55 protein-coding genes (1 of these 55 only partly in view) are annotated in these 57671 nt (G+C 54.1%); 29 read left to right on the top strand and 26 right to left on the bottom strand.

All coding sequences use genetic code 11. The features are described 5' to 3' along the window. A protein-coding gene (typA, locus tag OGX84_RS15980; protein ID WP_012133937.1) for a ribosome-dependent GTPase TypA crosses the window boundary here: on the top strand, positions 1–484 show its final stretch. 1340 nt of this gene lie to the left of the window's left edge; only the last 484 of its 1824 coding nucleotides appear in the window; the start codon falls outside the window, past its left edge; the stop codon is at positions 482–484. Between the two features lie 111 nt (positions 485–595). Here typA and ompL read toward each other — a convergent pair whose 3' ends face one another. The 7 genes from ompL to yihU all read right to left on the bottom strand — a co-directional run bounded on the left by ompL (position 596) and on the right by yihU (position 9434). Beyond that, complete coding sequence (gene ompL / locus OGX84_RS15975; RefSeq protein ID WP_024130675.1) at positions 596–1288, bottom strand: porin OmpL; 693 nt, start codon at positions 1286–1288, stop codon at positions 596–598. 88 nt (positions 1289–1376) lie between these two features. After that, a complete protein-coding gene (locus OGX84_RS15970; RefSeq protein WP_012133935.1) occupies positions 1377–2771 on the bottom strand; it encodes an MFS transporter in 1395 nt (464 codons plus the stop codon). 45 nt (positions 2772–2816) lie between these two features. After that, a complete protein-coding gene (locus OGX84_RS15965) occupies positions 2817–4199 on the bottom strand; it encodes an MFS transporter (RefSeq protein ID WP_286458168.1) in 1383 nt (460 codons plus the stop codon). 45 nt (positions 4200–4244) lie between these two features. After that, positions 4245–6269, bottom strand: a complete 2025-nt coding sequence (locus OGX84_RS15960; RefSeq protein WP_275166823.1) for an alpha-glucosidase — start codon at positions 6267–6269, stop codon at positions 4245–4247. Positions 6270–6379: 110 nt separating this feature from the next. Continuing rightward, positions 6380–7621: a sulfoquinovose isomerase gene (gene yihS / locus OGX84_RS15955; RefSeq protein WP_047459905.1), complete on the bottom strand. Its 1242-nt coding sequence runs from the start codon at positions 7619–7621 to the stop codon at positions 6380–6382. 15 nt (positions 7622–7636) lie between these two features. Further along, positions 7637–8515: a sulfofructosephosphate aldolase gene (yihT, locus tag OGX84_RS15950; protein WP_012133930.1), complete on the bottom strand. Its 879-nt coding sequence runs from the start codon at positions 8513–8515 to the stop codon at positions 7637–7639. Between the two features lie 22 nt (positions 8516–8537). Continuing rightward, positions 8538–9434 (bottom strand): sulfolactaldehyde 3-reductase, encoded by an 897-nt coding sequence (yihU, locus tag OGX84_RS15945; RefSeq protein ID WP_024130674.1) that lies wholly within the window; start codon positions 9432–9434, stop codon positions 8538–8540. A gap of 166 nt (positions 9435–9600) precedes the next feature. Here yihU and OGX84_RS15940 point away from each other — a divergent pair, with 166 nt between their 5' ends. The 9 genes from OGX84_RS15940 to OGX84_RS15900 all read left to right on the top strand — a co-directional run bounded on the left by OGX84_RS15940 (position 9601) and on the right by OGX84_RS15900 (position 18542). Further along, positions 9601–10497 (top strand): sugar kinase, encoded by an 897-nt coding sequence (locus tag OGX84_RS15940; protein WP_049009345.1) that lies wholly within the window; start codon positions 9601–9603, stop codon positions 10495–10497. Positions 10498–10529: 32 nt separating this feature from the next. Continuing rightward, positions 10530–11333: a DeoR/GlpR family DNA-binding transcription regulator gene (locus OGX84_RS15935; protein ID WP_012133927.1), complete on the top strand. Its 804-nt coding sequence runs from the start codon at positions 10530–10532 to the stop codon at positions 11331–11333. Between the two features lie 436 nt (positions 11334–11769). Then, the gene (locus OGX84_RS15930; protein WP_286458167.1) at positions 11770–14520 is read left to right on the top strand and encodes an autotransporter outer membrane beta-barrel domain-containing protein; all 2751 of its coding nucleotides are present in this window, start codon (positions 11770–11772) and stop codon (positions 14518–14520) included. Between the two features lie 284 nt (positions 14521–14804). Beyond that, positions 14805–15404, top strand: coding sequence for a glucose-1-phosphatase (gene yihX, locus OGX84_RS15925; protein WP_047459890.1), 600 nt, complete (start codon positions 14805–14807; stop codon positions 15402–15404). Continuing rightward, positions 15398–16270 (top strand): virulence factor BrkB family protein, encoded by an 873-nt coding sequence (locus tag OGX84_RS15920; RefSeq protein ID WP_012133924.1) that lies wholly within the window; start codon positions 15398–15400, stop codon positions 16268–16270. Before yihX ends, OGX84_RS15920 begins: the two co-directional genes overlap by 7 nt. After that, positions 16267–16704: a D-aminoacyl-tRNA deacylase gene (gene dtd, locus OGX84_RS15915; RefSeq protein ID WP_047459887.1), complete on the top strand. Its 438-nt coding sequence runs from the start codon at positions 16267–16269 to the stop codon at positions 16702–16704. The genes OGX84_RS15920 and dtd overlap by 4 nt, the downstream gene beginning before the upstream one ends. A 44-nt stretch (positions 16705–16748) precedes the next feature. Next, on the top strand, positions 16749–17690 hold the full coding sequence (gene fabY, locus OGX84_RS15910; protein ID WP_024130670.1) for a fatty acid biosynthesis protein FabY: 942 nt from the start codon (positions 16749–16751) through the stop codon (positions 17688–17690). 235 nt (positions 17691–17925) lie between these two features. Further along, the gene (locus tag OGX84_RS15905; protein ID WP_160880417.1) at positions 17926–18168 is read left to right on the top strand and encodes a ribbon-helix-helix domain-containing protein; all 243 of its coding nucleotides are present in this window, start codon (positions 17926–17928) and stop codon (positions 18166–18168) included. Next, complete coding sequence (locus tag OGX84_RS15900; RefSeq protein WP_012133919.1) at positions 18168–18542, top strand: type II toxin-antitoxin system VapC family toxin; 375 nt, start codon at positions 18168–18170, stop codon at positions 18540–18542. Before OGX84_RS15905 ends, OGX84_RS15900 begins: the two co-directional genes overlap by 1 nt. 36 nt (positions 18543–18578) lie before the next feature. On the opposite strand, the gene fdhE is transcribed toward OGX84_RS15900, so the two are convergent. Genes fdhE through fdnG form a run of 4 tightly spaced genes read right to left on the bottom strand, consistent with a single transcriptional unit; the run spans position 18579 to position 24102 of the window. Beyond that, positions 18579–19508 (bottom strand): formate dehydrogenase accessory protein FdhE, encoded by a 930-nt coding sequence (gene fdhE, locus OGX84_RS15895; protein WP_047459875.1) that lies wholly within the window; start codon positions 19506–19508, stop codon positions 18579–18581. Then, positions 19505–20140, bottom strand: a complete 636-nt coding sequence (gene fdoI / locus OGX84_RS15890; RefSeq protein ID WP_012133917.1) for a formate dehydrogenase cytochrome b556 subunit — start codon at positions 20138–20140, stop codon at positions 19505–19507. The genes fdhE and fdoI overlap by 4 nt, the downstream gene beginning before the upstream one ends. Further along, positions 20137–21039, bottom strand: coding sequence for a formate dehydrogenase O subunit beta (gene fdoH / locus OGX84_RS15885; protein WP_012133916.1), 903 nt, complete (start codon positions 21037–21039; stop codon positions 20137–20139). The genes fdoI and fdoH overlap by 4 nt, the downstream gene beginning before the upstream one ends. Before the next feature lie 12 nt (positions 21040–21051). After that, positions 21052–24102, bottom strand: coding sequence for a formate dehydrogenase-N subunit alpha (fdnG, locus tag OGX84_RS15880; RefSeq protein WP_081353215.1), 3051 nt, complete (start codon positions 24100–24102; stop codon positions 21052–21054). 642 nt (positions 24103–24744) lie between these two features. Here fdnG and OGX84_RS15875 point away from each other — a divergent pair. The 6 genes from OGX84_RS15875 (at position 24745) to OGX84_RS15850 (ending at position 30590) form a co-directional block, all read left to right on the top strand. After that, positions 24745–25452 carry a DUF1120 domain-containing protein gene (locus OGX84_RS15875; RefSeq protein ID WP_115626174.1) on the top strand — a complete coding sequence of 236 codons (708 nt, stop codon included), beginning with the start codon at positions 24745–24747 and terminating at the stop codon, positions 25450–25452. 73 nt (positions 25453–25525) lie between these two features. Then, on the top strand, positions 25526–26209 hold the full coding sequence (locus OGX84_RS15870; RefSeq protein ID WP_012133912.1) for a fimbria/pilus chaperone family protein: 684 nt from the start codon (positions 25526–25528) through the stop codon (positions 26207–26209). Between the two features lie 36 nt (positions 26210–26245). Beyond that, the gene (locus OGX84_RS15865) at positions 26246–28669 is read left to right on the top strand and encodes a fimbrial biogenesis outer membrane usher protein (protein WP_286458165.1); all 2424 of its coding nucleotides are present in this window, start codon (positions 26246–26248) and stop codon (positions 28667–28669) included. A 20-nt stretch (positions 28670–28689) separates the two neighbouring features. Continuing rightward, on the top strand, positions 28690–29280 hold the full coding sequence (locus OGX84_RS15860; protein ID WP_127891250.1) for a DUF1120 domain-containing protein: 591 nt from the start codon (positions 28690–28692) through the stop codon (positions 29278–29280). A 216-nt stretch (positions 29281–29496) separates the two neighbouring features. Continuing rightward, positions 29497–30249 carry a formate dehydrogenase accessory sulfurtransferase FdhD gene (fdhD, locus tag OGX84_RS15855; protein ID WP_320337776.1) on the top strand — a complete coding sequence of 251 codons (753 nt, stop codon included), beginning with the start codon at positions 29497–29499 and terminating at the stop codon, positions 30247–30249. Between the two features lie 128 nt (positions 30250–30377). Beyond that, positions 30378–30590 carry a YdgH/BhsA/McbA-like domain containing protein gene (locus OGX84_RS15850; protein WP_012133908.1) on the top strand — a complete coding sequence of 71 codons (213 nt, stop codon included), beginning with the start codon at positions 30378–30380 and terminating at the stop codon, positions 30588–30590. A gap of 88 nt (positions 30591–30678) precedes the next feature. Here OGX84_RS15850 and OGX84_RS15845 read toward each other — a convergent pair whose 3' ends face one another. Both OGX84_RS15845 and OGX84_RS15840 read right to left on the bottom strand, forming a co-directional pair. Beyond that, positions 30679–31002 (bottom strand): AzlD domain-containing protein, encoded by a 324-nt coding sequence (locus OGX84_RS15845; RefSeq protein WP_012133907.1) that lies wholly within the window; start codon positions 31000–31002, stop codon positions 30679–30681. Beyond that, a complete protein-coding gene (locus OGX84_RS15840; protein WP_047459858.1) occupies positions 31002–31661 on the bottom strand; it encodes an AzlC family ABC transporter permease in 660 nt (219 codons plus the stop codon). The genes OGX84_RS15845 and OGX84_RS15840 overlap by 1 nt, the downstream gene beginning before the upstream one ends. A 101-nt stretch (positions 31662–31762) precedes the next feature. On the opposite strand from OGX84_RS15840, the gene OGX84_RS15835 reads away from it, so the two are divergent. Next, positions 31763–32311, top strand: a complete 549-nt coding sequence (locus OGX84_RS15835) for a helix-turn-helix domain-containing protein (protein WP_012133905.1) — start codon at positions 31763–31765, stop codon at positions 32309–32311. Positions 32312–32449: 138 nt separating this feature from the next. Here OGX84_RS15835 and rhaM read toward each other — a convergent pair whose 3' ends face one another. From rhaM to rhaB, 5 genes are all read right to left on the bottom strand, one after another. Then, positions 32450–32764, bottom strand: a complete 315-nt coding sequence (gene rhaM / locus OGX84_RS15830; protein WP_012133904.1) for an L-rhamnose mutarotase — start codon at positions 32762–32764, stop codon at positions 32450–32452. Next, the gene (fucO, locus tag OGX84_RS15825; RefSeq protein WP_058668376.1) at positions 32761–33909 is read right to left on the bottom strand and encodes a lactaldehyde reductase; all 1149 of its coding nucleotides are present in this window, start codon (positions 33907–33909) and stop codon (positions 32761–32763) included. The genes rhaM and fucO overlap by 4 nt, the downstream gene beginning before the upstream one ends. A gap of 118 nt (positions 33910–34027) precedes the next feature. After that, positions 34028–34855, bottom strand: coding sequence for a rhamnulose-1-phosphate aldolase (gene rhaD / locus OGX84_RS15820; protein WP_112001483.1), 828 nt, complete (start codon positions 34853–34855; stop codon positions 34028–34030). Positions 34856–34998: 143 nt separating this feature from the next. After that, positions 34999–36258: an L-rhamnose isomerase gene (rhaA, locus tag OGX84_RS15815; RefSeq protein ID WP_012133900.1), complete on the bottom strand. Its 1260-nt coding sequence runs from the start codon at positions 36256–36258 to the stop codon at positions 34999–35001. Continuing rightward, positions 36255–37724, bottom strand: a complete 1470-nt coding sequence (rhaB, locus tag OGX84_RS15810) for a rhamnulokinase (RefSeq protein WP_112001484.1) — start codon at positions 37722–37724, stop codon at positions 36255–36257. Before rhaB ends, rhaA begins: the two co-directional genes overlap by 4 nt. 300 nt (positions 37725–38024) lie before the next feature. On the opposite strand from rhaB, the gene rhaS reads away from it, so the two are divergent. Further along, complete coding sequence (rhaS, locus tag OGX84_RS15805; protein WP_012133897.1) at positions 38025–38861, top strand: HTH-type transcriptional activator RhaS; 837 nt, start codon at positions 38025–38027, stop codon at positions 38859–38861. 153 nt (positions 38862–39014) lie between these two features. Continuing rightward, complete coding sequence (rhaR, locus tag OGX84_RS15800) at positions 39015–39863, top strand: HTH-type transcriptional activator RhaR (RefSeq protein WP_112001485.1); 849 nt, start codon at positions 39015–39017, stop codon at positions 39861–39863. On the opposite strand, the gene rhaT is transcribed toward rhaR, so the two are convergent. Further along, positions 39860–40894 carry an L-rhamnose/proton symporter RhaT gene (gene rhaT, locus OGX84_RS15795; RefSeq protein ID WP_049009553.1) on the bottom strand — a complete coding sequence of 345 codons (1035 nt, stop codon included), beginning with the start codon at positions 40892–40894 and terminating at the stop codon, positions 39860–39862. The two genes, rhaR and rhaT, sit on opposite strands and share 4 nt — an antisense overlap. A 288-nt stretch (positions 40895–41182) precedes the next feature. Between rhaT and sodA the strand changes: the two genes are divergently transcribed. After that, the gene (gene sodA, locus OGX84_RS15790; protein WP_024130664.1) at positions 41183–41803 is read left to right on the top strand and encodes a superoxide dismutase [Mn]; all 621 of its coding nucleotides are present in this window, start codon (positions 41183–41185) and stop codon (positions 41801–41803) included. A 341-nt stretch (positions 41804–42144) separates the two neighbouring features. Further along, entirely contained in the window at positions 42145–43128 is a 984-nt protein-coding gene (gene kdgT / locus OGX84_RS15785) for a 2-keto-3-deoxygluconate transporter (protein WP_012133890.1), read from the top strand. A gap of 52 nt (positions 43129–43180) precedes the next feature. On the opposite strand, the gene OGX84_RS15780 is transcribed toward kdgT, so the two are convergent. Further along, positions 43181–44071 carry a dihydrodipicolinate synthase family protein gene (locus tag OGX84_RS15780; protein ID WP_024130663.1) on the bottom strand — a complete coding sequence of 297 codons (891 nt, stop codon included), beginning with the start codon at positions 44069–44071 and terminating at the stop codon, positions 43181–43183. A gap of 153 nt (positions 44072–44224) precedes the next feature. Here OGX84_RS15780 and yiiM point away from each other — a divergent pair, with 153 nt between their 5' ends. Further along, complete coding sequence (gene yiiM / locus OGX84_RS15775) at positions 44225–44896, top strand: 6-hydroxyaminopurine reductase (protein ID WP_058668378.1); 672 nt, start codon at positions 44225–44227, stop codon at positions 44894–44896. Positions 44897–45163: 267 nt separating this feature from the next. Here yiiM and cpxA read toward each other — a convergent pair whose 3' ends face one another. After that, positions 45164–46537 carry an envelope stress sensor histidine kinase CpxA gene (gene cpxA, locus OGX84_RS15770; protein ID WP_110494833.1) on the bottom strand — a complete coding sequence of 458 codons (1374 nt, stop codon included), beginning with the start codon at positions 46535–46537 and terminating at the stop codon, positions 45164–45166. Continuing rightward, entirely contained in the window at positions 46534–47232 is a 699-nt protein-coding gene (gene cpxR, locus OGX84_RS15765; RefSeq protein ID WP_012133886.1) for an envelope stress response regulator transcription factor CpxR, read from the bottom strand. Before cpxR ends, cpxA begins: the two co-directional genes overlap by 4 nt. A 150-nt stretch (positions 47233–47382) precedes the next feature. Between cpxR and cpxP the strand changes: the two genes are divergently transcribed. The 6 genes from cpxP to OGX84_RS15735 all read left to right on the top strand — a co-directional run bounded on the left by cpxP (position 47383) and on the right by OGX84_RS15735 (position 53517). Then, entirely contained in the window at positions 47383–47883 is a 501-nt protein-coding gene (cpxP, locus tag OGX84_RS15760; protein ID WP_012133885.1) for a cell-envelope stress modulator CpxP, read from the top strand. A gap of 148 nt (positions 47884–48031) precedes the next feature. Then, on the top strand, positions 48032–48934 hold the full coding sequence (gene fieF, locus OGX84_RS15755; protein WP_049011792.1) for a CDF family cation-efflux transporter FieF: 903 nt from the start codon (positions 48032–48034) through the stop codon (positions 48932–48934). Positions 48935–49126: 192 nt separating this feature from the next. After that, positions 49127–50089 carry a 6-phosphofructokinase gene (gene pfkA / locus OGX84_RS15750; protein ID WP_012133883.1) on the top strand — a complete coding sequence of 321 codons (963 nt, stop codon included), beginning with the start codon at positions 49127–49129 and terminating at the stop codon, positions 50087–50089. Positions 50090–50296: 207 nt separating this feature from the next. Further along, positions 50297–51286: a sulfate/thiosulfate ABC transporter substrate-binding protein Sbp gene (gene sbp, locus OGX84_RS15745; RefSeq protein WP_112001486.1), complete on the top strand. Its 990-nt coding sequence runs from the start codon at positions 50297–50299 to the stop codon at positions 51284–51286. 103 nt (positions 51287–51389) lie between these two features. Then, positions 51390–52139 (top strand): CDP-diacylglycerol diphosphatase, encoded by a 750-nt coding sequence (locus tag OGX84_RS15740; RefSeq protein ID WP_112001487.1) that lies wholly within the window; start codon positions 51390–51392, stop codon positions 52137–52139. Positions 52140–52212: 73 nt separating this feature from the next. Then, positions 52213–53517: an SLC13 family permease gene (locus OGX84_RS15735; protein ID WP_012133878.1), complete on the top strand. Its 1305-nt coding sequence runs from the start codon at positions 52213–52215 to the stop codon at positions 53515–53517. A gap of 82 nt (positions 53518–53599) precedes the next feature. Here OGX84_RS15735 and tpiA read toward each other — a convergent pair whose 3' ends face one another. Continuing rightward, entirely contained in the window at positions 53600–54367 is a 768-nt protein-coding gene (gene tpiA, locus OGX84_RS15730) for a triose-phosphate isomerase (RefSeq protein ID WP_024130662.1), read from the bottom strand. A 114-nt stretch (positions 54368–54481) separates the two neighbouring features. Further along, the gene (locus OGX84_RS15725; RefSeq protein WP_112001488.1) at positions 54482–55078 is read right to left on the bottom strand and encodes a YiiQ family protein; all 597 of its coding nucleotides are present in this window, start codon (positions 55076–55078) and stop codon (positions 54482–54484) included. Positions 55079–55178: 100 nt separating this feature from the next. On the opposite strand from OGX84_RS15725, the gene OGX84_RS15720 reads away from it, so the two are divergent. Beyond that, positions 55179–55625: a DUF805 domain-containing protein gene (locus OGX84_RS15720; protein WP_112001489.1), complete on the top strand. Its 447-nt coding sequence runs from the start codon at positions 55179–55181 to the stop codon at positions 55623–55625. A 75-nt stretch (positions 55626–55700) separates the two neighbouring features. On the opposite strand, the gene fpr is transcribed toward OGX84_RS15720, so the two are convergent. Both fpr and glpX read right to left on the bottom strand, forming a co-directional pair. Next, on the bottom strand, positions 55701–56447 hold the full coding sequence (fpr, locus tag OGX84_RS15715) for a ferredoxin--NADP(+) reductase (RefSeq protein ID WP_012133874.1): 747 nt from the start codon (positions 56445–56447) through the stop codon (positions 55701–55703). Positions 56448–56542: 95 nt separating this feature from the next. Beyond that, on the bottom strand, positions 56543–57553 hold the full coding sequence (glpX, locus tag OGX84_RS15710; protein WP_112001490.1) for a class II fructose-bisphosphatase: 1011 nt from the start codon (positions 57551–57553) through the stop codon (positions 56543–56545). Between the last annotated feature and the right edge of the window lie 118 nt (positions 57554–57671).

Genomic DNA, 57671 nt, shown 5'->3' with positions numbered 1-57671 from the left:
TCTGATCGGTTTCCGTTCAGAGTTCATGACCATGACCTCCGGTACGGGTCTGCTGTACTCCACCTTCAGCCACTACGACGATATCCGTCCGGGCGAAGTGGGCCAGCGTCAGAACGGCGTACTGATCTCCAACGGTCAGGGTAAAGCGGTTGCGTTCGCACTGTTCGGTTTGCAGGATCGCGGTAAGCTGTTCCTGGGTCACGGCGCGGAAGTTTACGAAGGCCAGATCATCGGTATTCACAGCCGTTCTAACGACCTGACCGTAAACTGCCTGACCGGTAAGAAACTGACCAACATGCGTGCGTCTGGTACTGACGAAGCAACGGTTCTGGTTCCGCCAATCAAGATGACCCTGGAGCAGGCTCTGGAGTTCATCGATGACGACGAACTGGTAGAAGTGACTCCAACCTCTATCCGTATTCGTAAACGTCACCTGACGGAAAACGATCGTCGTCGTGCAATGCGTGGCGCGAAAGAAGAGTAATACGGGCTTACAAAATCGGCCTGATAACTCCGATTCGTAGGCCGGATAAGGCGTTAGCCGCCATCCGGCAACAAAAAGCCGCTGATTTCAGCGGCTTTTTTATTATCCTGTTCAGAAGAAATATTTTACCCCGACACGAATCTGGTTTTGCTCCCGATGGTAGGGCTCCACATTGCGATCCAACCAACGTAACTCTAAGTACGGCAGCCAGTTCTGGTTAATCCGGTATCTGAAAGTATTGGTAATTTCCCAGTGGTGTTTGGTTCCGTTGCTGCTGTTAAAATCATTCACATTATAAAAATAGTGTGGCTCAAAGGTATAAGAAAATTTATCAGTAATGATGAAATTCCAGTAGTTGCCGATTTCATAGCTATCGTTATTATCTAATTCACCATTTAAATCAGTAGAACTGTAGTTATTATGGTTGTAACGGTTACGAACCGTCAGATTAAACCACGGTGTGAATTTATAATTGACGTCCAGATAAACAGCGCCGCCAGAACCGATGCTTTTATCGTTTATCAGACCACCGGGTTGAATGGTTAACCGGTCCGTCGGTTTAAATAACGGATACCAACCCTCAATTTCATTATAACCATGCTTTAATTCATCATCACGCTGTAGCGTATAGGTGTTGGTCAACATAATTCCAGCCCCCATATCGGAGTTGTAGCCAACGCGCAGCATGAATTCCATTTGATCGGATGCCAGATTATAGGCCTCGCGGTTTTCCACATAAGCGCCCGCAAAAACAGAAGTGGAGATAACAGAGGATAACAGCATTATTGTGTTCAACGTTTTCATAGTAAATCCATTTTTTAAGCGTAGGGAGCCGCTATCCATCGAAATGGATAGAGCGGCAATTATTTTATTTAATTAGAACAGAGGTTTTTTAATGGCTTACAACGCCGGTTTGTATCGATTGTTTCTTTCGTTGGCTAATTTCCTCAATAATAAAAGCAAAACGTTTTTCATTGAGCTTATAAAAAAAGCCCATTGTGAGTGCGGCGATAATCGCCAGGCCGCATGGCCAGAGAAATATCAACTGACGTAGGCCAAGTAACGTCTCCGCGCTTTGCGCTATGTTCGGCACGTAGCCAATTTGCGTCAGCATAATGCCGGGCAAGAAACCCGCCAGCGCCGCAGAAATTTTTCGTGAGAAGGTATAACCGGTATAGACCGACCCTTCCGCACGAATGCCTGTTTTCCATTCGCCGTAATCGACCGTATCAGGAACCAGCGCCCAGTTCAGGCTGTTAACGAACGCGGTGCCGAAAAACGCCATGCAGGAGAAGATCACGAACAGGAAAGAGGTTCCACCCCAGAGAAAGTTCAGCACATCGCCGATAGCCCACAGCGTCAGGCCGCCGAGGTAGACCTGCTTTTTCCCAAACCGTTTTACGGTTACGGGCACCAGCAGTACGCCGACCAGAATGCACCCCATACTGAAAAATCCCATCCATGACAGCAAATGGATGTCGTTCAGCACGTACTGGGTGTAATAGACCTGAATCGCCAGTTTGATGTTAAACGCGGCCAGCGTACATAAGTTGGCCACGCAGAGCACCAGCAGCGGCGGATTGCGGAAAATCGCACAGAAGGATTTAAGAATGCTGGGCTTATGGTGGGCCGGAACGATATCGATATACCGTTCTTTCACCCCGCTGAAACACCACCACATACTGAACAGGCCGCAAACGGAGAAAATCAACGCGGCTACCAGATAACCCAGAGAAGATGACTGGGTGAAGAGCGCCTGAATCGGCATAAAGCCAACGGTACACAGCAACAGACCGAGCGTTGCGCCGCCCTGACGCCATGCTGCGAGTTGGGCGCGCTCATGCGGGTTTCTGGTGATAGCGGGCACCATCGCCCCGTATGAGCAATTCATCAGGCTGTAAAACAGGCCAAACAGCATGAACAGTACGGTTGCCAGCGCTGTTTTGACCGTCAGTGTAAAATCGGTGGCGAGAAACTGCGCGCTGGCAACCAGCGCGACAGGAAATGATGCATACAGAATGAAAGGGCGAAACTTACCTTTAGCGCCAATATGACGACGGGAATCCAGCAGCACCCCCGTCAACATATCGGTGAACGCGGTAAAGAACTTCGCCACCAGAAAGATAATCCCACCGTAATATGCGGGCATCCCCAGTTCATCGGTATAAAACTTAAGCAGATACAGCGTACCGATACACAGCATCAAATTTGAGCCGAAGTCACCCATGCCATAGGCATATTTTTCCCGTAGGCTCAGTTTTAGCGTCAGCGGATCATGGTCAGACATAATCGCTCCTCAATAACGCCCCGAAGGGCGCCTTTATTATCATTGTTAAGCCGTTTGTTTACGGGCTTCTATCTCTTCAACGATGCGGACATACATCTTCTCGTTGAGGTTGTAGAAACATCCCATTGCGATGATGGTTATCACCGCCAGCGCGCACGGATAAATAAAGATCAGCTGCCGCAAACCTTCGACAGTGCCTGCCGATTGCACCACATTGGGCACGTAGCCGATTTGGGTCAGCATCCAACCGGGGAAGAAGCCCGCCAGCGCCTGAGACACCTTACGGAAGAAGGTAAAACCGGTGTATACCGTTCCTTCTGAACGCACGCCGGTGCGCCATTCACCGTATTCCACCGTGTCGGAGACCAGCGCCCAGTTCAGGCTGTTCACAAACGCTGAACCGAAAAACGCCAGGCAGGAAAACGCGACAAAACTGACCGAGCCGCCGCCAAAGAAGTAGTTGAGAAGATCGCCGATAACCCAAACCAGCAGGCCGCCGATGTAGACCTTTTTCTTGCCGAAGCGTCTTACCGCGCCGGGCATTAAAAAGACGCCGATGAAAATGCAGCCCATGCTGAAAAAACCCATCCAGGAGAGGAGGATCGGGTCATTCAGTACGTACTGGGTGTAATACACCTGGATCGCCAGCTTAACGTTGAAAGCGCCCAGGGTGCAGAGATTCGCGATACATAAAATGAACAGCGGACGGTTCCCGGCAATGGCGCGAAACGACTGGAGCAGCCCCGGTTTTTCGGTCGCTTCAACCGGTTTTACCTCCACATAACGCTCTTTGACGCCTGCGTAGCAGAGCCACATAAACAGCAGGCCAAACAGTGAGAACAGCGTGGCGGCGAAAATATAGCTTAGCTGTGCGTTCCCTTCGATCAGATTCATCACCGGAACAAAACCGACGGTGCACAGCAGCAGGCCGAGCGTGGCGCCGCCCTGACGCCAGGCGGCAAGCGAGGCGCGCTCATCCGGGTTTTTGGTAATGGCGGGCACCATCGCGCCGTACGAACAGTTCATCATGCTGAAGAACAGGCCGTACAGCATAAACAGCACCGTCGCCATCACCGTCTTACCGGTAATTTCAAACGGCGTGCCGACAAAGTTGGCGATGGCCAGCAGGGTCACAGGAAACGCGGCATAGAGCACGAACGGACGGAACTTGCCTTTCGGGCCGATTTTACGCCGCGAGTCGAGCATAATCCCGGTGCCCATATCGGTGAAGGCGGTAAAGAATTTGGCGATCAGGAAAATAATACCGCCATACGTGCCCGGTAGACCCAACACATCGGTATAAAACTTAAGTAAATAAAGCGTACCAATATCCAGCAGGATATTGGAGCCTAAATCACCCATCCTATAGGCAAGTTTTTCTTTAAACGGCAAGCGTAGGGTCGCCGGATTTGATGACGTTTGACTCATTATTTTTCTCCATATGCCCGTGAGTTTCCCCACGGGCGAGCCGTATTAGATAGTGCGTAAAGAGGCAAACAGTGATGCCCACTCGCTCTCTGCACGGTAAAAGACCGGAGGCCTGCCGAGCGGCGCGTCCACGGTAATCTCGCCGCCGCGAAGCGTTTCTCCCGTCCACGCGTTGATCCAGTTATCCTCAGGCAGATATAGCGTCCAGTCGCGGCGTCCTTGTTCGTGGACCGGCGCAACCAGCAGGTCGCGACCCAGCAGATACTGGTATTTCAGGGTGTAGGTCTGCGCATCGTCCTCGTAGTGCAGGAACAGCGGGCGCATGACCGGCAGACCGGTTCTGGCGTTCTGCGCCACCGCCTGTTTGAGATACGGTTTCAGGGTGGTAAAGACGGTTGTCATACGGGCAAAGTGGGCGATAGTTTCCGCGTCGCCATCAAACTGCCAGTTATCGCCGGGGCGGTTCCCTTCGTGGGTACGCATCATCGGGGTGAAGGCGCTGAAGTCACACCAGCGCAGCAGCAGCTCTTTACTGCGCTTCATGTCGAACAGGGTGGTATAACCGCCAATATCGCTGTGATGCAGACCGTGACCCGTCATCGCCAGCGACAATGCGGCAGGCACCACGGAGGCAAGACCGTCGTCCAGACTCCAGTCGACGTTCTGATCGCCCGCCCACATCATGGTGGAGTATTTTTGGCTGCCGGTATAACCCGCACGCATAAAGAACAGGATCTCGCCCAGCTTGCCGGTCTCTTGTAGCGCTTCGTAGTTACATTTCGCCCACAGCGCCGGCCAGGCGTTATGCATAATTTCCGCGCTGACGCCGTTATGCAGGTAAGTGTCGGTTGGCAGGTATTCCCCGAAATCCGCCATCCAGCCGCCGCAACCCAGCTCAATCATGTTTTTCTTGATGACATTCTTGAACCAGTCATAGGCTTCAGGATTGGTCAAATCCACGACGCCGCCATAAAACTCGCCGAACTCAACCAGATAGTCATCGCCCGCAGCGTCTTTTGCCAGATAACCGTGTCTGGCCGCTTCGGCGCAAAGATCTTTATCGCTGGCGACGTAAGGATTGATGTAGGAGAGGAACTGCACGCCTTCTTCTTGCCACTGCTTGATACGGGTATCCAGTTGCGGATAGTTGTCGCTGTTCCACTTCCAGTTCCACATCACGCGTTTGCCGAAAGAGGTCATGCGGATGCCGGACCAGTCCTGCGCCCAGATGCCATTCACCTTCACGCCTGCGTTGCGCATGGTGTCCAGCTTCTGCTGGCAGACGTCGGTGCCGCCCTGAATGCCGAGCGTCACGCCGTCGTAAACCCAGTCCGGCAACACCGGCTGGCGGCCTAACAGCGCCGTCAATTTTTCCAGCAGGGCGATGTAGCTGTCGGCGCATTCAAAACGCAGGGTGGCGTTGTCTTCCCATAGCGCCAGCTCATGGTATTCCGGCACGCTAAAGTCGAAATTCATGTAGCAGCTGTTATCGACGTGGCAGTAGTACTTTTGCGTGCTGACAAAAGTGGGCTGTGGGAAAAAGGTCCAGTAGTAATCCCCGCCCGCGTTTTCTTTGCAGTCCGCCTGCCAGGTGACATAGCTGTTTTTGTTGCGCCCGACGCCTTGTTCGCTGGTCCAGAGCGGGAAAGGCTTGCCGCGCAAATCGAAATAAGAGAATTGTTCGCCGCAGCCATAGATGTGATCTTCTGGCTGGGCGGCCAGGCGTAACCAGATGCGGTTATGGGTAAGATCGCTGTTTTGCAGTTTCAGCGTCAGGCGGCCCGCCTCATCGGTGGCGATGTGTAACGCCGCGCTGATGGCATCGCCGCGATTGAAATGGATCAACCAGCCATCCGGGGACTGGTTTATCGTTGCGTCAGTCAGCGCGATTTTCTCATTCAGCTTATCTTTTATGCTGAAATTACCGCGAAACATGTCGATATCGGCGACGCCGGTACCAATCCACAGGCAGGGATTTTCTGCGCTGTGGGATAGCAACAGACGATCTTGCCAGCTCAGGGTGAAGCCGTCATCGGTTGTTGTCAGGGTGATATTGTGTAGGGTATGCATAAGTTTTCTATCCTCAATGTTGCCGGACGGCAGCGCTCTTGCCTACGGTTAGCACGGCGCTCGTCGGCCGGATAAGACGCCTTAACGTCGCCATCCGGCATGTCATATTGTTATTTCGCGTTGCTATCCAGCAGGCCCGCAGCAACGGCGGGCGCCAGCCCCGGCGCCAGCGGCAGGCGCGGGATCACCAGGCAGTGCAGCAGGTGGTAAATATCCTGCTTGCCGTCCCACACTTTGGTGGTCACCTGGTTATTGGTATCCAGCTCCTGCCACCACGAACCGTTCTCGTAGTCCATCAGATAAGTGATGCAGTAATCCCACCACTTCTGATACCAGGCTTCGTATTGGCTATCGCCGGTGAGGGTATACAGGGCGTAAGCGGTGCCCATTGCTTCCACAATCGGCCAGCGTACTCTTTCACGTACAATCGGTTTGCCGTCCCAGTCCACGGAGTAGACGAAGCCGTCTGCGCCATCGGGCGCCCAGGCGTCGCGAAGGGTGGCGTGGAATAACCCTTTGGCATCTTCCAGCAGCCAGGCGGGCGGAGTTTCAAAACGCGCTTCCAGGGCCGCATGCAGGTGCAGCATCAGGCGACCCCACTCGATCCAATGCCCCGGCGTGCCGCCGTAAGCGCGGAAACGGTGGGCAGGGTTATCTTTGTTGTAATCGCGGATGGGGTTCCACTGCGCATCGAAGTGCTCGTTGACGCGGTAGTCGCCGTTGCGGGCCACATCGTGAATAATGACGGAGGCGATGCGCAGCGCGCGGTCGAGCCATTTACGATCGTGGGTCACGTCGTACACGATCAAAAAAGCCTCTACGGCATGCATGTTGGCGTTGCCGCCACGGTAATCTTCGGTCTGGCTGAAGGCTTCGTCCCAGGACTCCAGGCACATCTGCTCCTCTTCGCTCCAGAAGTATTTTTCGATGACCTCGATCGCGTCATCCAGCAGTTTTCTGGCCTGTGGATGGCCCGTGGTGACGGCGCTTGCCGCCCCTAGCAGGACGAAGAAATGCTGATATCCCTGTTTGGAGGCGTCCATCACGCCTTCATCGTTTACACAGGCATACCAGCCGCCGTAGCGCCGATCGCGTAACGCGCCGTTCAGCGCGTTAATACCATGGTCGACTAACTGATATGCGCCCGGACGGCCCATCGATGCGGCAACGGAATAAACGTGCAGCATACGGGCGGTAATCCACAGGTGCGTACCCATCTCCGCTCTGATCTGTCCCTGATTTCCCAGCCAGCCGAAACCGGTAGGTACTGCGGATTTTTTCCCAAAGTCAAAAATGCGATCGGTTTCTTGCTCCAGCCAGCGGTTGTGGCTCAACGTGTTAAACCATTTCATGCTTTCATCCTCACATTAACGACGGCGGGCCATCATTTCGTCGACGATCTCACCCAAACGCTGCAACTTAGGCACAGAAATATCACGCAGCATCAGTTCGGTATCCGGCAGGCCAATCACCGATGACCAGACGGCGCGACCCGCCAGAAAACCGGATGCGCCCGCGGTCATTGCGACTCTGACCGCCCGAGGGAACAATTTTTCATCAATACCGGAGGAGAGGATGACCCACGGCATATTGATATGCTCGTTCAGGCGCTGTGACGCGGCGAGAAGGTCGTGCTGCGCGCCTTTGCCGTACAGCGGCATTTCAACTTTGTAGAGATCCGCGCCGCTGTCGCCCAACTCTTTCGCGGCATCAATGATGGCCTGTTCACGGTCGAACTTATCGCCACGGCGAGGTGGGCGCACAACCGGTTCGATAATGCTCACCAGACCATTGCTGTGGCACATCTCATTAAATTCTTTGACCATATCAAGACGCTGTTGGGCATCTTCATCGCTGCGCCAGAGCACCAGCAGTTTTAGCGCTTTACCGCCGTCTTGCTTTATCGCTTGTGGATTGATCTTTTTATCAATGACGACGCTATCGACAGGAATGCCATTGCCGGGAATGAACGCATCGGCGGCGACGATCATGGCGCAGTTTTTTGCAATCGCGTTTTGCTCCACCACCTGGCGGTAACAGAACTGTTGGTCAATCAGAATGGCGGAGGCATAAGGAGACAGCGCTTTTGCGGCATTCACTTTGAAATCCGTCAGTACGCTGTCGGCAATAGGAGACTTCGCACCAGCAGCTGCAAACATTAAGCGCATCGCTTCACGCTGATCGACCGCCAGCATGGCAAAGCCGCCGGATGCGCGCGTAATGTCTTTGATGGTGTAGTTGTTCATTCAGTTTTCCTTTATTCAGTCGTTACATTTTGAATTTGTTCGGTAATCCGGCGCTGTTACGCACCTGTTCGAGAATGGCTGTCCAGTCTTCCCGGCCACGACCGGCAGCGCGAGCCTGGTTATAAACTTCACGGGATGCGGCGCCGAGCGGCATCGGCACATGCAGTTGGTTGGCAACATCCAGCGCAATCCCCAGGTCTTTGTGCGCCAGATCGATCATGAAGGAGGGAGAAAGGTCGCCTTTCAGCACTTTGTTCGGCCAGGAGGTGGTGAAGTGGCCTTTGCCTGCCGGGGTTCCGCTCATCACTTTTAACGCGACGTCGAAGGAGAGGCCCAGCGCTTCGCATAACGCGGCGGCTTCGGCAGAAAGCGCATTCAGCGCGATGCTCATATAGTTATTGATAAGCTTTACGCGAATCCCCATGCCGGGGCCGCCAGCGTTAATCAATTCATTGCCCATCGCCATCAGTACCGGCGTTGCGCGCTCCACCTGTTCTGCGCTGCCGCCTGCCAGTAATAGCAACGTCCCCGCAATGGCGTGATCGGACGTTCGACCGACCGGGACATCCATCATGCTGAACCCTCTGGCGCGCATATCTGCGATAAGTTTGTCCGTCTGTAGCGGATGGATGGTGGACATATCGATCACCAGCGCGTCCTGCGACAAGCCTTCGCAAACGCCTTGATCGCCGAATAACACGCTGCGAACGAGATCGCCATTAGGCAGCATTGTGATGACAAACTCGGCCTCTTTCGCCGCCTGCGCCGGGCTGCTGGCCGGACGAGCGCCTTTTTCCACCAGGGTCTGTATGGCGTCGGGGTTCACATCAAAGACGCTGAGCTGATGGCCCTGCTTGAGCAAATTACTCGCCATGGGCGAACCCATCTGGCCTAATCCGACAAATGCAATCACTGCCATATCGTTCTCCTGAAACGTGAATGTCATTTTTTGTCACTTGCGTGACGCTGATTTTGTCTGTTTTTGATCGTATTTGTAATTTATAGTCAAAAAATTGACAGCCGTCACTTTTTAAACATTTTGCGAAATTAAAATAATCGCATCCCGAAATGCTTAAGGAATGACCATGATTCGTGTTGCTTGTGTGGGTATCACCGTGATGGATCGCATCTATTACGTTGAAGGTTTACCGACTGAAGGAGGTAAATATGTGGCGAAACGTTATACGGAAGTGGGCGGCGGGCCTGCTGCAACTGCCGCAGTGGCTGCGGCGAAACTGGGGGCGCAGGTGGACTTTATTGGGCGTGTGGGAGATGACGACACCGGAAACAGCCTGCTGGCGGAGCTGGAATCCCTGGGGGTAAATACCCGCTATACCCGGCGTTACGCGGGGGCGAAGTCCTCACAGTCTGCGGTCATCGTCGATGCGAAAGGGGAGCGGATTATCGTCAATTATCCCAGCCCGGATTTATTGCATGACGCTGACTGGCTTAATGAGATCGACTTTTCTCAATGGGATGTGGTGCTGGCGGATGTTCGTTGGCATGAAGGGGCGAAACGGGCGTTCACGCTGGCGCGCCGGGCCGGAGTCATGACGGTTCTGGATGGCGATGTGACGCCACAGGACATCAGCGAGCTGGTGGCGTTAAGCGATCATGCCGCCTTCTCTGAACCGGGTCTGGCGCGCCTGACGGGAATACAGGATACCGTAAGCGCGTTAAAAAAATCACAAATGCTCACAAATGGACATGTCTATGTCACGCGCGGCGGTGAAGGATGCGACTGGTTAGACGATAATGTCTTCCGGCATCAACCCGGATTCCTGGTAGAGGTGGTCGACACCACCGGCGCGGGGGATGTTTTTCACGGTGCGCTCGCCTTTAGCCTGGCGGGCGGAACGCCAATCGAAGAGGCCGTCAGGTTTGCCAGCGGCGTGGCCGCACTGAAATGCACCCGACCAGGCGGGCGTGCCGGAATCCCTGACTGTGATCAAACCCGATCTTTTCTGTCACTTTTTGTATAAAATGTAAGGCAATGGTTTTTCGAGGAATTTGCATGAGTCTTACTGAACTGACCGGTAACCCACGGCATGATCAGTTGCTGGCGCTGATTGGCGAGCGCGGTTACATGAATATTGACGAACTGGCTGGCCTGCTGGATGTGTCCACGCAGACCGTGCGTCGCGATATCCGCAAACTGAGCGATCAGGGATTGATTACGCGTCATCACGGTGGCGCGGGACGGGCTTCCAGCGTTGTGAATACCGCCTTTGAGCAGCGAGAAGTCTCCTGGACGGAAGAGAAAAAAGCCATCGCGGAAGCGGTGGCGGACTATATTCCAGACGGCTCCACGGTCTTTATCACCATTGGTACGACCGTTGAGCAGGTAGCGCGGGCGCTGTTAAACCACAATCATCTGCGCATTATCACTAACAGCCTGCGTGTGGCGCATATTCTGTACAATAATCCGCGTTTTGAAGTGATGGTGCCTGGCGGAACGCTTCGCCCGCATAACAGCGGCATTATCGGCCCTTCTGCGACGGCGTTTGTGGCGGGGTTTCGTGCGGACTATCTTGTCACCAGCGTCGGTGCGATAGAAAGCGATGGCGCGTTGCTGGAGTTTGACGTCAATGAAGCCAGTGTGGTGAAAACCATGATGGCTCACTCCCGGCATATCCTCCTTGCTGCCGATCATACGAAATACCATGCTTCCGCAGCGGTAGAGATTGGCAACGTGTCGCAGGTAACGGCGCTGTTTACTGATGAGTACCCAGGCCCGGCATTGCATAACCTGCTTCAGTCACAGCAGGTTGAGATTGTCCAGGTTAGCCCAGGCCAGGATGACGCAACGTCAGTCTGAAGGGGTTATAAACAGAACCGTCTTTTTAGACGGTTCTTTTTCACCTTTTTGTCAAATATATAATCATCCTGGTGGTGATATAAAAATCTTAAAATAAAAACCGCCTGCTTATTGTTACCCTGATAGCTGTTGTTTTATAAGGCGTTTATTTTCCTGCCGGGAATGCTTTTATTCTATAAAAATAGTTATTAAGAATAATGCAAATAAATAAGGTGCATTTTATTTACTGTTATCTCATGAGCCCCTGCCGTACATTGACAGATTAAATGAATACTTGTATTTATTCTGCTAAGGTGACAATTCATTACGCCTTTGAACTCTGACTCTTTAATTATTTAAAGATGAGCGGATGGATTTCGCCTTTTATAAATATCTTATGCACGCGTCTTTGATGCTTTTATCCGAATAAAAAAGCCTTACGGAAAAGGTGGCTCTCATGAAATCTTCTCGTCTTATTCAAAAAACGCCGATCCCGGCAAAGCTCGCGCTCTGTATCGCCAGTGCGCTGGCGTTGAGCGGGCAGGCTGTAGCAGGATGTAGTTACACGTCTACCGCACAACTATTTTGTGACAATACAACTATATATCACTATGGTAATCCGCTCGGAGGAGCTGCAAGGGATTACAGTGGATTTGATGAAGTCCGTATTGATACTACCTCAGAAGGAACTACTTCAGGATTAACTGGCTGGGGTGTCTATATTGATAACATTGGCTATAAATTTAAAAATCTGGTTATCAATACAACAGGCACCGCAGCAGATGGAATCCACTCTAAAAATGCAGGCGGTAAACTGGTCGCAGATAATATCTATATTACCGCAACAGGAAGTAGTGCTGATGGAATAAATATTGGTCGCGAGTTACAGGCTGATTATTCAATTGTTGAAGTCAATGGTGATGTAACGGTTGATGCTGAAAATGGAATGGGGCTACGCGCCAACGCGTCTGCGAATAAAGACAACGCCCAGTCATCAATAATTATCCATGGTGATACTGATATTGTTACCCGTGGTCCTGGTGGCGCGAATACGGGATACGGGATCTATGCAGGTAGAGATCCCGCGCAATTTACAGGTACAGCAAAAGGCGATGCGAGTATTACGGTTAATGGCACCGCATCAGTCGCGACGTCAGGGCGTAGTGCTCATGCGGTATATGTGGCCCGTAAAGGGTTAATAAACATTAATAATGTGGATTTGAAAACCTCCGGCGTGAGCGCACATGGCGTTTATGCGTATTCATCTACTGATTCTGCAACGGTAAACCTTAGCGGTGATAGTAAAATTCAGGTTACTGATAGCGGCGCTTATGCCATTTACGCCTATGGTTCACAGGCGTTAGTTCGCTCGTGGGATTATGCTACCGATAGTGCTGGCTCTGGCGTATACGACATTGAAGGAAATTTACGCGCATATTACGGCGGTACGATGGATCTGCGGATGGAAGAGGGGAGCCGTTTTGTGGGGCAAACGGATTCTTCACAACAAAATAGTAACGCGAACTACCATGGTACGCTGGATCTGGATATAAACGGTGCAAACAGCGAATGGACGATGACCGGGAACTCTGTGGTCTCTACTCTGACGCTGAACCAGGCCACATTGCGTTATAGCGCAGATGGCGTGTCCCGCGATGACGAAAGTACCTTTAAAACCCTGACCGTGATGGGCAACTACACCGGCACAGATGCGTTACTGGTGTTGAACACCGTGCTTGAAGGCGATGATTCTTTTACCGATAAACTGATCGTCAAAGGGGATACCTCCGGCAATACCAATGTAGGCATCAATAACATCGGCGGTGTGGGCGATCTGACCCTTAACGGTATTGAGATTGTGGACGTTGAGGGCGTTTCCGACGGAACGTTCACCAAAGCAGGACGTATTGTGGCGGGCGGCTATGACTATGACGTGGTGAAAAATGCCAGTAACTGGTATCTCACCAGCCAGCTAAGCCCGGTGGAGCCAGAACCAGAACCTGAGCCGGAACCGGAACCAGAAAACCCGGACCCGGTCGATCCACCAACACCGCCGGGACCGGTTGACCCGGTGGACCCGCCAGCACCACCAGGGCCGGTTGATCCCGTGGAACCACCAACGCCGCCAGGGCCGGTTGATCCCGTGGAACCACCAACGCCGCCAGGGCCGGTCGATCCTGTTGAGCCCCCTGCGCCACCAGAGCCGCCGCTGCCGCCAGCGCCTGAACCTGGTGAACATCAATACCGCCCGGAGTTTGGTAGCTATCTGGCGAACAACTATGCCGCCAATACGCTGTTTATCACCCGTCTGCACGATCGCCTGGGTGAAACCCAGTACACCGACATATTAACGGGCGAGCAGAAAGTGACCAGCATGTGGATGCGTAACGTAGGTGGTCATATGCGCTTTACTGATGGCAGCAAGCAACTGAAAACGCAGGCTAATCGCTATGTATTGCAGATTGGCGGCGACCTGGCGCAGTGGAGCAGCGATAGTCTCGACCGCTGGCATCTGGGTGTGATGGCAGGTTATGCCAATCATAAAAGTAAAACGCATAACACCCATAATGGCTACGCTTCACGCGGTCATGTGAACGGCTACAGCGCGGGGTTGTATGCGACGTGGTATGCGAATGAAGCGGATAAAACCGGGACGTATCTGGATAGCTGGGTGCTCTATAACTGGTTTGATAACACCGTGCAGGGTGACCATCTTGCCAGTGAAAAATACAAATCTGACGGTATCACGGCATCCATCGAAGGGGGATACACCTTCCTGATAGGCGAAAGCGAGCGTACGAGTTACTGGCTCCAGCCAAAAGCCCAGGTGACCTGGATGGACGTGCAGGCTGACTCGCACCGTGAAAGCAACGGCACTCAGGTGAAAGACAAAACTGACGGCAACCTGATGACCCGACTCGGTGTGCGTGCATACCTGAAGAGCCATAACGCCATTGATGATGGCAAAGACCGCGAGTTTCAGCCGTTTGTTGAAGCAAACTGGCTCCACAATACCCATAACCAGAGCGTCCAGATGGGGGCGATCCGGGATGAAATCAGCGGCACCAAAAATATTGGTGAGCTGAAAGTTGGTGTGGAAGGGCAAATTAACCCGCGTTTGCAGGTGTGGGGGAATGTAGCTCAGCAGGTAGGCGACAACAGTTACAGTGATACCGCAGCGATGTTGGGGGTGAAATACAGCTTCTGAACCATAACGGCGGATAGCTTACCGGGTCTACGGACTATTTTGTAGGCCGGATAAGGCAAAGCCGCCATCCGGCAGGTCGCCCGGTGGCGCTACCGCTTACCGGGCCTACGGGCTGTTTTGTAGGCCGGATAAGGCATAGCCGCCATCCGGCGAAAAGTGTTAAGGCGATGCATTGCATCGCCTTTTTTCCGTTTGCGTTAGTCGATTTTTTCCCTGTCCGGCGCATAGTCAAACTCCTGCTTTCCCGCTACAGTTATTCATCCACGGCTTGCAAGGAGAGGATCATGCTCTATATCTTTGATTTAGGTAATGTGATTGTCGATATCGACTTCAACCGCGTGTTAGGTGCATGGAGTGACCTGAGCCGTGTCCCGCTGGCTTCGTTGAAGCAAAGTTTTACGATGGGAGAGGCGTTTCATCAGCATGAGCGGGGGGAGATCACTGATGAAGCCTTCGCAGAAGCGCTGTGCCATGAGATGGCGTTACCGCTGAGCTATGAGCAATTTTCCCACGGCTGGCAGGCGGTATTTGTCGCATTACGGCCCGAGGTTATCGACATCATGCATAAGCTTCGCGAGCAGGGGCATCGTGTCGTCGTATTGTCTAATACCAACCGTCTGCATACGACCTTCTGGCCGGATGAATACCCTGAAGTTCGCCAGGCTGCCGATCATATTTATCTGTCCCAGGAATTGGGCATGCGTAAACCTGAGGTGCGGATTTACCAGCATGTTTTGCAGACAGAAGGTTTTTCTGCCGCCGATACGGTCTTTTTTGACGACAACGCCGATAATATAGAAGGGGCTAACCAGTTGGGGATCACCAGTATTCTGGTGACGGATAAAACGACCATCCCGGACTATTTCGCGAAGTTGTTATGCTAAAAAACGTGCATCAAAAAGCCAGGCATCATACGCGTCCAGTCAGGGCCTGGCTTAAACTGTTGTGGCAGCGCATTGACGAGGACAATATGACCACCCTCGCGGGGAACCTGGCCTATGTCTCGTTGCTCTCGTTAGTGCCGTTGATCGCCGTCGTTTTTGCGCTTTTCGCCGCCTTTCCCATGTTTTCCGACGTCAGCCTCCAGTTACGCCATTTTATTTTTGCTAACTTCATCCCGGCGACGGGAGATGTTATTCAGCGTTATATTGAGCAGTTCGTCGCAAATTCCAACAAAATGACGGCGGTAGGCGCTTGTGGACTGATCGTCACGGCGCTGTTGCTGATGTATGCCATCGACAGCGCCCTGAACACCATCTGGCGTAGCAAACGCACGCGTCCAAAAGTGTATTCTTTCGCCGTTTACTGGATGATCCTGACCCTGGGGCCACTGCTGGCGGGCGCCAGCCTGGCGATCAGCTCCTATCTGCTTTCTCTGCGCTGGGCCAGCGAGCTCAACACGGTTATCGATAACGTCCTGAGGGTATTCCCTCTGATTCTCTCCTGGATTTCGTTCTGGCTGCTGTACAGCATTGTGCCGACCACGCGCGTACCAAACCGCGATGCTGTTGTCGGCGCTTTTGTCGCAGCGGTACTGTTCGAAGCAGGAAAGAAAGGATTCGCGCTTTATATCACCATGTTCCCGTCATATCAGTTGATTTACGGCGTGCTGGCGGTTATCCCCATTTTGTTTGTCTGGGTGTACTGGACATGGTGTATCGTCTTGCTTGGTGCCGAAATAACTGTCACTCTCGGGGAATACCGCAAACTCAAACAAGCCGCAGAACAAGAAGAAGCAGACCAATCATGATTGCATTAATTCAGCGCGTAACCCGTGCCAGCGTCACCGTGGAGGGCGAGGTGACGGGTGAAATCGGCCAGGGACTTTTAGTGTTATTAGGTGTCGAAAGGGATGATGACGAACAGAAAGCGAATCGCCTGTGCGAGCGCGTGCTCGGTTATCGAATTTTTAGCGATGCCGAAGGCAAGATGAATCTCAACGTGCAACAGGCGGGGGGAAGCGTGCTGGTGGTGTCGCAATTTACGCTGGCTGCCGATACCGAACGCGGTATGCGACCGGGCTTCTCAAGAGGCGCCGCGCCGGATCGCGCTGAAGCGCTGTATGAATACTTTGTTGAGCGCTGCCGCCAACAGGAAATGAACACGCAAACCGGACGTTTCGCTGCTGATATGCAGGTCTCGCTGGTCAATGATGGCCCCGTAACGTTCTGGCTACAGGTATGAGCCAGCTTCCGGCGTGGCCGCGGGTAACAAGAGAGAGTACAGCTATGTATCACCTTCGAGTACCGCAAACAGAAGAAGAATTAGCACGTTACTACCAGTTTCGCTGGGAAATGCTGCGCAAACCGCTCCACCAGCCGAAAGGCTCCGAACGCGATGCCTGGGATGCGATGGCGCATCATCAAATGGTGGTGGATGAAGAGGGGAACCTGGTTGCGGTAGGGCGTTTGTATATCAATGCGGATAACGAAGCTTCTATTCGTTTCATGGCCGTTGAACCGTCTGTTCAGGATAAAGGGCTGGGAACGTTGATGGCGATGACCCTGGAGTCCGTGGCGCGCCAGGAAGGGGTAAAACGCGTCACCTGTAGCGCCCGTGAAGATGCGGTAGCGTTCTTCGCCAAACTTGGCTTTGTGAATCAAGGGGAAATCACGACCCCGCAAACCACGCCGGTTCGCCATTTTCTGATGATTAAACCGGTCGCGACGCTGGATGACATTCTGCACCGTGGCGACTGGTGTGGGCAGCTTCAGCAGGCTTGGTATGAGCACATCCCGTTAAGTGAAAAAATGGGGGTGCGCATTCAGCAGTACACTGGTCAGAAATTTATTACGACCATGCCTGAAACGGGCAATCAGAATCCGCACCACACGTTGTTTGCCGGGAGTTTGTTTTCACTGGCAACGCTTACCGGCTGGGGGCTGATCTGGCTCATGCTGCGCGAGCGTCATCTGGGCGGTACGATTATTCTCGCCGATGCGCATATTCGCTACAGCAGGCCCATCAGCGGCAAACCCAGCGCAATTGCCGATCTGGGGTCGTTGAGCGGCGATCTGGACAGGTTGGCGCGAGGCCGTAAAGCACGCGTGCAACTGCAAGTGGAGTTGTTTGGCGACGAGACGTCAGGCGCAGTTTTTGAAGGTATTTATATCGTATTGCCGGCAAAACCGTTTGGCCCCTATGAAGAGGGCGGCAACGAGGAAGAGTAGGATAAAGGGGGTAATCCTCCTTTATTCGATATTTTACTCCCTTAATCTATATGGATATACAGCGTTATAACCTGGTTTTTAGCGAAAAGAAACGGGGAGTGCTGACGAGGTTGCAATTCTGGAAAGCGGCTCGTAAAAGCAAAAATCGCGCTCATAAAGTCTTTTTTCTGGTCTTTCATCAGTGTATGTTGTTTGAAAATTAATCGCCAATGATATACTGGAGGTATATATGAGTATGATGGCTGGAATGGAAATGGGCAGAATATTACTTGATTTATCCGATGAAGTTATCAAGCGGCTTGATGACCTCAAACAACAGCGTAATCTTCCGCGAGCAGAGCTATTACGCGAAGCAGTTGAACAATACCTGGAAAGGCAGGGACAAGCCGAAACCACTATTTCCGATGCGCTGGGGCTCTGGCAAGGTTGCGAAGAAGATGGCGTTGAATACGAAAGGAAACTTCGCGAGGAGTGGTGATGATTAAAGGTCCGGTGTTGTTTGACACCAATATTCTCATTGATTTATTTAGCGGGCGTGGTGAAGCGAAGAAGGCTCTCGAAGCTTACTCACCCCAGAATGCCATTAGTCTCATTACCTGGATGGAAGTGATGGTAGGGGCAAAAAAATACCATCAGGAATCCCGCACACGTATAGCATTGAGCGCTTTTAACGTTATCGGCGTTTCACAGGATATTGCCGAAAGAAGTGTCAGTCTCAGGCAGGAATACGGGATGAAGTTGCCGGATGCGGTTATTCTGGCTACAGCGCACATTCATCGTTTTGCGCTCGTGACGCGCAATACAAAGGACTTCGCGGGGATTCCGGGAGTCATTACGCCTTATCATTTATAAGCCGGGCGGCACGCGCCACCCGACCTGACGTCAGAATTACTCCCCTTCGCCCGGGAACAGGAACGGGTTGATGGAACTGCGGGCAAAGCCCTCTTGCTCCATGCGCGCGTCCAGCACCAGTGAGGCGAGATCGTCGGCGACGGCTTCCACTTTCGGGTCTTTTTCCTGATACAGAATTTTCAGGTAAGTACCGCAGTCGCCACAGCTTTCTGCTTTAATCGACGCCTGTTCGTTATCCAGCGACCAGTAGTGCAGATCGCGACTCTGCTCGCAGTTGCTGCATTTGACGCGCACCACATGCCACTCGGTTTCGCACAGGTTGCAGTGCAGGTAACGCAGACCCTGCGTGGTGCCGATTTGCACCATGCTGGAAACCGGCATTGAGCCGCACACCGGGCAATACTGACGCTGTTCGCCGTACTCCGCACGGGCTTTACCGGGGATCAGGCTGGCCATTTGCGCCCAATAGAGCGACAGCGCCGCCCAGATAAACGGGGCCTTATCACTGCTGACGGAGGCAAAATCGGATTCAAACAGCGCGCTCGCCATTTGCTCCAGTTCCTGTTCCGAAGCCTTCTCCAGATTTTCGATTACCGCCAGCGCGGGGCCGCTCATCTCCGGTTTCAGCTCAGCAATCAGCGAATGCAGCAGTTTCTGCCAGTGCTTATCGCGCGGTAAAACGTGAATGTCCAGCGGCGGTTTGCCCTGCGCGTTCGCTTCTTTGATGCGCGCGGTCAGATCCATCTCCAGCGGATGGTCGTACAGCACCACTTCCTGGGCATGTGCGATCAGCGCGGCAAAGCGCAGGTAATCGCCCAGCGGGTTGTTTTCGGCCAGCTCGCGCAGACGCTCGGCGCGGCGGTTATACAAATTTTTGAGCCGGGGGAACAATAACGGCGGAATCATATCCGCCGTACGTTTCTCGCTCTTCTCCAGCTCATCTTGCGGGATTATGCGAATACTCATTCAGATGACTTTTCCTGTTTCTGGCGGACTTCACGGTACCAGCGCGGGTGATGTTTCTTCGCCCATGACCGGGTTACCCATCCCTCCACCATCGCGGTAATGGTGCCTTTCACCCAGAGGGCGGCGTAAATGTGCACCATGATAACCACAATTAACGCTACTGCGGCAAATGAATGCAGCATTAACGCGAATCGGATCACCGGGATTGAGAAAGCAGGCGCAAAATACGGACGCCAGATGATCACTCCGCTGACCAGCAACAGGACCAGGAAAATAATCGCCGCCCAGAATACGCATTTCTGGCCGAAGTTATAACGTCCGGTGTCGCCGACTTCCTCGTTGACGACGATCTTACGAATATTCTTCGCCCAAAAGATATCATCCCGATTGATTAGATTGTGGTGCCAGTAACGGAAAAACATGATGATGAATGAGGCGAACATGATCACGCCCACGAACGGGTGCACAATGCGCGCCAGCTGTGGGGTGCCCATGATATGCATCAGCCAGTTGAAGGACGGGAACAAAAAGCCCAGTCCGCTCACCGCCGCCAGTACGAAACAGAAGGCGGTGATCCAGTGGTTGATGCGTTCCGGCGCCGTATAGCGCACGATGGTGTCACGTCGTTTCATTTGCGCACCTCGTCTTTCTCTTCATGCAGATTGTCTTCTTCCTCATCTGCACGGTTCGGGCCGACACCGACATAGTGGAAGATGCTGGCCGCAAAGGTCGCAGCAAAGCCGACCGCTGCGAGAGGTTTCCAGATGCCTTTCCAGAATTTCACCGTCGCGCTGATTTCCGGGTTTTCCGGCAGACCGTGGTACAGATTCGGTTTGTCGGCATGGTGCAGCACGTACATGACGTGAGTACCGCCGACGCCTGCCGGATCGTACAGACCTGCATTGTCGTAACCACGGGTTTTCAGCTCAGCCACACGTTCGCCTGCCAGCGTTTTCATCGCCTCTTTGGAACCAAAGTGGATAGCGCCAGTCGGGCAAGTCTTCACGCAGGCCGGTTCTTGCCCCACCACCACGCGGTCAACGCACAGCGTACATTTATAAACGCGGTTGTCGTCCGGGTTGAGGCGCGGCACATCGAACGGACAACCGGCGATGCAGTAGCCGCAGCCGATGCACTGCTCAGACTGGAAGTCGACAATGCCGTTGGCATACTGAATAATAGCCCCTTCTGCCGGACATGCCTTCAGGCAGCCCGGATCGGCGCAGTGCATACAGCCATCCTTACGGATAAGCCATTCCAGTTTGTCGTCTTGCTCCACTTCCGAGAAGCGCATCACCGTCCAGGATTTTGCGGTCAGATCAGCCGGGTTGTCGTACACCCCGATGTTGCTGCCCACTTCATCACGGATGTCGTTCCATTCCGAACAGGCCACCTGACAGGCTTTACAGCCAATACAGGTGGTGACGTCGATAAGCTTCGCCACCTCTTGCTGGTGATCCCGCGCCTGTGGCGCGGGAGTGAAACCGTTAGTCGCGGAACGACGAATGATGTCTTGCGATTGATAAGCCATAGGTCGTCTCCGTTACACCTTTTCCACATTCACCAGGAAGGACTTGAACTCCGGCGTCTGCGTGTTCGCATCACCGACGAATGGCGTAAGCGTATTGGCGATAAAGCCTTTTTTCGCCACCCCTTCGTAGCCCCAATGAATAGGAATACCGATGGTATCGATATCCTTGCCGTCTGCTTTCAGCGTGCGAATGCGCTTGGTCACTACCGCCTTGGCTTTGATATAGCCACGGTTGGAGGAGACTTTTACGGTATCGCCATGCGCGATGCCGAGCTTGTTCGCCAGCTTCTCGCCGATCTCCACAAACTGTTCCGGCTGCGCGATAGCGTTAAGCAGCGCGTGTTTGGTCCAGTAGTGGAAGTGCTCGGTCAGACGGTAAGTTGTTCCGACGTAAGGGAACTTATCGGCTTTACCCAACGCCTCTGCGTCGCCTTTAAAGATACGGGCGGCAGGGTTGGAGATAACGTTCGGGTGCAGCGGGTTCGTCCCCAGCGGCGTTTCAAACGGCTCGTAGTGTTCCGGGAACGGCCCTTCCGCCATCTTGTCGAGCGCGAACAGGCGACCCATCCCTTCCGGCTGCATGATGAACGGCCCGACGTTGCTACCCGGCGCAGCGGCGCTGTAGTCCGGGATATCCATCCCGCCCCATTTCGCGCCGTCCCATTTCAGGATTTGGCGCTTCGGATCCCACGGGTTGCCCTGTGGGTCTGCGGAGGCGCGGTTATACAGAATGCGGCGGTTCAGCGGCCATGCCCACGCCCACCCCAGCGTATTGCCGAGGCCTGACGGATCGGAGTTATCGCGGCGCGCCATCTGATTGCCTTCCGGCGTCCAGCTACCGGCGAAAATCCAGCATCCGCTGGAGGTGGTGCCATCGTCACGTAGCTGGGCGAACGAGCTGAGCTGTTGGCCTTTCTTCACGATCACCGCCCCCGTTGCCGGGTCGATAAGATCGGCCAGCGCTTTACCGTTACTTTCCATCGCCACTTCTTCCGAAGACGGTTCATGCGGCGTGGAGTAGTTCCAGGTCATATTCAGCACCTGTTCCGGGTTCGCGCCGCCTTGCTCGGCGTACATCTTACGCAGGCGTAAGAAGATACCGGCCAGGATCTCGCCGTCGGTTACGGCGTCGCCGGGGGCGTCCGCGCCTTTCCAGTGCCATTGCAGCCAGCGGCCGGAGTTGACGATAGAGCCGTTCTCTTCGGCGAAGCAGGTTGACGGCAGACGGAACACTTCGGTCTGGATTTTCGACGGATCAACATCGTTCGACTCACCGTGGTTTTGCCAGAAGGTGGACGTTTCGGTATTGAGCGGGTCGATAGTCACCAGGAACTTCAGTTTAGAGAGTGACGCAACCACTTTGTTTTTGTTCGGGAATGAGGCGACCGGGTTAAAGCCCTGGCAGAGATAGCCATTGACCTTGCCTTCGTTCATCATCTCGAAGTATTGCAGGACGTCGTACCCTTTGTCCCACTTCGGCAGCCAGTCGAAGCCCCAGTCATTGTCCTTCGTCGCGTTATCGCCAAAGAAGGCTTTCATCATAGAAACGAAGAATTTCGGGTAGTTGCTCCAGTAGTTGACCTGACCTTCCAGCAGCGGTTTTGGCGTGTTGGCGGCAAGGTAGGTTTGCAGGTCGGTCTGTTTTTCGCTGGGCAGCGTCATGTAACCCGTCAGGCTTTGCGACAGCAACCCTAAGTCAGTCAGCCCCTGAATGTTGGAGTGACCGCGCAGTGCGTTGACGCCGCCGCCAGCCATCCCCATGTTGCCGAGCAACAGTTGGATCATCGCCATCGTGCGGATGTTTTGCGCGCCGATGGAGTGCTGCGTCCAGCCGAGGGCATACAGGAACGACGCGGTTTTATCTTTGACGCTGGTTTCCGCAATGTATTCGCATACTTTCAGGAAATCGGCTTTCGGCGTGCCGCAGATATTTTCCACCACCTCCGGCGTATAGCGGGAAACGTGCTGCTTGAGCAGGTTCCACACGCAGCGAGGATGTTGCAGCGTGGTATCGCGTTTAGCGAAGCCATTTTCATCCAGTTCGTAGGCCCAACTGGTTTTGTCGTACTTGCGTTTATCCGCGTCATAGCCCGTAAACAGGCCATCTTCGAAGCCAAAATCTTCACGCACGATCAGGCTGGCGTTGGTATAGGCTTCGGTGTATTCGCGGTTGTATTTTTCGTTGTTCAGCAGGTACAGCAGTACGCCTGACAGGAAGGCAATGTCAGTACCGGAACGGATAGGGGCATAGAAATCGGCCACCGACGCCGTACGCGTGAAGCGAGGATCAATCACAATCAGCTTCGCGCCGTTGTGAATTTTAGCTTCCATCGCCCAACGGAACCCTACCGGGTGGGCTTCAGCGGCGTTACCGCCCATCACCACGATGAGGTTGGCGTTCTTCATGTCGACCCAGTGGTTGGTCATCGCACCGCGACCAAATGTTGGAGCAAGACTTGCTACCGTTGGTCCGTGTCAGACACGCGCCTGGTTGTCGACCGCGAGCATACCGAGCGCGCGGGAGAATTTTTGCGTTAAATAGCCGGTTTCGTTACTGGATGCGGAAGCGCACAGCATCCCGGTGGAGAGCCAGCGGTTAACGGTCACGCCTTCGGCGTTCTGCGCAACGTAGTTGGCGTCGCGGTCTTCTTTCATCAGTTTAGCGATGCGGTCGAATGCCTCATCCCAACTGATTTGCTGCCATTTATCTGAACCTGGCGCGCGGTATTCCGGGTATTTCAGGCGGCTTTCGGAGTGAATGAAGTCCACCAGACCGGCCCCTTTCGGGCAAAGCGCGCCACGGCTGACCGGATGATCCGGATCGCCCTCGATGTGGAAGATAGATGCTTTGGCGTTTTTTGCACCGTCGCCGAGGCTGTACATTAACAGCCCACAACCAACGGAACAGTAAGTGCAGGTGTTACGGGTTTCGCGGGTGCGCAGCAATTTATATTGCCGTGTTTCCGCTAGCGCTACGCTGGGTGCGAAACCCAGTGCCGCCGCCGTGGTGCCTGCCATACCGCCAGCGCAGATCTTAAAGAACTGCCTTCTGCTGACCTGCATGGTTTGCTCCTTGTTTCGACATTGCTATGTAGTTTTACTTTGCGGACCACCATGAAACCGGCCGCAAAGGGAAGAATTTGCGCATTCCCTCAGTTCCGGGAGGGATATAACTCAGGATACCATAATGTTGGTAGGTGTGTTCTGTTGCGGTTAAATAAAAGTGAATGAGTTTTCATGATGGCAACATGAAAATGTGATGTTTATCACATTGATGCATAATGACTGACGATCTTTGCAACCGAAAAAGCAGGAACTAATACTTTGGAGTTAATAAATTTCGCTGCGTAATCATCACTATGTTAAATAATTGTGTTGTTGTTCGAAAAGAGATGAGGTATCAGCATTCTTTATCGGTAGTTCTGGATGGATCGACTTTTCTGGCGGTAGATAATATTTATTATTTATACAATAACGGGATTTAATCTTTTATATGAATCATTGTATATGTTTGGTGAATATATATAAGGATTTCCTTTGAGGATTTTCCTGGAATAAATTCTTAAAAATAATCTTTCGATTGTATGGTTTTTTGACAAATGATAAATTTCGCCAACCAATATTGTATGTTGGTGTCATGTCAATTTTTTGAAATATGCAGAGGTCATCATTATATAAAGTGGCTTCTTTTATAAGGAAATAAAAATGAATGTTTTTTTTAAAAAAAGCCTGATGGCGTCTGTGCTGGCGCTGACGGCTTCTTCCGTTATGGCGGCACCGAGCGTTGATATTAAAGTATCAGGGAAAATTGTTCCCGCTTCCTGTATTCCGTCATTCCCAAGCGGCGGCGGTATCGCTGATTTTGGCACCATCAAAGTGGCGTCATTAAATTCAACTGCGCCAACCGCACTGCCTGACATTAAAACCGTGCCAGTCGCCATTACCTGTGAAGAAGATACGCGTGTCGGCGTTTCTTTTACTGATATGCATAGCGCTTCTGCACCGACCACCGGTTATGCCATTAATTTCGCATCGACTGATTTCATTTCTTCTGCTAATTATCTTTTTGGCCTGGGGCTGTACGGTAGCCAGAAAATTGGGGCATATGCGCTGGGTATTCAGATTGATTCAGGAACGCTGACTAACGGCAATGGCGATAACCTGATTGCCTATTTCTCAGCAAATGACGGCACTACCTGGGGAACAAAAGCAGGCAACAGCTATATGCAGATTATAAATAATAACAGCGAGGTTTACAGCTTTGGTAAAAGCTCGGCTGATGCGCCAGAACCTCAAACAAAAGTCAACTTTAACGTCGGTGTGTCCGCGATTATCAACCCGACAGACGATCTGCAAATTACCGATGAAGCGACGCTTGACGGCTTAACCACCGTAGAGCTGGTATATCTGTAATTACACTGCACGTATCGTAGATGCTCCCCATATTACTATGGGGAGCAGTTATGAATATTAATGGACTAATATTATGCTTTCCTTCAAGAAAACATTAATCTGCGCCTGTTTATTGGCGTCATTTAACTGTCTGGCTGCCGGGATGGTGCCCGACACGTCGCTGCTGCTGATTAATGAAGAAGAGCAAGGCGGCAGTATGGATGTCAAAAACACCGATGCTGATGCCCAGCTCTTGTATACCAAAATCGTCAATCTTCCAGACGATCCGCAGCCTGGTCTGATTGTCACGCAACCCGTTACGCGTGTTGATGCCGGTAAGACGCAACGTGTGCGATTCGTTCTTAAAAATAGCGCGGAGCCGTTAAAAGTTGAGCATTTGAAGCGCGTTATTTTTACGACCATCCCGCAACGGGATAAAAACAAAGTTAAAGTGGTCTTTAGCCAAAACCTTCCCGTCATTATTCATCCTTCGGGTTTAGACGTGAATATGGAGCCGTGGAAAGATCTCCAGTGGCATATGCGCGGCGGAAAACTCAGCGTAGAAAATAAAACGCCTTATGTTATCCGTCTGGAGCAGAAAGTAAAATTATTGCCATCAGGCGCGCACGCTGATTTACCAAAGGCTTATATTCTGCCGGGTGAAACAATAAGTGCCCATGCCTCGACCACATTATCCGCACTGGATAAAAATATCGAAATGTATCCTGCTACGCGCTATGGCTATAAGGCGAAGAGTTTTGTCGCAGAAATAAAATAATTAATCTCAGTTTATTGTAAAACACATGGAGTGGTTATGATTCGCGGTTCCGCTAAAAAAGGAATTATTGTGTTTTGTCTGACGGCAATCGCTTTCAGTATACGGGCGGAAATAATGCCGACCTCTACTGGAACGATGGAGTTGGCGAGAGCGGTATTTGATACTGATGCATTAGAATCTAATGGTCTCGATCCTGTGATTGCTGATTATTATTCCTTAGCGTCCCGGTTCACTCCTGGTGTCCATAATGTGACCGTTATTATTAATGGCAAGAAACACAGTGTCATGTCGGTTAAGTTTAATGAGGAAGGGCAGCCCTGTATTGATAAAGCATTTCTGGAAAGCGCAGGACTCATCACGAAAATAAAAAGAGAAACCTGCCCGCTGATCCATCAATACTGGTCTACGGCAACCGTTAGCGCTACGCCTGAAACAGAAGAAATGTCGCTGGTTGTTCCGCAGGAAGCGATTGATCCAGATAATAACCGACAGGTCGCGGACGTTCGCGGTGGTCATGCCGCAATGCTGAATTACTCCATGTTTGGCACGCATTATAAATATGACGACGATAATTCAGACCGCTTTCAGTCAACGTTTGAACTTGGTTTTAATGCGGGTGACTGGATTGTGCGCAGCACGCAATTCGTCAGCGACGGCAGCGACCAGGAATTAGAGACCGACTCGTATTATACCTACGCGCAACGCACTTTTGCCGACTATGGCGTGATGGTGCAGGGCGGGCAAATCAACATTGCCAACAGCCGCTTTAGTATTCCGTCGGTCTACGGTGTGCAAGTCATGCCGGATAATACCCTGCTGCCGAACGAGGGGAGCGGCATCGAGGTGACGGGGATCGCCAGATATTCTCAGGCGCGCGTGGATATTCGCCAGGGCGGGCAGATCATCTATTCAACGCTTGTTCCCGCTGGCCCCTTTACCTTAACCGATGTACCCATTGCTAACCTCAACACCGACCTGAATGTCACGGTGACGGAGACCGATGGAAGCGAAAGCCATTTTACCGTATCGGCGAGCACGTTTCGTAGCAACCATGTCGGCAGGGCGCCGGGCTTTTCTCTGGCCGTGGGGCGTGCGGAAGATATGGACACGAATTTTGAGCAGCCCTGGATTGTGTCGGCGTCTGATGGCTGGTCAGTGAATAATCGTATGAATCTCATGGCCGGAATGGTGATGGCGGATAACCACTATTACGGTTTCTCTGCCAATGTGGATACCGTTCCCGTACAGAATTTATATGCCTCGCTCGGGTTTCTTGGGTCGATCGATAACCGTAGCCAGACTGATGGGCACAAAACCACGCTGGATCTTGGGTATTCCTTGCCCTGGGGGATGGGGATTTCGCTGGGCGGTAGCTACGGCACGGCGGACTATCGCGAAATGCAGGAACTGTATAGCGACGACGATGATTACTCCCCAACGAAATACGATACGAACGTCGCGGTCAGTTGGTCGGATACGCTTCTGGGGCGTTTTTCGCTCGGCTACTACCGTAATGAGGCCTGGGACAGCGACTATAATAGCCGCCGCATTATCTCTTCCTGGTCGCAAACCTATAAATATTTCAGCGTCAGCGTGAACTGGGAATCGGATATCAGTCATGGGGATGAGAGCGATCGCGATATGTTCTACGTGAACGTTTCTGTTCCGTTAGGCCGTACCGGTGTTTCAACGAACTCGTGGTATCGCGAGAGTGAAGGAAGAAGCTCTTATGGCACGCGGGCGATGGGGTCGCTGAATGACGACAACCAATACACGGTCGGCGTGTCTCGCGATCAGGACGAAAGTGTTACCGACTGGGATAGCTCGCTCAACAGCAATCTTCACTATACCACGCTGTCCGTGGCGGCTGGCGGCGATAACGACAGCAATGCGAACTACTCTGCCGCATTGAGTGGCGGCATTGTGGCGCATGACGATGGCGTGACCTTCTCACCGTATCCGGTCGCGGACACGTATGCCATTACCCAACTGGACAAGCCTGTTGCCGGTATCGAAATCGTGACGTCGCGCGGGCCCGTCTGGACCGATAAATGGGGCCAGGCCGTCGTCCCGTCATTGACGCCGTTCCATGAAAGTACGCTGGAACTCAATACCCAAAGTCTTCCGGGCAATCTTGACGTCAATAATGGCCGGACGGCGATTAAAGCGTCGCACGGGGCGGTCGCGAAATGGCAATTCACCACGCTGAGTCAGCGGCGCGTGCTGCTCTCTGTTATGCGCGCAGACGGTACTCCGTTGCCGAAAGGCGTCTCCATTGTCAACGACGCCGGGGAATATATCACTTCCGCGCCAGAGGACGGTTTGATCTTCCTGAATGATATCTCAGCAAGCCATCAGCTGTATGCGAAGGTGGACGGTGGACGATGCAAACTGAACTACACCCTGCCGGAAGCCGATCCGCAGAAATTCTACGAGGAGATAAAAGGGAAATGTCTCTAATGAAACAGGGAGCTGGCTCCATGAAACACCTTAGCGTTTTTATGCCTGTATTACTGGCGGGTTTCTTGTGTGGGAATGTGCCATCCGCACTGGCGGAAGAAGGCGACTGTCAGATTTTATCTTCGACAAAACAGGTCGACTATGGGCGGTTCCGCAGGGAGGATATGAGAGAGGGGAGCACCGAATACGCCGGGAATATGTATCACGGTTATGCCTCCGTCACCCGGGAGTTACAGGTCTCCGTCATCTGTACTGATGAACATAAAATTCGGCTCTTTGTGGATGGCCCCGCCCGGCAGGGGCAGGCCTGGCGGTTTTCTGACAACGGCGCGATGTCGATTAAAATGAAAAATGCCAGAGTCGATAACGCTCCCGTTCAGTTGGCTTCGGTTCCCCGCGGCGCGGCGCAGGTATCGGGCGGCGCTGCGGAAATGACGCTGTTGCCGGATATGTCCGCTGCTGCGGTAAACGGTCAGGAAGTGGCAGGAAAACAGTGGGTTGCAACACTGATGATCACCACTTATCTTGCCGATAAAGCTTTCCAGACCAGCAATACGCAGGATCTGGAAGAAACCTACACCGTGTCGTTTGACGCTCTCGCGGCTAACTAGCGTTCTCATCCTGCCGACCGGGGCGGTTTTGCCCCGGTTTTGACCTCACAAAAATAATGGAGGACAATAACCGCAGTTAAATGCGCAAAGGCGCTCTCATCCTGCCTGAACGCAATCTCTCTTATCGTGAGTCCATACCAGGAAGCTGCTTTGTCTGACCATCAAAATTTATCCCCGGAGGGCGCTGTTTCTCATGCCGTCTGGACGCGCGGGTGCCTGACGCAATCAAAACCGGATATGCTGGCGACGGAAGTTCCTGTCGCGCTGGTCTATAACGGCATTTCCCATGTGGTGATGATGACCACGCCGAAAGATCTGGAGCAATTCGCGATCGGTTTTTCACTGTCGGAAGGCATTATTGAATGTCCGCAGGATATTTATGGCATGGACGTCGTTCCTTCCTGCAACGGCCTTGAAGTGCAGATTGAGCTTTCCAGCCGCCGTTTTATGGGGCTGAAAGAACGTCGTCGCGCCCTGGCCGGGCGTACCGGCTGCGGCGTTTGCGGCGTGGAGCAGCTGAATGACATCGGCAAACCCATTACGCCGCTCCCGTTTACCCAAACCTTTGACCTGGCGAATCTTGATCGCGCGTTGAAGCATCTGTCTGATTTTCAACCGGTCGGTCAGCTTACCGGCTGTACTCACGCGGCGGCGTGGGCGATGCCGTCCGGTGAATTAGCGGGCGGGCATGAAGATGTCGGTCGCCATGTCGCGCTGGATAAACTGCTGGGGCGCCGGGCGACGGAAGGCGAAAGCTGGCAGCAGGGCGCGGTGCTGGTCTCCAGTCGCGCCAGCTATGAAATGGTGCAGAAATCGGCGATGTGCGGCGTTGAAATCCTGTTTGCCGTCTCCGCAGCCACCACGTTAGCGGTTGACGTGGCTGAGCGCTGTAACCTGACGCTGGTGGGCTTTTGCAAGCCGGGCAAGGCGACAATTTATACGCATCCACGGCGTTTGATGGCAGGTTGAATTTTATTCAGTAAATTTGAAAAAGAATAGCAAATCCTTCCGCTTTTAGTTGTTCGAATACCGGCCTATTATTTATCACATCAAGGCACGGTGCCTTACTCAAACAACTAAGTTAAAGGGTTTATATCATGAAAAGCATCAAAACTTTTGTCGCAGTTATCGCTCTCGCTACTTCTTTCGGTTCTTTCGCCGCTCAGTCTGTTACCGCGACGGGCTCTACTCTGGAAAGCGCAGAAGCAAAAATCGCCGCTCAGGCTCAGCAGGCTGGCGCCAGTGATTACAAAATCACTTCCGCATACTCCGGTAACCGCGTGCATATGACCGCTGAACTGCTGAAATAAGTGATCCAAAACTGTCGAAAGAGCGCCTTCAGGGCGCTTTTTTCGTTTCTGCGTTTACTGTTTTACTATTCCGATAAATGCCTCATATTTAGTGCATACCCGCCAGCCTTAGCAGCGCTGTCACCACCGCCGCAGCGATAATCACCACAATCAGCGGCATTTTGCGCCACGCCAGGAAAACAGCGAACGCGACGCCCAGTACCCTCGCCATTCCGGCAAAATGTTCGCCTTCATAAAACGTGGTTGCCAGCGCCACTGAAAACAGCAATACCGTTGCCGCATCCGACAATAGCGCCTGAGAACGTTCGGAGAGCGCCAGCCGGTTGCCGAGCTTTGCTCCGCCAAGACGCATCAGATAGGTGCCTGCCGATAACACAGCAATACCGACGATAAACAGCGTCATGTTGCCCATTATTTTTTCCTCGTCAGTAAGCCAAGCAGAGAGAGCAGTACCGGCAACCCGACCGGTGCGAAGGGGACGGCGGCAAGCGACAGCCCGGCGCCGCTACAGGCGCGGATCAGCGTGGTGCGATTCCTGAACGCCGGGATCACTAACGCCAATAAAATGGCGGGAAATACCGCGTCCAGACCGATGGTTTCCGGTGCCGGGAGCAGTTTGCCGACCATCGCGCCAAGCAGTGCGCCCAGTGGCCAAAAAATTGCGACGCCCGCGCCGCACAGCCAGTAGGCGGCTTTGCGCTGTTGCCGTGTTTTTTGCGACAGACCAAAGACGACGCTTTCATCATTCATGATATGGCAGCCCAGAAAGCTGGCGGCGCGGGTGCCTACCAGTTCACGTACCGTTACGCCGAATGGAATATGGCGGGCATTCACCAGCAAACCGGCAGCGGCGGCGGCCAGTGGGTTCCCGCCGCTGGCGACAATGCCGATAAACATAAATTCGGACGCCCCCGCCAGGACAAAAATGGAGAGTACAAACGGCACCCAAATCGGGAAGCCGTAGGCCATCGCCAGCGATCCGTAGGACATCCCGACGACGCCAACGGCCAGACACACTAAAAATATCGCTTTTATCGTGTCTCCGCTGAGACATGAGAGGTGATGTTTCATACTATCTTAGCCATATCGAACGAATTTCCATTATAATGAACGCAACAGAATTGATTTACAAGTCGAACGATTCGTTCGATATAAAGAACGCGGAGTCGTGAATGACACAGCCCATTAGCGTGATCGCGAAAAGCTTGGTGCGCGAACGTCAGCGTACCGGCCTGTCGCTGGCGGAAATCGCCCGGCGTGCGGGGATTGCGAAATCTACCCTGTCGCAACTGGAAGCGGGCAATGGAAATCCTAGCCTGGAAACGCTCTGGGCGCTTTGCGTGGCCCTGGATATTCCCTTTGCACGTCTGCTGGAGCCGCAGGCGCAAAAAACGCAGGTGATTCGTCGCGGAGAAGGGACAAAAGTGGTGGCGGAACAGGCCCACTATCAGGCTATTTTACTGGCTGCCTGTCCGCCAGGGGCGCGGCGCGATATCTACCTGCTGCTGACGCAGCCGGGGGCGGATCGTATTTCACATCCACATCCGCCGGGATCGGTGGAGCATATTATTGTGACGCAGGGGAAAGCGCTTGTCGGGCTGACAGAGGCGCCGGAAGAGTTAGGCGAGGGCGATTATATTTGTTATCCCGCCGATCAGGAGCATATTTTTAAAGCGCTGGAAGCGGATACGCAGGCGATCCTGGTGGCCGAGCAAAATTAATTCCGCGAGATGAGGTTTATGACGCCGGATGGCGCTGACGCTTATCCGGCCTACAATTTCGTGCCGTTTGCTACCTGTAGGCCGGATAAGACGCGTTAGCGTCGCCATCCGGCGTTGAGCCATCCGACTTCAGACCGCCTACGCCAGGTAAAACACTTCTTTCAGCTCTGCGCTCACCGGGCTGTTATCCGGGTTGGCAGGCATCACGTCGCGCATATGCTTCCACCAACGCTGGCACACGTCGGTACTGGCGATGGCATTCCAGCGCTCTTCCGATTCGATCTCGACGGTCGCGAACAACAGGTTGCGTTCTTTATCGAGGTAAATCGCATAGTGATGCGCGCCATGCGCTTTCAATACGCTTTCCAGCTCCGGCCAGATGGGATTATGGCGACGCTGATACTCCTCGTGTGCGTCGGCATTCACCTGCATCACAAACGCTTTGCGGATCATAGCGCCTCCAGATACAACTCGCGGACGTCATCGCGGCTGGCGGTGCGTGGATTGCACGGCGCGCACGGATCTGCCAGTGCTTTGTCCAGCCAGCCTTCAATATCGTCTTTCGTGACGCCCAGTGTGCTGAAACCTTCAGGAATGCCGACGCGTTTGCTCAATGCGCGGATTGCATTGATCGCTTCCATACTCGCCGCCTCAATGCTCATACCTTGAGTATCGACGCCCATCGCCTGGGCGACGCGAGCAAAACGCGCGACCGCGTTCGGGCGGTTAAAGTTCTCAATGATCGGCAGCAGGATGGCGTTACAGACGCCGTGCGGCAGGTTGTGCGTGGCGCCTGGCTGATGCGCCAGCGCGTGTACCAGACCAAGACCAGCGCTGTTGAACGCCATACCTGCCAGATACTGGCCAAACGCCATCTGCTCACGCGCTTCGAGGTTGTGGCCGTCATCAACCGCTTTCGGCAGCCACAGATTAATCAGCCGAATGGCTTCCAGCGCGTTGGCGTCGGTAAGCGGATGCGCGCCAACCGAGACATAGGCCTCAATGGCGTGGGTCAGCGCATCCATGCCGGTGGCGGCAGTGACGGATGGCGGGATGTCCAGCATAACGCTGGCGTCGTCCACCGCGATATCAGGGATGATATTCGGGTCGATGATGACCTCTTTGACCTGGCGCGCGGAGTCGATAATGACGGCATTGCTGGTCATTTCCGCTGCCGTACCGGCGGTGGTATTAATCGCTACCAGTGGAACGCCCGCGTTTTTGACTTTGCCGACGCCTGAATAGGCGGTAGAGGGGCCAGGATTCGCCGTCAGAATTTTGACCGCTTTGGCGGTATCGATCGGGCTGCCGCCGCCGAAGGCGATGATGTAATCACACTGCGCGTCCTGATATGCCGCATACCCTTTTTGCACCAGTTCTTCAGTGGGGTTCGGGAAAACCTCGTCGAAAAGGTGGTACGACATCTGATGCGCGTCAAGCGCGGCAAACAGGCTGTCCAGCAGGCCCAGTTTTACCAGTTGCCCGTCAGTGACGACCAGCGCTTTACCCCATTGCTTGTTCGCGACGAGGTTAACCATATCGCCGATTGCGCCTGCGCCATGCAGGCTAATTTTGGGAAGTGCCAACATGAAGCTCATGAATATTCTCCTTAAGATTGACGCGTTACCCTATTGCCCGATGACGTTGCGCTTATCGGGCCTACGGCATAGGCCGGATAAGGCGAAGCCGCCATCCGGCATTGGATTGCGGGAAGAATCAGTACAACGCTAATGCACTGGCAAGCGGAGTCACGCCAAAGCGTTTGCCAAGCGCTACCAGTTCTTCACGCGTGATGGTTTGCTTCATACCGCCCATTGAATAGATTTTGACCAGCACCTCCGCAGACTTCTCGGCGGTATCGATCAGGCCGAATGTTTCATCCAGCGTCGGGCCGCTGCCGAACACGCCGTGGAAGGGCCACAGCACCAGCGAATGCTTCTGCATTTCCTGCGCGGTGGCCTGACCGATCTCATCGGTGCCCGGCACCATCCACGGCAGAATGCCGACGCCGTCCGGGAACACCACCAGGCACTCGGTGCTGCCTTCCCACAGTTTGCGGGTGAAAAGCGGCGTGTTGTTTTCCAGCACGTAGGTTAGCGCGATCAGGTTGGTGGCGTGGCAATGCATAATCACGCGGTCTTTGCCGTTGGTGGCGTTAATGCGCTCGCAGTGGGAGAGGAAGTGAGCCGGCAGCTCGGAGGTTGGAACCGCCTCATGATTCAGCCCCCACAGAATGTGGTAGCCCGCGCCGTCGCTGTCCACTTTCACCACGCCTAAATTCGCTGCCGGATCGAGCTGTACGTTGCGGAAGAATTTGCCGGAGCCGGTGACGATAAACGGCGTGTTCGCCAGCCGCGGCATTGGCTGACTCAGCGTGATATAGCGCGGCTCCTGGTGGAAATCGTCGGTAAACGGCGCGATATCCGCCTCATCCAGACGCAGCGTCAGGTTGCCGCCGTTGCGTTCGTCCCAGCCCTTCAGCCAGGCGTCGGAGGTGGCTTTGATCATTCCCTGGACAAACCAGGAGTGGGTAATGTTCTGCATGTTCGGTGTTCCCATTTATTGCCCGAACGTTATCGGGTCTTACGTAGGCCGGATAAGCGCAGCGCCATCCGGCAATCGTGTTTCATTTATTGCCGGATGGCGACGCGGAACGTCTTATCCGGCCTACAAGTCAGGCGTCGCGGTTAGCTACGTTTGCTCAGAATCTCTTTTTCATAGGCACGGACGCTTTCCAGCCACTGGCTGCCGGCTGGCGTGTCGTGACGCTGGCAATACATTTCCCAGACGGCTTGCCACGGCAGGGATTTCTGCTCTTCCAGCAGCGCCAGGCGGGCGGTGTAATCGCCGCTGGCTTCTAACTGACGCAGCTGCCCGGTTGGTTCCAGCAGCGCGCGCAGCAGCGCTTTCTTCATATTGCGCGTGCCGATAACCCACGCGGCGATACGGTTGATGGAGGCATCGAAGAAATCGAGGCCGATATGCACACGGTCAAACAGGTTGTGACGCACGATTTCGCTGGCAATTGCCTGGGTTTCATCATCCAGCAGCACGACGTGGTCGCTGTCCCAGCGTACCGGGCGGCTGACGTGCAGCAGCAGGCGCGGCACATACAGCATGGCGGCGGAAATCTTGTCGGAAATCACTTCGGTCGGATGGAAGTGGCCCGCGTCGAGGCACAGCGCGGTCTGGCGGCTGGTGGCGTAGCCCATGTAGAACTCGTTGGAGCCGACGGTATAGCTTTCCGCGCCAATACCGAACAGTTTGCTTTCCACGGCGTCGATGTGATGCGCCGGATTCAGTTTTTCGCTGATCACCTCGTCCAGCGCCTCCAGCAGGCGTTGGCGCGGCGCTAAGCGGTCAACGGTGATGTCTTTCATGCCATCCGGGACCCAGATGTTCATCACCGACGGCGTGCCCAGTTGCTCACCGAAGTACGCGGATACGCGGCGGCTGGCCTTGCAGTGGTCAATCCAGAACTGGCGAATGTTGTCGTCCGCGTGCGCCAGGGTGAAGCCGTCAGCGCTCAGCGGGTGAGAGAAGCAGGAAGGGTTGAAGTCCAGCCCTAACTGGTTCGCTTTTGCCCATTCCACCCAGTTTTTGAAGTGCTCCGGTTTGATCTGGTCGCGGGACACCGGCGTGTCAGACTCCAGATAGATTGCGTGTAAGTTCAGGCGTTTTGGCCCCGGGATCAGGCTTAGCGCCTGTTCCAGGTCGGCGCGCAGCTCGCTGGCGCTGCGCGCTTTACCGGGATAGTTACCGGTGGCCTGAATACCGCCGGTGAGCGATCCTTCCGGGTTTTCGAATCCGGCGACGTCATCGCCCTGCCAGCAGTGCATCGATACCGGCAGACGATCGAGCTGGCGTAACGCCTCCTCGACATCAATACCTACCGCAGCAAAACGTTGTTTCGCCAGTTCCCAGGCTTGTTCAAGTTGAGTGGTCATGCGCAAAGCTCCTTTGTCTGTCGTTTTGATTGAAACTGCGCAACGTGGCGGGCAATTTCACTGTCAGGATTTGGGGTAAAGGTCGTCAGGTCGTAGTTGGTTCTCACCACCTGACGGAAGTCGTCAACGTTGTTCAGTTCGTCCAGCGTCATGAGCTGGATGCCGATATTGCCGAGGGTGGAAGCCTCAATCGGCCCGGCCATCACGCGAATGCCGCAGGCATCCGCGCACAGCTGGTTCAGCAGGGCGTTCTGGCAACCTCCTCCAACGATGTGCAGCTGGCTAAAGGCTTCACCACGCAGGTTCGCCAGCTCCTGCAACACATCGGCATACAGCAGCGCCAGACTGTCGAAAATGCAGCGTGCCAGTTCGGCGTTACGGGTGGGTTCCGGCTGGCCGGATTCACGGCAGGCCGCCTGAATCTCCGCGCTCATATCGGCGGGGTTGATAAAGCGATCGTCATTCGGGTTTATCAGGAAGCGGCAGGCCGGAAGCGACTGGGTCTCGGCGATCAGCGCGGGCAGGTCGGTAATCTGGCGCTCTTTCAGTACGCGCTGAAGCAGCCAGAGCCCCATGATGTTTTTCAGCACCCGGTAGCGGCCTTCTGCGCCGCCTTCATTGGTGATGTTCGCCGCCAGCGCCGTGTCATCGGTGTAAGGCGTTCTGCTCTCGAAGCCCATCAACGACCAGGTGCCGGAAGAGAGATAAGCGCTGTTTTTATCGGCCAGTGGAGAGGCGATCACCGCGCTGGCGGTGTCGTGACTGGCGACGGCGACCACCGGAATCTGATTTTTCTGTGGGCAGATCCAGTAGCCGATCACGTTGCCCGGATGGGTAGGTCTGCCAAACCAGGCTTTGTTGGCGCCGGTCCAGTCCAGCAGGGTATCGTCCCAGTCATCGCTGTTGATATTGACGAGCTGCGTGGTGGTGGCGTTGGTGTATTCCCAGTTCATTTCGCCCGTCAGGCGGAAACTGAAATAGTCGGGGATCAGCAGGGCATGCGCCACCTGCGGGATAAGTTCAGGCTGTTGTTCAACCAGCGCGCGGAGCTGATACAGCGTATTGAACGGCAGAAACTGAATGCCGCTGCGGCGATAGATATCATGCTTGCCGAGCTGCGCCAGCGCCTGCTGCATCACCCCCGTGGTACGGTTGTCGCGATAAGATACGGGCAGACCGACGCGCTGGCCGTGCTTGTCGAGCAGCACATAGTCCACGCCCCAGGTATCAATGCCGATGCTGTCAATACGGATACCTTCATCGCAGACTTTCTCCAGTCCAAGGCGAATTTCATTTTCCAGGCTGTCGATATCCCAGGCGTCGAACCCGTCTGTTTTTTGCAAACAGTTCGCGAAGCGGTGGATTTCACGCAGCGTCAGGGCGTGTTGTTCACTGTCGTAACGCGCCAGCATTACGCGCCCGCTGGATGCCCCGAGATCGACAGCGACACAATGGCGAAAAGTCATGGTGAAGTCCTTCTGAGTTTCATTGCACTCAGTCTAAGAACCCCCAGGAAGGCGTACCTTCCTGTTACTGACAAGTTAAATTGGCCGCTGGCAAGGAGGCAAAGGTGAACGTGATAGCGTTCACAATTTCCGTTTATCAGCGTGAATTGGCCGGATGTGACGGCGTCCGCATTTCCTGATCTTTCCCGTCCTTTCTTGAAAAAACGACCGGGTTTGCGCGCTTTGGCGTTAAAAATTTAAGGTGAGGGTAGTAACCCTTAATTACTATTTCTGACATGTTTCTCATATCAGGAAGCCATCATGACCGTACTGCATAGCGTGGATTTTTTTCCGTCAGGTAAAGCGCCCGTGGCCATTGAACCCCGGCTTCCTCAGTCCGCTTTTCCTGAACATCATCATGATTTTCATGAGATTGTGATTGTTGAACATGGCACTGGCATTCATGTGTTCAATGGGCAGCCCTACACCATTAGCGGCGGTACGGTCTGCTTTGTTCGCGATCATGACAGACATCTGTATGAACACACCGACAACCTGTGTCTGACGAATGTGCTCTATCGCTCGCCGGACGCGTTTCAGTTTCTGGCGGGGCTGAACCAGCTCTTGCCGCAGGAACAGGATGGGCAGTACCCGTCACACTGGCGCGTGAATCAGAGCGCGTTGCAGCAGGTGCGGCAACTGGTGGCGCAGATGGAAAACGCCGGAGACGAGATGGACACGCCTGCGGTCGCCAACCGTGAAATTCTGTTTATGCAGTTGCTGGTGCTGCTGCGTAAAAGCAGCCTGATGGAAGGGGCGGCCAATAACGATGCGCGACTGAATCAGTTGCTGGCCTGGCTGGAGGATCATTTTGCTGAAGAGGTGTGCTGGGAATCGATAGCCGACAAGTTTTCGCTCTCGCTGCGCACGCTGCACCGTCAGCTCAAACAACAGACCGGCCTGACGCCGCAGCGCTATCTTAACCGTCTGCGGCTTATCAAGGCTCGCCATCTGCTGCGTCACAGTGATGAAAGCGTCACAGATATCGCGTATCGCTGCGGTTTTGGCGACAGTAACCATTTTTCGACGCTGTTTCGCCGGGAATTTGACTGGTCGCCCAGGGATATTCGCCAGGGGCGGGACGCATTGCTACAGTAACGCGAAAGCTATCACCGTTTTTTGTCGCCAATTTGCTGATAATCGTCCCCTTCAATGCCGGATGGCGGCTTCGTCTTATCCGGCCTACGGCGGCGATCTGTAGGCCAGACAAACGTAGCGCCATCCGGCAAGCATTCAACGTGAGGTGCTGCGGTGGCAAATCAGTTAGTCCTTCTGAAAAAAGACTTTTTTGCGAATGACGTCCAGGCTGTCGCGGTTGCCGATCGCTATCCGCAAAATGTGTTCGCGGAACATACACACGAGTTTTGTGAACTGGTGTTGGTCTGGCGCGGCAACGGTTTGCATGTGCTCAACGATCGCCCTTACCGCATCACGCGTGGCGATCTGTTTTATATTCGCGCCGAGGACAGACACTCCTACACTTCCGTTAACGATTTGGTTTTGCAGAATATTATTTACTGCCCGGAGCGGTTGACCCTGAATCTTGGCTGGGAAAGCGCCATTCCGGGCTTTAACGGCAGTGAACGGCGCCCGCACTGGCGGCTGGGCAGCGTGGGGATGAATCAGGCGCGGCAGGTTATCAGCCAGCTTGAACATGAGAGCAATCAGGGCGATCCGCTGGCGAATGAGATGGCGGAGCTGCTATTTGGTCAGCTGGTGATGACGCTGAAAAGACATCGCTATGCCACCGATGATCTCCCGACCAGAGCGAGCGAAACGTTGCTGGATAAATTGATTACCGCGCTGGCCGGAAGCCTGGAGCGCCCCTTTGCGCTGGACGCGTTTTGCGACCAGGAGCAGTGCAGCGAGCGGGTGCTGCGACAGCAGTTTCGCTCACAGACCGGGATGACCATCAACCAGTATCTTCGCCAGATCCGCATCTGCCATGCGCAGTATTTGCTTCAGCACAGCCGCCTGATGATCAGTGAGATTTCAATGCAGTGCGGCTTTGAGGACAGTAACTACTTTTCGGTGGTGTTTACGCGGGAAACCGGGATGACGCCCAGCCAGTGGCGTCATCACAGTACGCAAAACGATTAGCTTGCCATTCCCATGCCGACGATGTTGGCGGCGATAATAATGACCACGCAACCCAGACTGAGAACGCTGACAGGACGACGACCCGCGTTTTTCCACTCTTTCAGCACCAGACCCACAATCCCACCGCACAGCACGTAGAAGCTCATGTGCAGCATCCAGCTGATGTAGTCATACTGCGGCGGAATGCGAGCGTGGCCCCAGGCGTAGAAAAAGAACTGCAAATACCACATCAGGCCACCCAGCGCGGACAGCAGGATATTGGTGATGATCATCGATTTTGCCAGCGAGAAGTCGGCTTTTATCGACAAGTTTTTCACTTTTGCCAGACGAATGAAACAGAAGCCCAGGTTGATCAGCGCGCCGCCGCCCATGATGACCACGTAGCTTGGCAGAGCGACATACAGCGGATCGACGCCGAGCGCGGCGGCGGCTTCATGCATCGGTTTGGCGGCGTTCATCGCAAAGGACATCCCGGCGGAGAAAATACCGCACATCACCGCCAGCAGCAGACCTTTTTTCAGGTTGAACTCCTCGGCGGTGATCCCCATTTTGCGCTCTTTTAACTGCCCGGCGCGGGTGACGATGCCAACGCCGATCAGCGCCACCAGGACGCCCAGCAGCGTCATTCGTCCGCCTTCGGTATTGATCAGCACATCAAAGTTTCCATTGATGATGGGGGTCATCAGGGTGCCGACGATCAGCGTAATACCAATCGCGATGCCGATCCCCATCGACATGCCGAGATAGCGCATGGTCAGGCCGTAGTTAATATTACCGATGCCCCACATTGCGCCGAACAGAAATACGGGCAACAGGGTGGAGAGGTTGAAGGAACTGTAATAGGCCCAGAAATCCGGGAGCAGCAGGGCGCTGATGGTCCAGGGCAGGATAAGCCAGGAGACAATCCCACCGATTGACCACATGGTTTCCCAGGACCATTGTTTAACTTGTTTGAACGGGGCATAAAAACAGGCTGCACTGGCCGCACCTATCAAATGCCAAAAGATACCCATCGTAATCGCGTTACTCATGACTTAATCCTCATCGTTTTTATTGCCGGTGTGACCCTCCCGACCTGATGAGTGTAAAAATTGCGCAGTTGATTAACCTTTTGAGGATTGCCGACATTTCTTCCTTCCTGGCAACCAGCACGTTATACGGGTGATTTGGCTCACATATTCAAGAACATAATGAAAAGTTATATCCTTATTAAAACTACGGCATTGATAAGCATTTTCAATATCATTTAATTAACTATAATGAACCAACTGCTTACGCGGCATTAACACTTCAGCCGCTCGACAATAATGGAGATGATTATGAGTTATACACTGCCATCCCTGCCGTACGCTTATGATGCGCTGGAACCGCACTTCGATAAGCAGACGATGGAAATCCACCATACCAAACACCATCAAACTTATGTCAACAACGCTAACGCGGCGCTGGAAAACCTGCCTGAATTCGCGAACCTGCCGGTTGAAGAACTGATCACCAAACTGGATCAGCTTCCGGCGGACAAAAAAACCGTACTGCGCAACAACGCGGGCGGCCACGCTAACCACAGCCTGTTCTGGAAAGGCCTGAAAAAAGGCACCGCTTTGCAGGGCGACCTGAAAGCGGCTATCGAACGTGATTTCGGTTCCGTTGATAACTTCAAAGCGGAGTTTGAAAAAGCGGCGGCAACGCGTTTCGGTTCCGGTTGGGCCTGGCTGGTGTTGCAGGGCGACAAACTGGCGGTTGTCTCTACCGCTAACCAGGACTCCCCGCTGATGGGCGAGGCCATTTCCGGCGTTTCCGGTTTCCCAATCCTGGGTCTGGACGTATGGGAACACGCTTACTACCTGAAATTCCAGAACCGTCGCCCGGACTACATCAAAGAGTTCTGGAACGTGGTGAACTGGGACGAAGCTGCTGCGCGTTTCGCGGCGAAAAAATAAGTCTTTTTGCCTGATGGCGCTGCGCTTATCAGGCCTACGAAGAGGATTTGTCGATTTGTAGGCTGGATAAGGCGTTAGCCGCCATCCGGCATTAGATTCAGCCCCCGCAGGCATAACCTGCGGGGGCTTTCTTTTAGGCGCTTTTGGGCTTGCCTGGTGTGACTTACGTCAAATTAAAAACATCAATCCATAAAAAATGAAACATAGTTTTGTTATGTGGTTGGGATCACTTTTATTGTTCGAATGAATGTCTATCGTTTCTTCATCAACGCGGGTGTGCCTCAAAGTAAGGTGCATTCGCCCATAAAAATTGCCCGTTTTTATGTCTACAGGTGAAGGAAATGCAGATTAAACGCACGATAGAAAAAGTCCCGGGTGGCATGATGCTCGTTCCGTTGTTCCTCGGCGCGCTATGCCACACCTTCGCGCCAGGTGCAGGGAAATACTTCGGCTCATTCACAAACGGTATGATCACCGGTACGGTGCCGATTCTGGCGGTCTGGTTCTTTTGTATGGGCGCGTCGATCAAACTGAGCGCCACAGGCACCGTGCTGCGTAAATCCGGGACGCTGGTGGTGACCAAAATTGCGGTTGCCTGGGTGGTGGCCGCTATTGCGTCACGCGTTATCCCGGAACATGGGGTGGAAGCGGGCTTCTTCGCCGGGCTGTCGACGCTGGCGCTGGTGGCCTCTATGGACATGACCAACGGTGGGCTGTACGCCTCCATCATGCAGCAGTACGGCACCAAAGAAGAGGCCGGGGCATTTGTCCTGATGTCGCTGGAGTCAGGGCCGCTGATGACGATGGTTATTCTGGGAACCGCCGGGATTGCCTCGTTTGAACCGCATGTATTTGTGGGGGCGGTATTGCCGTTCCTGATTGGTTTCGCGCTGGGGAATCTCGACCCGGAACTGCGGGAATTCTTCAGCAAAGCGGTACAGACGCTGATTCCGTTCTTCGCCTTCGCGCTGGGCAACACCATTGATTTGAGCGTGATTGCACAGACGGGCGTGCTGGGGATTCTACTGGGTGTGGCGGTCATTATTATCACCGGCATCCCGTTAATCATCGCTGACAAGTTTATCGGCGGCGGTGACGGTACGGCAGGTATTGCCGCCTCAAGTTCTGCGGGCGCCGCAGTAGCCACGCCCGTGCTGATCGCAGAGATGGTTCCGGCGTTTAAACCAATGGCGCCCGCCGCGACCTCGCTGGTTGCCACATCGGTTATCGTGACTTCGATTCTGGTGCCGATCATTACCTCAGTCTGGTCGCGGAAGGTGAAGGCCAGAGCGGCGGAAATCGATATTCGCGGTACGGTGAAATAAACCCGTTTTGCCGGATGACGGCTTATGCCTCATCCGGCGCTTCCGGTCAGAATTAACGGCCAAACACCTCATCAATTGTGCGACGCTCGTGCTCGTTCAGTTCTCCTCCCGCATTACGCGACACGCCGGTACAATAGCCGAACTTACGCGATACCACGGTTTTAATCGTGGTTACAAAATCCTCGCCAATCGCGTAAATGGACATAAACGTGCCGATTTTCTCCTGGATATCGCGCAACGTTTGCAAATCACCCTGCTTAAACGCCTCCCGCGCGCTGACAAACAGCTCCGGCATCACGTTGTTTAAGCCGGAAATAATGCCTGCGCCGCCCGCCAGCAGGTTGGGGATGTAATACTCGTCATAGCCGGAGAGCACGGCAAAATCGTCGCGTACCGCGCGGGTGGTCTGAATCATGCTGCGGGTATGGGACTGGCAGTCGACGGTATCTTTAATCCCGGCAAAATTCGGGAATTCGGCGGCAAGGGTCGCCACCAGATCCGGCGTTAAATCGCAGCCGGTGCGTGCCGGGAAATTGTAGGCGAACCATTTGCCGCTCAGGGCGTTGCCAAGCTGGCGGAAGTAGCTCAGAAGCTGCTTCGACGTCTGCCCGTAGTAATACGGTGGCAGAATCATCACCGCATCGTACCCGACGCGGTACGCTTCCTGCGCCATAAGCAGGATGTCGCCGGTGCAGGTGGAGGAGACATTGGCAACCATCTTCAGCGAACTCATCGCGCGGGCCTCGCGGATCAGCATCAGCCGCTCTTCCAGCGTGAAAGACGCAAATTCGCCAATGCTGCCCATCAGCAAAATAACATCAATGTTGGCTTCGGTAAGGCGTTTGAGATGCTGGCTCAGGCCGTTAAGATCGACTTTTCCGTCATTGTCCATCGGCGTAATGGAAGGACACCAGACGCCAGCAAACTGCGATTGTACTGTCACGTTGTTGACTCCTTATTATGAAATGGCGTTTCAAAATCACTTTAATTGATAGCACGTCTGCTGGCGCATCATGTGAACCCGGCTCTCATTTTGAGCGGCTGAGACAAAATAAATATGCTCTAATGAGGATTATTTGTCGGGAGAGGGAAGCTGATGCGATATCCGGTCGAGGTGTTTACGGGCAAAATTCGGGACTATGCGGGAAGTCGTCCCAGCGCCATTGCGAAAATCCAGGTTGATGGCGAGCTGATGCTTAGCGATCTGGGCCTTGCCGGTGATGAGCAGGCAGAGACGAAAATTCACGGTGGGCCCGATCGCGCGCTGTGCCATTATCCCCGTGAACACTATCTGCACTGGGCGCGTCAATTCCCGGCGCAGGCGGATCTGTTTGTCGCGCCCGCGTTTGGCGAAAACCTTTCGACCGATGGTCTGACCGAGCAAAATGTTTTTATCGGCGATATTTTTCAGTGGGGAGAGGCGCTGATTCAGGTGACTCAGCCACGTTCGCCGTGCTTTAAGCTCAACTTCCATTTCGGCATTAGCGATATGGCGACGCAGATGCAGAACGCCGGGAAAACCGGCTGGCTGTACAGCGTTATCGCGCCGGGGCAGGTATCGGCGGATGCGCCGCTGATTCTGGCGTCGCGCGTCAGCGATGTGAGCGTACAGGAGGCGATTGCGATAGCCTGGCATATGCCGTTCGACGACGGCCAGTATCATCGTTTGCTGTCGGCGGCGGGGTTATCGAAAAGCTGGACCAGAACGATGCAGAAGCGCCGTTTGAGCGGCAAAATTGAAGATCAGTCACGACGTTTACGTGGATGATGTAATGCCCGATGGCGCTGCGCTTATCGGGCCTACAACGTGCGGTTTCTGTAGGCCGGATAAGGCGTTTACGCCGCCATCCGGCGTAATGCCCGATGGTGCTGCGCTTATCGGGCCTACAGCGTGCGGTTTCCCGTAGGCCGGATAAGGCGTTCACGCCGCCATCCGGCGTAATGCCCGATGGTGCTGCGCTTATCGGGCCTACAACGTGCGGTTTCCGTAGGCCGGATAAGGCGTTCACGCCGCCATCCGGCACCACAGCGAGACTTAAGAACGCTTATACAACGGCAGCCAGATCACCAGCCGTAAGCCGCCCAGCGGGCTGTCTTCGGCTTTCACCCAACCGCGATGCTGCTGGATCGCGGTCTCAACGATGGCCAGCCCCAACCCTGTTCCGCCGGACTCCCGATCGCGCGCTTCATCGGTACGATAAAACGGGCGGAAGATCTGTTCGCGGTCTTCAGGGCTAACGCCCGGGCCATCGTCATCAACCGTTATCGTAATGCCGTCTTTATCCACCGCGAAGCCGACTTCAATCTTCGTGTGCGAATAGCGCAGGGCGTTACGGACAATGTTCTCCAGCGCGCTTTCCAGGGTGTTAGGATTGCCGTATAACGGCCACGGCCCCGGCGGGAAGTTCACCGTTAACGATTTGCCCATCTGCTCGGCTTCGAAGGCGGCGTTATCCAGCACGTCTCCCCACAGATGATTGGCTTTCATCGTTTCGCTGACCAGCGCGTTTTTCTGTTGATTACGCGACATCACCAGCAGGTCGTTGATCATGCTGTCCAGCCGCTGCGCTTCGGTCTCGATGCGCTCCAGCTCTTTACTCTCGCCGCTACGGCGACGCAGCAGCGCGGTGCCCAGTTGCAGACGCGTAAGCGGAGTGCGTAGCTCGTGCGAGATATCCGACAGCAGACGCTGCTGCGTGGTCATCATACGTTCCAGCGCAGTCACCATCTGGTTAAAGCTGGCGCCAGCCGCAAGAAATTCCTGCGGGCCTGCTTCCAGTTCTGGATGTTGTCGCAGATTACCCTGAGCCACTTCGTCCGCCGCGTTTTTCAACTTACGCGCCGGTTTCGCCAGGCTCCAGGCCAGCCAAAGCAACAGAGGCGAACTGACCAGCATGGTGACGATCAGCAACAAGAGCGGGCGGTCAAACAGCAGATTAATAAAATCGGATTGGGAACTGCTGGCCGGTCGAATCAGATAAAGCTGGTAGTTATCTTCCCCGTCTCTGACAGAGAACGGGCCTACCATCTCAACGCGGCCATATTTCTTCTTCTGCGGATGATCGGCGTTATCCGCCTGACCAATAAAGTTACGAATGATCTGCATTTCGCTGCGTTCTGCGCCGATCACGCGTCCTTCAGTGGTCACAAGCAATAACCGCTGTCCTGGCGGCGCCCACTTGTCGATCGCACGGAACAGGCGACGCCACCACATTAAATCGTTGGGTGGATCGTTCGCGAGTTCAGCTTCTACATGTTGCTCAATCATCAACCCCTGGCGCTGTTCGCTGTCCAGTAGCTCGGTCATCTGGCGTGAGTCGAGCTTGGGTAACATCAATACCAACATCAGCACCAGCGCCAGCGTCAACCAGAAGATGGCAAAGATGCGCGCGGTTAAACTGCCTATCATGAAGCGGAAACCATCAAATAACCGCGACCACGCAGGGTTTTAAACCACGGGTGCCCGTCTTTACGCTCCGGCAGCTTACGACGCAGGTTGGAGATATGCATGTCGATCGCGCGGTCGAACGGCGTCAGGCGTTTACCCAGCACTTCCTGGCTCAAATGTTCACGCGAAACCACCTGGCCGAGATGCTGCGCCAGCAAATAGAGCAGGGTAAATTCGGTGCCGGTTAACTCCAGGGTTTGACCATCGAAGCTGGCCTCCTGGCGACCCGGATTGAGGCTTAACGCATCCACTTCCAGCGTCGGCGAGCCGTTGTCGTTGTTCTGCTGCTGTTCGCTCCAGTGCGAGCGGCGCAGAATCGCACGGATACGCGCGACCAGTTCACGGTCGTTAAACGGTTTAGGTAAATAATCATCCGCGCCCAGCTCAAGGCCGAGTACGCGATCCAGTTCGCTGCCGCGCGCGGTCAGCATAATGACAGGGGTCTGGTGTGTCTGGCGAAGCGCTTTCAACGTATCAATACCGTTTTTCTTCGGCATCATGACATCGAGCAAAAGTAAATCAATGCTGTCGTCCAGAAGCTCAAGCGCCTGCTCCCCGTCATGGGCAACCAGCACATTGAAGCCTTCCATTTCGAGCAGCTCCTTTAACAGGGAAGTTAGCTCTCGGTCATCATCAACTAACAGGATTTTATTCATTGTTTAAGTACCTCCGAGGCAGAAATTACGTCATCAGGCGTCGCTAATCCATGACTTTACGTTGTTTTACACCCCCTGACGCATGTTTGCAGCCCGAATCGTAAACTGTCTCTCGTTGAATCGCGACAGAAAAGATTTTGGGAGCAAGTGATGCGCAAAGTTACCGCTGCCGTCATGGCCTCAACGCTGGCACTCAGTCCTTTAAGCCACGCTGCTGAAGTCGTTACAGGCGATAACTGGCATCAAGGTGAAGGACTTACGCAGCGCAGTACGCAGAGCCATATGTTCGACGGCATAAGTTTAACCGAACATCAGCGTCAACAGATGCGAGATCTGATGCAGCAGGCAAGACACGAACAGCCTCCTGTTAATGTTAGCGAAATGGAGACAATGCATCGCCTTGTCATCGCAGAAAAATTTGATGAAAACGCTGTGCGCGCTCAGGCAGAAAAAATGGCGCAAGAACAGGTTGCCCGCCAGGTCGAAATGGCCAGGGTTCGCAACCAGATGTATCGCCTGTTAACGCCAGAGCAGCAAGCGGTTTTAAATGAGAAGCATCAACAACGAATGGAGCAACTGCGCGATGTGGCGCAATGGCAAAACGGCTCCTCGTTGAAGTTATTGAGTAGTAGCAACTCACGTTCCCAGTAACAAACCCTGTTTTCCTTGCCATAGACACCATCCCTGTCTTCCCCTCCATGATGGAGGGGTTTTTTTTGTCCAAAATTTGTCATCCGGTTATTGCCTTACTGTTTTACTCCATCCGTTATACTACCGGCATGGAAAGGCAGGAGTGTTTATGAATCAAACCTATGGGCGACTGGTCAGCCGGGCGGCAATTGCTGCGACAGTGATGGCGTCACTGTTACTTTTGATCAAAATTTTTGCGTGGTGGTACACCGGGTCGGTGAGTATTCTGGCTGCGTTGGTTGACTCGCTGGTGGATATTGCCGCGTCGCTGACTAACCTGTTAGTGGTGCGCTATTCGCTGCAACCGGCGGATGATGAACACACCTTTGGACACGGCAAAGCAGAGTCGCTGGCGGCGCTGGCGCAGAGCATGTTTATTTCCGGCTCGGCGCTGTTTCTGTTTTTGACCGGTATTCAGCATCTGATTACCCCTACGCCAATGAACGAACCGGGCGTCGGGGTCGTGGTGACGCTTATCGCCCTGGTTTGTACGATCATTCTGGTCACGTTTCAGCGTTGGGTTGTGCGCAAGACGCAAAGTCAGGCAGTACGGGCAGATATGCTTCATTATCAGTCTGATGTTATGATGAACGGAGCGATTCTCGTTGCGCTTGGGCTGGCCTGGTATGGCTGGCATCGCGCGGACGCCTTGTTTGCGTTGGGAATCGGCATCTATATTCTATACAGCGCACTACGTATGGGGTATGAGGCAGTGCAGTCGTTACTGGATCGCGCGCTGCCCGATGAGGAACGTCAGGAAATTATTGATATCGTGACATCGTGGCCGGGCGTCAACGGCGCTCACGATCTTCGCACGCGGCAGTCAGGGCCGACCCGCTTTATTCAGATTCATTTGGAAATGGAAGATAATCTGCCGCTCGTTCAGGCGCATCTGGTGGCTGAACAGGTAGAGCAGGCGATTTTGCGGCGTTTTCCGGGTTCGGATGTCATTATCCACCAGGACCCCTGTTCAGTCGTACCCAGGGAAGGCAAGAGATTTGAGCTTTCGTAATTCGTTGTAAAAAAGTGAGCAAGGCCAGCATTTTGTGTATAAATTACCGCCGTTTGGCCTGACCTGAATCAATTCAGCAGGAAGCGGTTGTTATACTATCTGCATATTCGTTGGATCGTCCCGATGTGCAGAGTAACAGTATCGGCTTCCGGCAACAGATTTCATTTTGCATTCCAAAGTTCAGAGGTAGTCATGATTAAGAAAATCGGTGTGTTGACAAGCGGCGGTGATGCGCCTGGCATGAACGCAGCAATCCGTGGTGTTGTACGCGCAGCGTTGACGGAAGGACTGGAAGTAATGGGTATTTATGATGGCTACCTGGGTCTGTATGAAGACCGTATGGTTCAGCTCGACCGTTACAGCGTGTCCGACATGATCAACCGTGGCGGTACTTTCCTCGGTTCCGCGCGCTTCCCGGAATTCCGCGATGAAAATGTTCGCGCAGTGGCTATCGAAAACCTGAAAAAACGTGGCATCGACGCGCTGGTTGTTATCGGCGGTGACGGTTCCTATATGGGTGCAAAACGTCTGACTGAAATGGGCTTCCCGTGCATCGGTCTGCCGGGCACGATCGACAACGACATCAAAGGCACTGACTACACCATCGGTTATTTCACCGCGCTGGGTACGGTAGTGGAAGCGATTGACCGTCTGCGTGACACCTCTTCCTCTCACCAGCGTATCTCCATCGTTGAAGTGATGGGGCGTTACTGCGGCGACCTGACCCTGGCGGCGGCTATCGCTGGGGGCTGTGAGTTTGTTGTGGTGCCGGAAGTGGAATTCAGCCGTGACGATCTGGTTGCGGAAATCAAAGCGGGCATCGCGAAAGGTAAAAAACACGCGATTGTCGCGATCACCGAACATATGTGTGACGTTGATGAACTGGCGCACTACATCGAGAAAGAGACTGGCCGTGAAACGCGTGCGACCGTACTGGGTCACATCCAGCGTGGCGGCTCTCCGGTGCCTTACGACCGTATTCTGGCTTCCCGTATGGGCTCATATGCCATTGAACTGCTGCTGGAAGGTTTTGGCGGACGTTGTGTGGGCATCCAGAACGAACAACTGGTTCACCATGACATCATCGACGCTATCGAAAACATGAAGCGTCCGTTCAAAGGTGACTGGCTGGATTGCGCTAAAAAGCTGTACTGATCGTTGTGTGTATTGTGCCGGGTGGCGGCTTCGCCTTACCCGGCCTACAACAGTACGGCCTGTAGGCCGGATAAGGCGTTAGCCAGCATCCGGCAATATCCTTCATTTATTCCCTCAAGTTATAGCCAATCTTTTTTTATTCTTTAATGTTTGGATTCCTTTCTGGCACGCTTTACTCATCACAACACTACATAAGAGAGCTGGGCGATGAATAAATGGGGCGTGGGGTTAACATTATTGCTGGCATCGACCAGCGTTCTGGCGAAGGATATTCAGTTACTTAACGTGTCTTACGATCCAACGCGCGAGCTGTACGATCAGTACAACAAAGCGTTTAGCGCGCACTGGAAACAAGAAACGGGCGACAACGTGGTGATCCGTCAGTCACATGGCGGTTCCGGTAAGCAGGCGACGTCAGTCATTAACGGTATTGAGGCCGATGTGGTGACGCTGGCGCTGGCTTATGACGTTGATGCCATTGCAGAGCGCGGTCGTATCGACAAAAACTGGATCAAACGTCTGCCGGACAACTCCGCGCCGTACACGTCCACCATCGTCTTCCTGGTGCGTAAAGGCAATCCGAAGCAAATCCATGACTGGAACGACCTGGTAAAACCGGGCGTGTCGGTGATTACGCCGAACCCGAAAAGCTCTGGCGGCGCACGCTGGAACTATCTGGCTGCGTGGGGATACGCCCTGCACAACAACAACAACGATCAGGCCAAAGCGCAGGACTTCGTAAAAGCGTTATTTAAGAACGTGGAAGTGCTGGATTCTGGCGCGCGTGGTTCAACCAACACCTTTGTTGAGCGTGGGATTGGCGACGTGCTGATCGCCTGGGAGAACGAAGCGCTGTTGGCGACGAACGAACTGGGCAAAGATAAATTCGAAATCGTGACGCCGAGCGAATCAATTCTTGCAGAACCGACCGTCTCCGTGGTGGATAAAGTCGTGGAGAAAAAAGGGACGCAAGCCGTGGCGGAAGCCTATCTGAAGTATCTCTACTCGCCGGAAGGGCAGGAAATTGCGGCGAAAAACTTCTATCGCCCACGCGATCCTGAAGTGGCGAAGAAATATGAAAATGCATTTCCGAAGCTGAAACTCTTCACCATTGACGAGGAGTTTGGCGGGTGGACGAAAGCGCAGAAAGAGCATTTCTCTAATGGCGGTACGTTCGACCAAATCAGCAAACGCTAATGTAAATTGCTTTTCCAGCCCGGTGGCATCGTGCGACCGGGCTTTTTTATTTGTCATCATTTTGCGTTACTCTTGCACGTCAATAAGAGACAGGGAATGAGTAATGAAAAAAACAGGTTATTTTTTGCTGGCGGTTGTGATTGTTGCCGCCGTCGCGGGCATTGGCTACTGGAAGCTGGCCGCTAATCCGAACGCATTGCGGGATATTGTTCTGCAACAATGCGTACCGAACCAACTGCAACAGCAAAATCCTGCGCCATGCGCTGAAGTGAAACCGGATGCCGGGTATGTCGTGTTTAAAGATCGTAATGGCCCGTTGCAGTATCTGTTGATGCCGACGTACCGCATCAACGGTACGGAAAGCCCGCTGCTGGTGGAGCCCTACACGCCGAACTTCTTCTGGCTAGCCTGGCAGGCGCGCAGCTTTATGAACCAAAAGTACGGCAAAGATATTCCAGACAGCGCCATTTCGCTGGCGATTAACTCACGCTCCGGGCGGACGCAAAACCACTTTCATATCCACATCTCCTGCCTGCGCCCTGATGTGCGAGCGCAACTGGATGATAATTTGGCGAAAGTGAGTACCCGCTGGCTGCCACTGCCGGGCGGATTGCGCGGGAATGAATATCTGGCGCGTCGGGTGACGGAAAGCGAGCTGGCGCAACGCAGCCCGTTCATGATGCTGGCGGAAGAAGTGCCGGATGCGCGTGAGCACATGGGCAGCTATGCGCTGGCGGTGGTGCGCCAGAGCGACGACTCTTTTGTTTTGCTGGCGACGCAGCGCAACCTGCTGGCGTTTAACCTCGCTTCCGCTGAGGAAATTCAGGATCATCAATGTGAGATTTTGCAGTAACCCCACCTAATCTGGCGTTTACTCCACCTGCCTGTCTCCGTATTCTTGTTGAAAAAAACAACAGGAGACAGGCATGTCGCTCTGGCTTACACACCCTCTGTTCATTCCTTCGCTGGTGGTCGGCGTGACCATTCTGCTCTGGGCAACCTCGCTGTTGCCGGAGTTTATTACCGCGCTGCTGTTCTTTACCGTGGCGATGGTGGCGAAGATCGCGCCGCCGGACGTCATTTTTGGTGGTTTTGCCTCGTCGGCTTTCTGGCTGGTTTTTAGCGGTTTTGTGCTGGGGGTGGCGATTCGCAAAACAGGGCTGGCAGACAGGGCGGCGCGCGCCTTATCCGCCAGACTGACCGACTCATGGCCGCTGATGGTGGCGAGCGTGGTGCTGCTCAGTTATGCGCTGGCGTTCGTGATGCCGTCCAATATGGGGCGTATCGCGCTGCTGATGCCCATTGTCGCGGCGATGGCGAAACGTGCCGGGATTGCCGATGGCACGCGCGCCTGGTACGGACTGGCGCTTGCGGTGGGCTTTGGAACCTTCCAGCTCTCCGCGACCATCCTGCCTGCTAACGTACCTAACCTGGTGATGAGCGGGGCGGCGGAAGGCTCGTACGGCATCCACCTGAACTATCTGCCGTATCTTCTGCTGCATACGCCTGTTCTGGGCTGGTTGAAAGGCGCGCTGTTAATCGTCCTGATTTGTTGGCTGTTTCCCGGTAAACCGCATGCGCCTCGCGACCTGACGCCGCCTGCGCCGATGAGCCGTGCGGAGAAACGGCTGGCGTGGATGCTGGCGGTGGTGCTGGCGATGTGGGTCAGCGAAAGCTGGCACGGTATTGGCCCGGCGTGGACCGGGCTGGCGGCGGCGGTGATCACACTGTTGCCGCGCGTGGGGTTTATCAACGGGGAAGAGTTTTCCAGCGGCGTGAATATCCGCACCTGTATTTATGTGGCAGGCATTCTGGGGCTGGCGATCACCGTGACGCAAACCGGCATTGGCAATGCGGTGGGCGAGGCGCTGCTGCATGTCATGCCGCTGGACCCGGAAAAGCCCTTCACCAGTTTCCTGGCGCTGACCGGCATTACCACCGCGCTGAATTTTATTATGACGGCGAACGGCGTTCCGGCGCTGTATACCACGCTGGCGCAGAGTTTTTCCGACGCAACCGGTTTTCCGCTGCTGTCGGTGATTATGATTCAGGTATTGGGGTACTCCACGCCGCTGTTGCCCTATCAGGCGTCGCCGATTGTGGTGGCGATGGCATTAGGGAAAGTCCCGGCAAAACCAGGCATGACGCTGTGTCTGGCACTGGCGCTGGCAACGTATCTGGTGCTGTTGCCGCTGGATTACGTGTGGTTTAGTTTACTGGGGCGTTTGTAAAAAAAGCCCGGTGGCGTTAACGCTTACCGGGCCTGTGATTTTGTGTGGCGGGTAAGCGCAAGCGCCACCCGCCACAACAGCATTAAGCTTGTTTAGCCGCTTCCGCTGCTTTAACGATCACCGCGAACGCGTCAGCTTTCAGGGAAGCACCGCCAACCAGCGCGCCGTCGATGTCCGGCTGAGCGAACAGTTCTGCCGCGTTAGCTGCGTTTACGGAACCGCCGTACTGGATGATCACTTGCTCAGCGATTTTCGCGTCAGCTTTGGCGATGTGGTCACGGATGAATTTGTGAACAGCCTGCGCCTGCGCCGGAGTGGCGGATTTGCCAGTACCGATCGCCCATACAGGTTCGTAAGCGATAACCACGCCTTCAAACGCCGCAGCGCCCTGAGTTTTCAGTACCGCGTCGATCTGACGAGCACAGACTTCTTCGGTTTTGCCAGCTTCGTTTTCTGCTTCGGTTTCACCGATGCACAGAACCGGAGTCAGACCCTGCTCTTTCAGCACGGCGAATTTCTTCGCGATCAGCTCGTCAGACTCTTTGTGGTAAGTACGACGCTCAGAGTGGCCGATGATGATGTACTGCGCGCCGATATCCTTCAGCATTTCAGCAGAAGTTTCACCGGTGAATGCGCCAGACAGGTTCAGGTCAACGTTCTGCGCGCCCAGAATGATGTGGCTACCGGCAGCGGCGTGTTTCGCCATGTCGATATACATTTCCGGCGGTGCAATCGCAACTGCACAGCCAGCAACGCCAGCCAGTTCTTTACGCAGGTTAGCCACCAGCTCGTTTACCATGTGGCGGCTGCCGTTCAGTTTCCAGTTACCCATCACTAAAGGATGTCGCATTTCATTTCTCCACGCTTTGTCAGCGAATTAAGGAAGATGGCCGCCCTTCAGGGACGGCATGGTCTGTGAAACAGTATAGAGATCCCTCCCTCGAAAGGCTTTGCTTTTTGTCACTTAATTCAGCCCTTCCAGATTCTCCGATAGCGCTAGCTTAATCGGTTCAACAGCGAAGGTCAGCCCTTTTTCCCCGTTGTCTGCGACAACATAGCGAATCGCGCCTTCCGTTTCGGCGTAGTAGTGCTTATTCTTGCCCGCTGTGAGTAATTTTTGCAGTTTTTGCTGGCTTTGCTCTTTTGTCAGAAGCGGGGCGACGGTGCGGATCACCGCCGCCATGTATTCCTGCGCTTTGGCTTTGGCGGCTTTTTGCTCGGGCCCCTGAATGGGAAGCCAGGTAATCTGCATACTTTTGATTTTTAACGTACCGCGCTCCAGCGCCGTTGAGGCGTACAGATTTTCATTGATCTTGCTGGCGGCGCGGGTCAGGTTCGCCCTGTCGCGGCTGCTGTCGATAGCACGAAATTCGTTCAGTGGAAGCCGGGGATTTTGCTGATTAAAGTTTTCGCGAAACTGGCTGATGGAGAGATCAAACGTCGGCGCGCCAGCCAGCAGGTAGGGCGCGGTCGTCGCAGACGGCGATGCCTCCGCCAGCACCGCTGTGCTCGCAGTTATGGCGGAAAACAATAATAAAAACAGTGTATACCCTGGCTTCATCAATCTTACCTTTCGTTAGGACTGCTCACGATTAAAACGATAACTGTCGGGCTTGTCAAAAGGGTAAACTGACAGCGAAGGCAATAATAAAGGAACTTACATGACCATACAGCAGTGGTTATTCTCATTTAAAGGGCGTATTGGACGCCGTGATTTCTGGATCTGGCTCGGTCTCTGGTTTGTCGGCATGCTGGTGCTGTTTTCGCTGGCGAGCAAGAACTTACTCGATATCCAGACGGCGGCATTTTGTCTGGTGTGTCTGCTCTGGCCCACGGCGGCGGTCATGGTTAAGCGTTTGCATGACCGGGGGCGCTCCGGCCTGTGGGCGTTATTGATGATTCTGGCGTGGATGCTGCTGGCCGGAAATTGGATGATGTTGCCGGGAATGTGGCAGTGGGTCGTGGGGCGCTTTGTCCCGACGCTCATTCTGGTCATGATGTTTATCGATCTGGGGGCGTTTGTCGGCACTCAGGGCGAGAATAAGTTCGGCAAAGAAACGCAGGATGTGAAGTTTAAAGCAGAGCCTCAGGCAGGCGATAAACCGTAGGCCGGATAAGGCATTTATGCCGCTATCCGGCAGAGCGCCCGGTGGCGCTGGCGCTTACCGGGCCTGCGACCGTGCTTACCAGTAGTGCTCAGCGGTCATGTGCCCAGGACGACGACGCAGGTGTTTGGTCATGTGCCGGGTCTCCTTCAGCAGCTGTTGCGTATCACGCACCATCTGCGGATTTCCGCACAGCATCACATGGCTGGTCTCGGTGTCCATCGGTAAACCGACCGCCGCTTCCAGCGCGCCGCTTTCAATCAGTGCGGGGACGCGCCCGGTAAGCGAGCCTGCGATGGTTTCCCGACTGACGACAGTTTGAATGCGCAGCTTGCCTTCGTAGCGCTTTTGCAATTCCAGCATTAACGGCAGGTAACTTAAATCAGCGGCGTAACGCGCGGCATGCACCAGTACCAGGTTGTTAAAGCGCTCCAGGTCTTTACCGAGTTGCAGAATCGACAAATAAGGGCCAATGGCCGTTCCGGTCGCCAGCATCCACAGGGTGTCGCAGTCAGGCACTTCATCCAGAACAAAGAACCCCGCCGCTTCACTCACCACCTGTACTTCATCGCCAGGTTTAAGCGCCGCCAGACGTGGGCTGAGTTTGCCTTCGGGAACCGTCACCAGGTAAAACTCTAAATCGGGATTATCGGGCGCATTCACATAGGAATAGGCGCGTTGTACGCGTTCGCCATCGATCTCCAGTCCGAGTTTGGTAAACTGGCCTGCGGTGAAGGGATGAACGGGGGCGTGAACGGTCAGACTAAACAGGGCGTCGGTCCAGTACTGTACCTTCGTGACTTTTCCTGTTACCCAATCTGCCATGATCTTCTCCTGTCTGCTGCAATACCCTTATCTTCGTTCGTTGAACGAAAGATTTCCAGCCCCGAAGGGCCGGAAGGCTCAATCGAACAAATCAGTTACAGGATATGCGCCTGCACATCCGGGTCTTTGCGATCCAGATAGTGGATGGACTGAATACGGCGGATAGTGCGCGATTTGCCGCGAATCAGCAGCGTTTCGGTGGTAGCGATATTGCCTTTGCGGCTAATCCCCTCCAGCAGATCGCCTTTGGTGATCCCGGTGGCGGAGAAGATGACGTTATCGCTGCGCGCCATTTCGTCCAGACGCAGCGCTTTACCGGCGTCAATGCCCATAGCTTTACAGCGTGCCAGCTCCTGCTCGCCAATGCGGCGGTTCTCTTCGCTGTCGCCTTTGACGTTGTGACGCGCCAGCAGACGGCCCTGCATGTCGCCATCCAGCGCACGAATCACCGCTGCGGAGACAACACCTTCCGGCGCGCCGCCAATGCCGTACAGCACATCCACTTCACTGTCTGGCATACAGGTCAGAATAGAGGCCGCCACGTCGCCATCAGGAATAGCGAATACGCGCACGCCAAGCTGCTGCATCTCTGCAATCACCGCGTCATGACGCGGTTTGGCCAGAATCGTAACCGTCAGTTCGCTGAGCGGTTTGCTGAGGGCGGCTGCGATGTTACGCAGGTTGTCCGCCAGCGGCAGATTCAGGTCGATAGATCCTTTAGCGCCCGGCCCGACGATCAGCTTTTCCATGTACATATCCGGCGCGTTGAGGAAACAGCCTTTGTCACCGACCGCCAGAACCGCCAGCGCGTTCGCCTGGCCCATCGCCGTCATACGGGTGCCTTCGATAGGGTCGACGGCGATATCTACCGCATCGCCACGGCCGGTGCCGACTTTCTCACCGATAAACAGCATGGGCGCTTCATCAATCTCGCCTTCGCCGATGACAATGGTGCCGTCAATATTGACCTGGTTGAGCATAATACGCATGGCGTTTACCGCCGCGCCGTCAGCGGTATTTTTGTCGCCGCGTCCCAGCCATTTATAGCCAGCCAGCGCCGCCGCTTCCGTTACGCGGGAAAATTCGATGGCAAGTTCTCGTCTCATAGCAAACTCGTAGCAGAAAGGAATGGCGCGAAGTGTAGCACAGGGGAGGGTGGGAATAATTGATATGCTTGGGGGTTACTTCCGCACAGATAACTTGCCGGGTGGCGGCTTCGCTTAT

The organism is Citrobacter sp. CK202, from assembly GCF_030333225.1.
Taxonomy (GTDB): Bacteria; Pseudomonadota; Gammaproteobacteria; order Enterobacterales; family Enterobacteriaceae; genus Citrobacter_B; species Citrobacter_B koseri.
The sequence above is the reverse complement of the archived record's forward strand: the minus strand, read 5'-3'. Positions and strand labels throughout refer to the sequence as shown.

Coding starts and splice junctions, on each gene's coding strand:
- ompL (WP_024130675.1), bottom strand. CDS start 1,288: ATGAAAACGTTGAACACAATAATGCTGTTATCCTCTGTTATCTCCACT.
- OGX84_RS15970 (WP_012133935.1), bottom strand. CDS start 2,771: ATGTCTGACCATGATCCGCTGACGCTAAAACTGAGCCTACGGGAAAAA.
- OGX84_RS15965 (WP_286458168.1), bottom strand. CDS start 4,199: ATGAGTCAAACGTCATCAAATCCGGCGACCCTACGCTTGCCGTTTAAA.
- OGX84_RS15960 (WP_275166823.1), bottom strand. CDS start 6,269: ATGCATACCCTACACAATATCACCCTGACAACAACCGATGACGGCTTC.
- yihS (WP_047459905.1), bottom strand. CDS start 7,621: ATGAAATGGTTTAACACGTTGAGCCACAACCGCTGGCTGGAGCAAGAA.
- yihT (WP_012133930.1), bottom strand. CDS start 8,515: ATGAACAACTACACCATCAAAGACATTACGCGCGCATCCGGCGGCTTT.
- yihU (WP_024130674.1), bottom strand. CDS start 9,434: ATGGCAGTGATTGCATTTGTCGGATTAGGCCAGATGGGTTCGCCCATG.
- OGX84_RS15940 (WP_049009345.1), top strand. CDS start 9,601: ATGATTCGTGTTGCTTGTGTGGGTATCACCGTGATGGATCGCATCTAT.
- OGX84_RS15935 (WP_012133927.1), top strand. CDS start 10,530: ATGAGTCTTACTGAACTGACCGGTAACCCACGGCATGATCAGTTGCTG.
- OGX84_RS15930 (WP_286458167.1), top strand. CDS start 11,770: ATGAAATCTTCTCGTCTTATTCAAAAAACGCCGATCCCGGCAAAGCTC.
- yihX (WP_047459890.1), top strand. CDS start 14,805: ATGCTCTATATCTTTGATTTAGGTAATGTGATTGTCGATATCGACTTC.
- OGX84_RS15920 (WP_012133924.1), top strand. CDS start 15,398: ATGCTAAAAAACGTGCATCAAAAAGCCAGGCATCATACGCGTCCAGTC.
- dtd (WP_047459887.1), top strand. CDS start 16,267: ATGATTGCATTAATTCAGCGCGTAACCCGTGCCAGCGTCACCGTGGAG.
- fabY (WP_024130670.1), top strand. CDS start 16,749: ATGTATCACCTTCGAGTACCGCAAACAGAAGAAGAATTAGCACGTTAC.
- OGX84_RS15905 (WP_160880417.1), top strand. CDS start 17,926: ATGATGGCTGGAATGGAAATGGGCAGAATATTACTTGATTTATCCGAT.
- OGX84_RS15900 (WP_012133919.1), top strand. CDS start 18,168: ATGATTAAAGGTCCGGTGTTGTTTGACACCAATATTCTCATTGATTTA.
- fdhE (WP_047459875.1), bottom strand. CDS start 19,508: ATGAGTATTCGCATAATCCCGCAAGATGAGCTGGAGAAGAGCGAGAAA.
- fdoI (WP_012133917.1), bottom strand. CDS start 20,140: ATGAAACGACGTGACACCATCGTGCGCTATACGGCGCCGGAACGCATC.
- fdoH (WP_012133916.1), bottom strand. CDS start 21,039: ATGGCTTATCAATCGCAAGACATCATTCGTCGTTCCGCGACTAACGGT.
- OGX84_RS15875 (WP_115626174.1), top strand. CDS start 24,745: ATGAATGTTTTTTTTAAAAAAAGCCTGATGGCGTCTGTGCTGGCGCTG.
- OGX84_RS15870 (WP_012133912.1), top strand. CDS start 25,526: ATGCTTTCCTTCAAGAAAACATTAATCTGCGCCTGTTTATTGGCGTCA.
- OGX84_RS15865 (WP_286458165.1), top strand. CDS start 26,246: ATGATTCGCGGTTCCGCTAAAAAAGGAATTATTGTGTTTTGTCTGACG.
- OGX84_RS15860 (WP_127891250.1), top strand. CDS start 28,690: ATGAAACACCTTAGCGTTTTTATGCCTGTATTACTGGCGGGTTTCTTG.
- OGX84_RS15850 (WP_012133908.1), top strand. CDS start 30,378: ATGAAAAGCATCAAAACTTTTGTCGCAGTTATCGCTCTCGCTACTTCT.
- OGX84_RS15845 (WP_012133907.1), bottom strand. CDS start 31,002: ATGGGCAACATGACGCTGTTTATCGTCGGTATTGCTGTGTTATCGGCA.
- OGX84_RS15840 (WP_047459858.1), bottom strand. CDS start 31,661: ATGAAACATCACCTCTCATGTCTCAGCGGAGACACGATAAAAGCGATA.
- OGX84_RS15835 (WP_012133905.1), top strand. CDS start 31,763: ATGACACAGCCCATTAGCGTGATCGCGAAAAGCTTGGTGCGCGAACGT.
- rhaM (WP_012133904.1), bottom strand. CDS start 32,764: ATGATCCGCAAAGCGTTTGTGATGCAGGTGAATGCCGACGCACACGAG.
- fucO (WP_058668376.1), bottom strand. CDS start 33,909: ATGAGCTTCATGTTGGCACTTCCCAAAATTAGCCTGCATGGCGCAGGC.
- rhaD (WP_112001483.1), bottom strand. CDS start 34,855: ATGCAGAACATTACCCACTCCTGGTTTGTCCAGGGAATGATCAAAGCC.
- rhaA (WP_012133900.1), bottom strand. CDS start 36,258: ATGACCACTCAACTTGAACAAGCCTGGGAACTGGCGAAACAACGTTTT.
- rhaB (WP_112001484.1), bottom strand. CDS start 37,724: ATGACTTTTCGCCATTGTGTCGCTGTCGATCTCGGGGCATCCAGCGGG.
- rhaS (WP_012133897.1), top strand. CDS start 38,025: ATGACCGTACTGCATAGCGTGGATTTTTTTCCGTCAGGTAAAGCGCCC.
- rhaT (WP_049009553.1), bottom strand. CDS start 40,894: ATGAGTAACGCGATTACGATGGGTATCTTTTGGCATTTGATAGGTGCG.
- sodA (WP_024130664.1), top strand. CDS start 41,183: ATGAGTTATACACTGCCATCCCTGCCGTACGCTTATGATGCGCTGGAA.
- kdgT (WP_012133890.1), top strand. CDS start 42,145: ATGCAGATTAAACGCACGATAGAAAAAGTCCCGGGTGGCATGATGCTC.
- yiiM (WP_058668378.1), top strand. CDS start 44,225: ATGCGATATCCGGTCGAGGTGTTTACGGGCAAAATTCGGGACTATGCG.
- cpxA (WP_110494833.1), bottom strand. CDS start 46,537: ATGATAGGCAGTTTAACCGCGCGCATCTTTGCCATCTTCTGGTTGACG.
- cpxR (WP_012133886.1), bottom strand. CDS start 47,232: ATGAATAAAATCCTGTTAGTTGATGATGACCGAGAGCTAACTTCCCTG.
- cpxP (WP_012133885.1), top strand. CDS start 47,383: ATGCGCAAAGTTACCGCTGCCGTCATGGCCTCAACGCTGGCACTCAGT.
- fieF (WP_049011792.1), top strand. CDS start 48,032: ATGAATCAAACCTATGGGCGACTGGTCAGCCGGGCGGCAATTGCTGCG.
- pfkA (WP_012133883.1), top strand. CDS start 49,127: ATGATTAAGAAAATCGGTGTGTTGACAAGCGGCGGTGATGCGCCTGGC.
- sbp (WP_112001486.1), top strand. CDS start 50,297: ATGAATAAATGGGGCGTGGGGTTAACATTATTGCTGGCATCGACCAGC.
- OGX84_RS15740 (WP_112001487.1), top strand. CDS start 51,390: ATGAAAAAAACAGGTTATTTTTTGCTGGCGGTTGTGATTGTTGCCGCC.
- OGX84_RS15735 (WP_012133878.1), top strand. CDS start 52,213: ATGTCGCTCTGGCTTACACACCCTCTGTTCATTCCTTCGCTGGTGGTC.
- tpiA (WP_024130662.1), bottom strand. CDS start 54,367: ATGCGACATCCTTTAGTGATGGGTAACTGGAAACTGAACGGCAGCCGC.
- OGX84_RS15725 (WP_112001488.1), bottom strand. CDS start 55,078: ATGAAGCCAGGGTATACACTGTTTTTATTATTGTTTTCCGCCATAACT.
- OGX84_RS15720 (WP_112001489.1), top strand. CDS start 55,179: ATGACCATACAGCAGTGGTTATTCTCATTTAAAGGGCGTATTGGACGC.
- fpr (WP_012133874.1), bottom strand. CDS start 56,447: ATGGCAGATTGGGTAACAGGAAAAGTCACGAAGGTACAGTACTGGACC.
- glpX (WP_112001490.1), bottom strand. CDS start 57,553: ATGAGACGAGAACTTGCCATCGAATTTTCCCGCGTAACGGAAGCGGCG.